The sequence below is a fragment of the Aliivibrio thorii genome (assembly GCF_057368585.1).
In genome coordinates this window covers 1,152,070-1,209,740 of the sequence record NZ_CM170655.1, presented here as the reverse complement: position 1 = coordinate 1,209,740, position 57,671 = coordinate 1,152,070, and the positions used below count along the sequence as shown (strand labels likewise).

66 protein-coding genes and 2 pseudogenes are annotated in these 57,671 nt (G+C 35.7%); 13 read left to right on the top strand and 55 right to left on the bottom strand.

The window, feature by feature from the left end:
• Positions 1-156: 156 nt before the first annotated feature.
• The 3 genes from AC2IP4_RS19600 (at position 157) to AC2IP4_RS19590 (ending at position 2,643) form a co-directional block, all read left to right on the top strand.
• The gene (locus AC2IP4_RS19600; RefSeq protein ID WP_486310922.1) at positions 157-1,383 is read left to right on the top strand and encodes an AAA family ATPase; all 1,227 of its coding nucleotides are present in this window, start codon (positions 157-159) and stop codon (positions 1,381-1,383) included.
• 68 nt (positions 1,384-1,451) lie between these two features.
• Positions 1,452-2,084, top strand: a complete 633-nt coding sequence (locus AC2IP4_RS19595; RefSeq protein ID WP_486310921.1) for an HNH endonuclease — start codon at positions 1,452-1,454, stop codon at positions 2,082-2,084.
• A 268-nt stretch (positions 2,085-2,352) separates the two neighbouring features.
• Entirely contained in the window at positions 2,353-2,643 is a 291-nt protein-coding gene (locus AC2IP4_RS19590) for a hypothetical protein (RefSeq protein WP_375320598.1), read from the top strand.
• A gap of 165 nt (positions 2,644-2,808) precedes the next feature.
• Here AC2IP4_RS19590 and AC2IP4_RS19585 read toward each other — a convergent pair whose 3' ends face one another.
• The 15 genes and pseudogenes from AC2IP4_RS19585 to AC2IP4_RS19515 form a co-directional block, all read right to left on the bottom strand.
• Positions 2,809-3,033, bottom strand: coding sequence for a hypothetical protein (locus AC2IP4_RS19585; protein WP_233651720.1), 225 nt, complete (start codon positions 3,031-3,033; stop codon positions 2,809-2,811).
• Between the two features lie 1,327 nt (positions 3,034-4,360).
• Complete coding sequence (locus tag AC2IP4_RS19580; protein ID WP_375319889.1) at positions 4,361-5,485, bottom strand: ISAs1 family transposase; 1,125 nt, start codon at positions 5,483-5,485, stop codon at positions 4,361-4,363.
• Positions 5,486-5,953: 468 nt separating this feature from the next.
• Positions 5,954-7,099 (bottom strand): IS91 family transposase, encoded by a 1,146-nt coding sequence (locus tag AC2IP4_RS19575; protein ID WP_486307435.1) that lies wholly within the window; start codon positions 7,097-7,099, stop codon positions 5,954-5,956.
• 225 nt (positions 7,100-7,324) lie between these two features.
• Positions 7,325-7,855 carry a GNAT family N-acetyltransferase gene (locus AC2IP4_RS19570; RefSeq protein ID WP_072055702.1) on the bottom strand — a complete coding sequence of 177 codons (531 nt, stop codon included), beginning with the start codon at positions 7,853-7,855 and terminating at the stop codon, positions 7,325-7,327.
• Complete coding sequence (locus AC2IP4_RS19565) at positions 7,852-8,121, bottom strand: type II toxin-antitoxin system TacA family antitoxin (RefSeq protein WP_486310920.1); 270 nt, start codon at positions 8,119-8,121, stop codon at positions 7,852-7,854. Before AC2IP4_RS19565 ends, AC2IP4_RS19570 begins: the two co-directional genes overlap by 4 nt.
• 238 nt (positions 8,122-8,359) lie before the next feature.
• Positions 8,360-8,647, bottom strand: a complete 288-nt coding sequence (locus AC2IP4_RS19560) for a type II toxin-antitoxin system RelE family toxin (protein ID WP_017020028.1) — start codon at positions 8,645-8,647, stop codon at positions 8,360-8,362.
• A complete protein-coding gene (locus AC2IP4_RS19555) occupies positions 8,637-8,888 on the bottom strand; it encodes a type II toxin-antitoxin system Phd/YefM family antitoxin (protein ID WP_045103946.1) in 252 nt (83 codons plus the stop codon). Before AC2IP4_RS19555 ends, AC2IP4_RS19560 begins: the two co-directional genes overlap by 11 nt.
• Before the next feature lie 199 nt (positions 8,889-9,087).
• On the bottom strand, positions 9,088-9,720 hold the full coding sequence (gene catB, locus AC2IP4_RS19550; RefSeq protein WP_486310919.1) for a type B chloramphenicol O-acetyltransferase: 633 nt from the start codon (positions 9,718-9,720) through the stop codon (positions 9,088-9,090).
• A gap of 140 nt (positions 9,721-9,860) precedes the next feature.
• On the bottom strand, positions 9,861-10,337 hold the full coding sequence (locus tag AC2IP4_RS19545) for an HAD family hydrolase (protein ID WP_486310918.1): 477 nt from the start codon (positions 10,335-10,337) through the stop codon (positions 9,861-9,863).
• Positions 10,338-11,251: 914 nt separating this feature from the next.
• Positions 11,252-12,397, bottom strand: a pseudogene (locus tag AC2IP4_RS19540) (IS91 family transposase).
• A gap of 230 nt (positions 12,398-12,627) precedes the next feature.
• Positions 12,628-13,032, bottom strand: a complete 405-nt coding sequence (locus tag AC2IP4_RS19535; RefSeq protein ID WP_072055701.1) for a GFA family protein — start codon at positions 13,030-13,032, stop codon at positions 12,628-12,630.
• A gap of 133 nt (positions 13,033-13,165) precedes the next feature.
• Positions 13,166-13,702 carry a nucleotidyltransferase family protein gene (locus AC2IP4_RS19530; protein ID WP_155695116.1) on the bottom strand — a complete coding sequence of 179 codons (537 nt, stop codon included), beginning with the start codon at positions 13,700-13,702 and terminating at the stop codon, positions 13,166-13,168.
• 131 nt (positions 13,703-13,833) lie between these two features.
• Positions 13,834-14,352, bottom strand: coding sequence for a GNAT family N-acetyltransferase (locus tag AC2IP4_RS19525; protein ID WP_486307475.1), 519 nt, complete (start codon positions 14,350-14,352; stop codon positions 13,834-13,836).
• 138 nt (positions 14,353-14,490) lie between these two features.
• Positions 14,491-15,237 (bottom strand): DUF2971 domain-containing protein, encoded by a 747-nt coding sequence (locus tag AC2IP4_RS19520; protein WP_486310917.1) that lies wholly within the window; start codon positions 15,235-15,237, stop codon positions 14,491-14,493.
• A gap of 257 nt (positions 15,238-15,494) precedes the next feature.
• The gene (locus AC2IP4_RS19515; RefSeq protein WP_486310916.1) at positions 15,495-16,187 is read right to left on the bottom strand and encodes a hypothetical protein; all 693 of its coding nucleotides are present in this window, start codon (positions 16,185-16,187) and stop codon (positions 15,495-15,497) included.
• 82 nt (positions 16,188-16,269) lie between these two features.
• On the opposite strand from AC2IP4_RS19515, the gene AC2IP4_RS19510 reads away from it, so the two are divergent.
• On the top strand, positions 16,270-16,578 hold the full coding sequence (locus AC2IP4_RS19510; RefSeq protein ID WP_023604646.1) for a transposase: 309 nt from the start codon (positions 16,270-16,272) through the stop codon (positions 16,576-16,578).
• Positions 16,579-16,589: 11 nt separating this feature from the next.
• Entirely contained in the window at positions 16,590-17,435 is an 846-nt protein-coding gene (locus AC2IP4_RS19505) for an IS3 family transposase (RefSeq protein WP_054776360.1), read from the top strand.
• Between the two features lie 149 nt (positions 17,436-17,584).
• On the opposite strand, the gene AC2IP4_RS19500 is transcribed toward AC2IP4_RS19505, so the two are convergent.
• The 6 genes from AC2IP4_RS19500 to AC2IP4_RS19475 all read right to left on the bottom strand — a co-directional run bounded on the left by AC2IP4_RS19500 (position 17,585) and on the right by AC2IP4_RS19475 (position 22,672).
• Positions 17,585-18,283: a hypothetical protein gene (locus AC2IP4_RS19500; protein ID WP_486310915.1), complete on the bottom strand. Its 699-nt coding sequence runs from the start codon at positions 18,281-18,283 to the stop codon at positions 17,585-17,587.
• 543 nt (positions 18,284-18,826) lie between these two features.
• Positions 18,827-19,333: a DUF4156 domain-containing protein gene (locus AC2IP4_RS19495; RefSeq protein WP_486310914.1), complete on the bottom strand. Its 507-nt coding sequence runs from the start codon at positions 19,331-19,333 to the stop codon at positions 18,827-18,829.
• A gap of 53 nt (positions 19,334-19,386) precedes the next feature.
• The gene (locus AC2IP4_RS19490) at positions 19,387-19,524 is read right to left on the bottom strand and encodes a YHYH domain-containing protein (RefSeq protein ID WP_141677298.1); all 138 of its coding nucleotides are present in this window, start codon (positions 19,522-19,524) and stop codon (positions 19,387-19,389) included.
• A 412-nt stretch (positions 19,525-19,936) separates the two neighbouring features.
• On the bottom strand, positions 19,937-20,380 hold the full coding sequence (locus tag AC2IP4_RS19485) for a GNAT family N-acetyltransferase (protein ID WP_486310913.1): 444 nt from the start codon (positions 20,378-20,380) through the stop codon (positions 19,937-19,939).
• Positions 20,381-20,544: 164 nt separating this feature from the next.
• Entirely contained in the window at positions 20,545-21,054 is a 510-nt protein-coding gene (locus AC2IP4_RS19480) for a superoxide dismutase family protein (RefSeq protein ID WP_375320820.1), read from the bottom strand.
• Between the two features lie 493 nt (positions 21,055-21,547).
• A complete protein-coding gene (locus AC2IP4_RS19475; RefSeq protein ID WP_486310912.1) occupies positions 21,548-22,672 on the bottom strand; it encodes an ISAs1 family transposase in 1,125 nt (374 codons plus the stop codon).
• Between the two features lie 250 nt (positions 22,673-22,922).
• Between AC2IP4_RS19475 and AC2IP4_RS19470 the strand changes: the two genes are divergently transcribed.
• On the top strand, positions 22,923-24,047 hold the full coding sequence (locus AC2IP4_RS19470) for an ISAs1 family transposase (protein WP_188864016.1): 1,125 nt from the start codon (positions 22,923-22,925) through the stop codon (positions 24,045-24,047).
• A gap of 67 nt (positions 24,048-24,114) precedes the next feature.
• Here the strand turns inward: AC2IP4_RS19470 and AC2IP4_RS19465 are convergent, their stop codons facing one another.
• From AC2IP4_RS19465 to AC2IP4_RS19420, 10 genes are all read right to left on the bottom strand, one after another.
• Entirely contained in the window at positions 24,115-25,638 is a 1,524-nt protein-coding gene (locus tag AC2IP4_RS19465; RefSeq protein WP_486310911.1) for a caspase family protein, read from the bottom strand.
• A 145-nt stretch (positions 25,639-25,783) separates the two neighbouring features.
• Entirely contained in the window at positions 25,784-26,629 is an 846-nt protein-coding gene (locus AC2IP4_RS19460; protein ID WP_486317135.1) for an IS3 family transposase, read from the bottom strand.
• 11 nt (positions 26,630-26,640) lie between these two features.
• Positions 26,641-26,949: a transposase gene (locus tag AC2IP4_RS19455; RefSeq protein ID WP_023604646.1), complete on the bottom strand. Its 309-nt coding sequence runs from the start codon at positions 26,947-26,949 to the stop codon at positions 26,641-26,643.
• Positions 26,950-27,142: 193 nt separating this feature from the next.
• Positions 27,143-27,598: a GNAT family N-acetyltransferase gene (locus tag AC2IP4_RS19450; RefSeq protein WP_486310910.1), complete on the bottom strand. Its 456-nt coding sequence runs from the start codon at positions 27,596-27,598 to the stop codon at positions 27,143-27,145.
• A gap of 167 nt (positions 27,599-27,765) precedes the next feature.
• Positions 27,766-28,422: a hypothetical protein gene (locus AC2IP4_RS19445; protein WP_486310909.1), complete on the bottom strand. Its 657-nt coding sequence runs from the start codon at positions 28,420-28,422 to the stop codon at positions 27,766-27,768.
• 718 nt (positions 28,423-29,140) lie between these two features.
• On the bottom strand, positions 29,141-29,902 hold the full coding sequence (locus tag AC2IP4_RS19440; protein ID WP_065601486.1) for a hypothetical protein: 762 nt from the start codon (positions 29,900-29,902) through the stop codon (positions 29,141-29,143).
• A 135-nt stretch (positions 29,903-30,037) separates the two neighbouring features.
• The gene (locus AC2IP4_RS19435) at positions 30,038-30,583 is read right to left on the bottom strand and encodes an AAA family ATPase (protein ID WP_005422866.1); all 546 of its coding nucleotides are present in this window, start codon (positions 30,581-30,583) and stop codon (positions 30,038-30,040) included.
• 156 nt (positions 30,584-30,739) lie between these two features.
• Positions 30,740-31,279 (bottom strand): hypothetical protein, encoded by a 540-nt coding sequence (locus tag AC2IP4_RS19430; protein WP_486310908.1) that lies wholly within the window; start codon positions 31,277-31,279, stop codon positions 30,740-30,742.
• An 809-nt stretch (positions 31,280-32,088) separates the two neighbouring features.
• Positions 32,089-32,286: a transposase gene (locus tag AC2IP4_RS19425; RefSeq protein WP_486310907.1), complete on the bottom strand. Its 198-nt coding sequence runs from the start codon at positions 32,284-32,286 to the stop codon at positions 32,089-32,091.
• A gap of 35 nt (positions 32,287-32,321) precedes the next feature.
• A complete protein-coding gene (locus AC2IP4_RS19420; protein ID WP_486310906.1) occupies positions 32,322-32,930 on the bottom strand; it encodes an ISAs1 family transposase in 609 nt (202 codons plus the stop codon).
• An 84-nt stretch (positions 32,931-33,014) separates the two neighbouring features.
• Between AC2IP4_RS19420 and AC2IP4_RS19415 the strand changes: the two genes are divergently transcribed.
• Entirely contained in the window at positions 33,015-33,971 is a 957-nt protein-coding gene (locus tag AC2IP4_RS19415; protein WP_486310608.1) for an IS30 family transposase, read from the top strand.
• On the opposite strand, the pseudogene AC2IP4_RS19410 reads toward AC2IP4_RS19415, so the two are convergent.
• Both AC2IP4_RS19410 and AC2IP4_RS19405 read right to left on the bottom strand, forming a co-directional pair.
• A pseudogene (locus AC2IP4_RS19410) lies at positions 33,970-34,266 on the bottom strand (ISAs1 family transposase); the annotation flags it as partial. The gene AC2IP4_RS19415 and the pseudogene AC2IP4_RS19410 overlap by 2 nt on opposite strands.
• A 798-nt stretch (positions 34,267-35,064) precedes the next feature.
• Positions 35,065-35,541, bottom strand: a complete 477-nt coding sequence (locus AC2IP4_RS19405; protein ID WP_486310905.1) for a hypothetical protein — start codon at positions 35,539-35,541, stop codon at positions 35,065-35,067.
• Between the two features lie 97 nt (positions 35,542-35,638).
• On the opposite strand from AC2IP4_RS19405, the gene AC2IP4_RS19400 reads away from it, so the two are divergent.
• Both AC2IP4_RS19400 and AC2IP4_RS19395 read left to right on the top strand, forming a co-directional pair.
• Positions 35,639-35,947, top strand: a complete 309-nt coding sequence (locus AC2IP4_RS19400; RefSeq protein ID WP_023604646.1) for a transposase — start codon at positions 35,639-35,641, stop codon at positions 35,945-35,947.
• A gap of 11 nt (positions 35,948-35,958) precedes the next feature.
• A complete protein-coding gene (locus AC2IP4_RS19395) occupies positions 35,959-36,804 on the top strand; it encodes an IS3 family transposase (RefSeq protein ID WP_054776360.1) in 846 nt (281 codons plus the stop codon).
• A 150-nt stretch (positions 36,805-36,954) separates the two neighbouring features.
• Here the strand turns inward: AC2IP4_RS19395 and AC2IP4_RS19390 are convergent, their stop codons facing one another.
• From AC2IP4_RS19390 to AC2IP4_RS19350, 9 genes are all read right to left on the bottom strand, one after another.
• A complete protein-coding gene (locus tag AC2IP4_RS19390) occupies positions 36,955-37,860 on the bottom strand; it encodes a DUF2971 domain-containing protein (protein ID WP_486310904.1) in 906 nt (301 codons plus the stop codon).
• A 160-nt stretch (positions 37,861-38,020) separates the two neighbouring features.
• Positions 38,021-38,200: a hypothetical protein gene (locus AC2IP4_RS19385; protein ID WP_486310903.1), complete on the bottom strand. Its 180-nt coding sequence runs from the start codon at positions 38,198-38,200 to the stop codon at positions 38,021-38,023.
• 55 nt (positions 38,201-38,255) lie between these two features.
• Positions 38,256-39,212 carry an IS30 family transposase gene (locus AC2IP4_RS19380; RefSeq protein ID WP_486310608.1) on the bottom strand — a complete coding sequence of 319 codons (957 nt, stop codon included), beginning with the start codon at positions 39,210-39,212 and terminating at the stop codon, positions 38,256-38,258.
• A gap of 360 nt (positions 39,213-39,572) precedes the next feature.
• Positions 39,573-40,235 carry a hypothetical protein gene (locus AC2IP4_RS19375; RefSeq protein WP_486310902.1) on the bottom strand — a complete coding sequence of 221 codons (663 nt, stop codon included), beginning with the start codon at positions 40,233-40,235 and terminating at the stop codon, positions 39,573-39,575.
• A 151-nt stretch (positions 40,236-40,386) separates the two neighbouring features.
• Complete coding sequence (locus tag AC2IP4_RS19370) at positions 40,387-40,701, bottom strand: type II toxin-antitoxin system RelE/ParE family toxin (RefSeq protein WP_486310901.1); 315 nt, start codon at positions 40,699-40,701, stop codon at positions 40,387-40,389.
• Complete coding sequence (locus AC2IP4_RS19365) at positions 40,692-40,946, bottom strand: type II toxin-antitoxin system Phd/YefM family antitoxin (RefSeq protein ID WP_012551865.1); 255 nt, start codon at positions 40,944-40,946, stop codon at positions 40,692-40,694. Before AC2IP4_RS19365 ends, AC2IP4_RS19370 begins: the two co-directional genes overlap by 10 nt.
• A 200-nt stretch (positions 40,947-41,146) precedes the next feature.
• Entirely contained in the window at positions 41,147-41,911 is a 765-nt protein-coding gene (gene panB / locus AC2IP4_RS19360; protein WP_486307437.1) for a 3-methyl-2-oxobutanoate hydroxymethyltransferase, read from the bottom strand.
• 243 nt (positions 41,912-42,154) lie between these two features.
• Positions 42,155-42,565: a VOC family protein gene (locus AC2IP4_RS19355; protein WP_486307436.1), complete on the bottom strand. Its 411-nt coding sequence runs from the start codon at positions 42,563-42,565 to the stop codon at positions 42,155-42,157.
• A gap of 189 nt (positions 42,566-42,754) precedes the next feature.
• Complete coding sequence (locus AC2IP4_RS19350; protein WP_486311209.1) at positions 42,755-43,390, bottom strand: Vat family streptogramin A O-acetyltransferase; 636 nt, start codon at positions 43,388-43,390, stop codon at positions 42,755-42,757.
• A gap of 297 nt (positions 43,391-43,687) precedes the next feature.
• Between AC2IP4_RS19350 and AC2IP4_RS19345 the strand changes: the two genes are divergently transcribed.
• Both AC2IP4_RS19345 and AC2IP4_RS19340 read left to right on the top strand, forming a co-directional pair.
• Complete coding sequence (locus AC2IP4_RS19345; protein ID WP_486310900.1) at positions 43,688-44,707, top strand: hypothetical protein; 1,020 nt, start codon at positions 43,688-43,690, stop codon at positions 44,705-44,707.
• On the top strand, positions 44,691-45,119 hold the full coding sequence (locus AC2IP4_RS19340) for a hypothetical protein (protein WP_486310899.1): 429 nt from the start codon (positions 44,691-44,693) through the stop codon (positions 45,117-45,119). The genes AC2IP4_RS19345 and AC2IP4_RS19340 overlap by 17 nt, the downstream gene beginning before the upstream one ends.
• 186 nt (positions 45,120-45,305) lie before the next feature.
• Here the strand turns inward: AC2IP4_RS19340 and AC2IP4_RS19335 are convergent, their stop codons facing one another.
• The 5 genes from AC2IP4_RS19335 to AC2IP4_RS19315 all read right to left on the bottom strand — a co-directional run bounded on the left by AC2IP4_RS19335 (position 45,306) and on the right by AC2IP4_RS19315 (position 48,996).
• Positions 45,306-45,794, bottom strand: coding sequence for a lecithin retinol acyltransferase family protein (locus AC2IP4_RS19335; RefSeq protein ID WP_486310898.1), 489 nt, complete (start codon positions 45,792-45,794; stop codon positions 45,306-45,308).
• 166 nt (positions 45,795-45,960) lie between these two features.
• Complete coding sequence (locus AC2IP4_RS19330; RefSeq protein ID WP_011263487.1) at positions 45,961-46,275, bottom strand: type II toxin-antitoxin system RelE/ParE family toxin; 315 nt, start codon at positions 46,273-46,275, stop codon at positions 45,961-45,963.
• Positions 46,266-46,520 carry a type II toxin-antitoxin system Phd/YefM family antitoxin gene (locus AC2IP4_RS19325; RefSeq protein WP_012551865.1) on the bottom strand — a complete coding sequence of 85 codons (255 nt, stop codon included), beginning with the start codon at positions 46,518-46,520 and terminating at the stop codon, positions 46,266-46,268. Before AC2IP4_RS19325 ends, AC2IP4_RS19330 begins: the two co-directional genes overlap by 10 nt.
• Before the next feature lie 727 nt (positions 46,521-47,247).
• The gene (locus tag AC2IP4_RS19320; RefSeq protein ID WP_486310897.1) at positions 47,248-48,393 is read right to left on the bottom strand and encodes an IS91 family transposase; all 1,146 of its coding nucleotides are present in this window, start codon (positions 48,391-48,393) and stop codon (positions 47,248-47,250) included.
• 198 nt (positions 48,394-48,591) lie between these two features.
• Entirely contained in the window at positions 48,592-48,996 is a 405-nt protein-coding gene (locus tag AC2IP4_RS19315) for a hypothetical protein (protein ID WP_486310896.1), read from the bottom strand.
• Positions 48,997-49,262: 266 nt separating this feature from the next.
• Between AC2IP4_RS19315 and AC2IP4_RS19310 the strand changes: the two genes are divergently transcribed.
• Positions 49,263-49,913: a helix-turn-helix domain-containing protein gene (locus AC2IP4_RS19310; RefSeq protein WP_130066533.1), complete on the top strand. Its 651-nt coding sequence runs from the start codon at positions 49,263-49,265 to the stop codon at positions 49,911-49,913.
• Positions 49,914-49,942: 29 nt separating this feature from the next.
• On the opposite strand, the gene AC2IP4_RS19305 is transcribed toward AC2IP4_RS19310, so the two are convergent.
• The 8 genes from AC2IP4_RS19305 to AC2IP4_RS19270 all read right to left on the bottom strand — a co-directional run bounded on the left by AC2IP4_RS19305 (position 49,943) and on the right by AC2IP4_RS19270 (position 56,917).
• Positions 49,943-50,629 (bottom strand): RES family NAD+ phosphorylase, encoded by a 687-nt coding sequence (locus AC2IP4_RS19305; RefSeq protein WP_130066534.1) that lies wholly within the window; start codon positions 50,627-50,629, stop codon positions 49,943-49,945.
• Positions 50,630-51,004: 375 nt separating this feature from the next.
• The gene (locus AC2IP4_RS19300) at positions 51,005-51,307 is read right to left on the bottom strand and encodes a helix-turn-helix domain-containing protein (protein ID WP_045104648.1); all 303 of its coding nucleotides are present in this window, start codon (positions 51,305-51,307) and stop codon (positions 51,005-51,007) included.
• Positions 51,308-51,311: 4 nt separating this feature from the next.
• Positions 51,312-51,656: a type II toxin-antitoxin system RelE/ParE family toxin gene (locus AC2IP4_RS19295; RefSeq protein ID WP_017020975.1), complete on the bottom strand. Its 345-nt coding sequence runs from the start codon at positions 51,654-51,656 to the stop codon at positions 51,312-51,314.
• Between the two features lie 210 nt (positions 51,657-51,866).
• Positions 51,867-52,493, bottom strand: a complete 627-nt coding sequence (locus AC2IP4_RS19290) for a hypothetical protein (protein WP_486310895.1) — start codon at positions 52,491-52,493, stop codon at positions 51,867-51,869.
• A gap of 155 nt (positions 52,494-52,648) precedes the next feature.
• Positions 52,649-53,527, bottom strand: a complete 879-nt coding sequence (locus tag AC2IP4_RS19285; RefSeq protein ID WP_486310894.1) for a hypothetical protein — start codon at positions 53,525-53,527, stop codon at positions 52,649-52,651.
• A 188-nt stretch (positions 53,528-53,715) separates the two neighbouring features.
• Complete coding sequence (locus tag AC2IP4_RS19280) at positions 53,716-54,429, bottom strand: retron Ec48 family effector membrane protein (RefSeq protein WP_486307471.1); 714 nt, start codon at positions 54,427-54,429, stop codon at positions 53,716-53,718.
• The gene (locus AC2IP4_RS19275) at positions 54,404-55,621 is read right to left on the bottom strand and encodes a reverse transcriptase family protein (RefSeq protein ID WP_486307470.1); all 1,218 of its coding nucleotides are present in this window, start codon (positions 55,619-55,621) and stop codon (positions 54,404-54,406) included. Before AC2IP4_RS19275 ends, AC2IP4_RS19280 begins: the two co-directional genes overlap by 26 nt.
• Before the next feature lie 450 nt (positions 55,622-56,071).
• Complete coding sequence (locus AC2IP4_RS19270) at positions 56,072-56,917, bottom strand: MBL fold metallo-hydrolase (RefSeq protein WP_486310893.1); 846 nt, start codon at positions 56,915-56,917, stop codon at positions 56,072-56,074.
• Positions 56,918-57,215: 298 nt separating this feature from the next.
• Between AC2IP4_RS19270 and AC2IP4_RS19265 the strand changes: the two genes are divergently transcribed.
• On the top strand, positions 57,216-57,611 hold the full coding sequence (locus AC2IP4_RS19265; protein ID WP_375320614.1) for an aegerolysin family protein: 396 nt from the start codon (positions 57,216-57,218) through the stop codon (positions 57,609-57,611).
• Positions 57,612-57,671 lie beyond the last annotated feature (60 nt).

Sequence of the window (57,671 nt, the reverse complement as noted above, 5' to 3'; positions counted from 1 at the left end):
CCTAGCTGAATTTTAACGCCTTAATCACTGAAACTAAAGGCAAACTGACAACGCCGAGTGTAGCAAATCGTGTTGATGCATTTGTTATGCCTGAAACTAGACTCAGATATCAAGATACTGCATAATTATACATATAAATAAATCTTGAGTATCGTTATGAAAATTAATTCAATAAAAATCAAAAATTTCAAATGTTTTGAGTGCATAAACCTTGATTTTGACTCACAATTTAATGTACTTATCGGAGATAACGCTACAGGTAAAACCTCTATACTTGACGCTGTATCTTTTACTATTGGCACTTACTTCATCGGAGTAAGAAAAGTCACTAATGATAGTAAAATTGAATTAAGACCTTTGAAAGTATCTGAAAAACGACGAGTACTCACAAATACTGAAATCAACTACAAGCTTCCATTTTGTATTAATACCGACATATCTTTAAACGGTAAAGAATTTCAGTGGTCTAGAAGTACAGATAAAGTTTCTGGCGGTTCTACTACTTATAAAGAAGCTCATGATTTTATCAACGAAGCTATAGCTCTATGTAGCCATATGTCTACTGAAGAAGATATTACGGACTTACCATTAATTGCTTATTATGGTACCGAACGTCTATTCAATGAAAGAGCCCAAAGAAACCAAGCCACAAAAAAAACAACTAAAACTGATGGCTATGATAGCGCCTTAGATCCGAGAGCATTAGAAGAGCGATTTATTTCTTGGTTTTCTCAGGAAGAAGATGAGGTTCTTAAATTTAATAAAGATAACTCCCTTTACAATGCGTTTGTAAATACAATTAGCACAATGGTACCTGATTGGAAGCAAATTAAATTTAGTTGGGCTCATGAAAATATATTAGGTCAAATGAATGATGGCACTTGGACATCATTTGATATGCTGAGTAGTGGTTATAAAAGTATTATTCGACTAGCTGGAGATATCGCCTATCGAGCAATAAAACTTAACCCGCATAAAGGAATCAACGCTGTAAAAGAGACTCAGGGCATTGTATTAATAGATGAAATTGATATGCATCTTCATCCTACATGGCAAAAACAAATCGTAAGCTTACTTAAAAAAGCATTTCCAAAAATCCAATTTATCGTCACTTCACACTCACCTTTTATTATTCAATCGATGACTAAACATGAATTAATTAAATTCAATGACTACAAAGTTGAGGCAACCTCCGATAACGTTAATTTAAAAGGATTAGAGGAAATTATTGAAGATGAGATGGATGTAGAAGAAGTTAGGCGAAGCCAGAAATATAATCTTTATTTAAAGCTCTCAGAAGAATATTTCAAATTAGTAAAACTAAATACCTCTAATAACGAAGAACACTTAAATACTCTAAAATCTAGGCTTGATGAAATATAATTAGAATTTAAAGATGATCCGACTTTAGTTGCATTATTACGTGTAGAACGCCAGATAGGAAAAATGTAATGAGACCTATAACTAAATCTCGTCATATTCCTAGCTCATATGTGCATAATCCATATGGCGATGCTAAAGATGAATTAATTGAAGCTATTGGTGGATACTGTAGTTATTGTGAACGCCCAGGATACTCTTCAGCATTAGATGTTGAGCATATTAGAGATAAAAAAACGCATCCAAGAAGACAATTTTTGTGGCGCAATTTTATTTTAGGTTGTAAAAACTGCAACCCAACTAAAAGTACAAAGAGTGTTTTAAACATGTATTTCCCAACAGTCCATAATACATTTGAAATATTTAATTATGATAGTTTAGGTAACGTTGACATTAACATTACATTATTAAACACTCAAGATAAGCAAGATAAAGCTCAGAGATTAATAAATCTCGTTGGTTTAGATAGAAGACCTGGTCATGCTGAATTTAGCACGAAAGACAAACGATGGAGCGATCGACAAGATGCTTATCGCCTTGCAGCAAAATATTTACCAAAGTACCAAGCTAATGAAGTTGATGCCGATGCTATTATTGATTTAGCGTTAACAAAAGGATTCTGGTCTATCTGGATGAGTATTTTTGCTAGCGAAATAGTAATTATCCAAAGATTAAAAGATGAATTTGTTGGAACAAACCTATAAAAACTAGGTGTGCTACTTTAACAAGAGTGCGCACTTAGGCATAACGCCGCAATAACACGTTTATTACTACGACGACTTAGCTGAATTTTACCGCCTTAAACACCGAAACCAAAGACAAACCTACAACGCCGAATGTAATAAATCGTGTTGATTGCTTTGTTATACGGCACAGATAAAATTAATTGTGTGGAACCAAGATATTACCTACAGTTACATTAACTAAATACGGTTATGATACTTACAACCGACACAAAACCAAGAGAGCAGAATGGACGCTATTGCTCATTTAATTATCATTTTAAGAAACCCATTTGCATATAAAATTGGACGCCTAATTGTTTCAACTTTAAGCATTGGTAAATTGTCCATTCAACCATTACCAACTAAGTTTACCGCTAATTTCGTACAAGCCTTCGATGAAAATAAGGTCGTAGAAAACCAAGAGAAGCAAAACTACTCAATATCATATGGAATTGCCATTTCAATTGGTTACGTCGTAATCGTAGCTATATTTGGAACCCTATTATTTTATAATATTGATGGGTTGATTGAAGCCTAGCTATCGATGTAAAACACCCGTATAACGCCTGCATAACACGTTTGCTACTATGCAGATCAAGCCTAAATTTACCACTTAATACGGTAAACCAAAAGAAACCTAGAATGCCGAATGTAGCAAATCGTGTTGATGCATTTGTTATGTCATTAACGATGATAGAGTTACTTACTCTTTTATATCACTTTTTTCACGCGCTTTTAGCTTTCCTGTCTCGATAGCTTCGCTTACCTTGGAAATACCATTAAAGATACCGCCACCAACTTTCTCTTTACCTGATGATGCGGTTTTTTCTACCGATTCTTTCACTGACTTTCCAACAGGCTTAGCATAAGCGCTTGTTAAAAAAAGATAGATAGCAATAATCGCTATCGGTAAAATAATAACTTCCATAAAACCTCAATAAGTGTCTATAGCCACTAACTAAATGTTATAGCTATAAAATAGTGACTGAATGAAGCTAAAATACCTAAATGATATTAAACTCAAAGACATTCATATCTAAACCAATTTTCCGCGCGGAATATACACCTAAATGCTCAACAAAGGAATAAATTTGAACGACCATTCGATGACATAACGCCGCAATAACACGTGCGAACGACCGACTTTCAAAACCAATTACACTCCAAACCACAAACGCCGAGTGTAATTAGCATCGTGTTGATTGCTTTGTTACACGATCTTTGTCAACGCTTCGCTTTAATTGGTAAAGAACTGATTTATCAATAATATTTAAAAACCAATTCTAAATTACAAAAGCTAATTTAGCGAACAAAAGAACCGTTCAACTACAAAAACTGCGAAACGAAGCAATCCTTTTTCTAGCACCATTTTAACGATTTAGTTTCAGCAAGTTTGGGGCTGATAAACCAAATATCCTAACCACAATTGGGATTGAAAATGCTACGAGCAAAGCACGAATGCAGGATAAAATGAGGCAACACCAAAAAACAATTGAAGCGTGAATTGGTTTCTGAAATCCATGAACTTTTGGAAATAATGGTCAATTGCCGAACCTGATGAAACGAATATTGAAAGGCAACAAAGAAAAAGGAAAACCACCCTACTTTTACATCTAAAAATCGAATGGTTCTATCGCTAAACTGAGCCAAAAAACTGCAATCTTTAGTTCGTGTAACGCCGCAATAACACGTGCGAAAGACTGACTTACAAAACCAATTACACTCCAAACCGCGAATGCCGAATGTAAATAGCATCGTGTTGATTGCTTTGTTATACGAGCCTTGCTTTCGCTCCGATAAACTTGGTAAAGAACTGATTTACCAAGATTTGCTGTTAAACGATTTTAATTAGACTGACTCAATTAAGCGAGCAAAATATCCAATCAACGGCAATAACTGTGAAACGAAACAATCCTTTTTTCTTACACTATTTGTACGACTTGGTTTCAGCCAATTTGGTGCTTATAAACCAAATATCCTAACCACAACTGGGATTGAAAATGCTGAGAATAAAACACTGATGTAGGCTAAAATGAGGCATAACCAAAGAACAATTGAAGCGTAAATTAGCTTCTGAAACGCCTGAATTTGGGGCAATAATAGTTCAATGCTGAACCTGATGAAACGAACACCAAAAGGCAACAAAGAAAAAGATAAACCACCCTACTTTCACGCCTAAAAAGCCAATGGTTCAATCGCTGAACTGAACCAAAAAACCAGGGTTCCCTCGTGAGTTACAAAATTGTTAAAAACCCTTAAGTACCAAACAAAACTCTCTCTCGAAACTCAGTATTTAACGCGCATTTCAATTGTCTTCGTTTCAATGTCCCTTTCATCTCTACAAGCTTAATAAAATTCATACACATTTGACGAATTCGAGATAGGTTTTCTGATGCATGCTTGTAGATGATCCGGCTGTTATCTTCATTCATTACAGTGTCCAACCACCAGTGCATACTTTCTACGCCCCAATGGCCTCGGCATAATTGGCCAAATTCTTCTGCTTTCATTTCCTTAGAAGAAATGAAGTATCTAACGCCTAAACTTCCCGAAGGCTCTCCGTTTTTCTGTTGATAAGTCGTTGCTATACATAAACTTTTTAAGCCTTTCCATTTAGAGGCAAAATCTCCATATTTATCCGTAAATGGAACAACAATATAACTTCTTAAGGTCTTACGACCCCGTAGACAAATTTCTTCTTCCTCAAAAGAATCACTCGCATAATCGCATAATTGCCCTAACGAAAAGTGTTCAGTAAAAACCTTATGGAGACTTGGTTGATTGTCTTTTACTGACATTAAATAGTCCCCTTTACGTTCAACTATTAGCTCTGCAATTGCTCTCTGGCAACCCATTGCATCAACACTAATTACTCGACCTTTAACTCTGATTAATTTAAGCAACTCAGGGATAGTCTTTATTTCATTCGATTTCGAGCTCGTTTTTAGTTGACTTAAAACCAGACCAGTATCAACAGAATAAGCATTAACCATATGTGTTAGGCATTTCTTCTTACTATAATCATACGTGCCTTTTAAAGACTTCCCATCAATAGCTATATGATTGGTTTCTAACGACTTTTCATTTTGAATGTCGTTACACCATCGAGTAAAACAAAGAGAAAATTCATCTGGGTCAACCAATCCAACAATGCGAGCCGTTGTATCTTGACTTGGAATGCCTGATAAATATGGACTGAACTTTTTAAGCCATTCTAAGTTCTCTTCTCCAAAGGCTTCTATCTCATCCCAGGTTTTCATTCCACACAACATGGCTGTCACCACTTGGAACAAAACTTCGAAGAAATCGTAAGTGATTTTTCGTTTCTGACGGCTATCACTTAATATGTTAAAATGGTCTTTGAATTCGTCGTAATTCATCTTTTGAATCTCATTTAGTTATCTAAACAGTATAAGATCACGTCAGATCGCCAAATTCAACTTATTTTTAAATTTTTATCCCGAAAAATTAAGAAAATCCGCGTAAATAACATGCGGGAACCCTGACCAAAAAACTGCATTCTCAGAGTTCGTATAACGCCTAGAATAATGCGTGCAAACGACGGATTAATAGCGCTAAATATACTTTAAACCGCGAATGCCGAAGGTTACAGCATCGCATTGATTCGATTGTTAGATATGCCGATTGTGATGTGGTTGCAGCAGCTGTTAAATTTTCCGAGCAAGCCTGCGCCGATGTCTTTGTAATTTCTATATACTAAAACAAGAAAAATCACACTTTTCACAATCTAAAAAAACATCCCATTTCAAACATATAAACCAACTAGCACACGATAACTGGAACCGCTTGCAGCAGCAAGCTTTCTACACGAAATAGAATAATCCTTATCACATTTTCGATGAAAAAATAAATTCACCGTTTATCACTCTGAATCGAGCCAATACCGTAACCTTGCCTCCACATTCATCACAACATGGTACTTGCCCTTTGCTTTCCGCGTATTCTCGCCATAATAAAGGACTAATGTCCTTTATCCGCTCTTGGCCAAGATACTGTCGAGCTGTATTCAGTCTCTCTCTACATCGATTATGATACAAACCAACAAAGTGATATTGCTGTTTTTTCGGTATCGCTATATGACTCAATATACGCTCAATAAATTGATTAGGCTTTAGCCTAAGCATTTCTGTTTTCTTTGTTTGATGAGACTTATACCTAACTCGCACTTCCTTGTTTGATACATGCATAATTTGACTGTTTTTTATGGCTCCGCCACGAACATACCTCGCTAAATATTTAACGACTCCAGCACCATGGGAGTACGGTTTGGTACAATGAACTACCCAATCAAAAACGCCCCATTTATTAAAAAGGTTAAGTACATTTTGCTTAGAAAGTGATTCAGGGTAATTTAACTCTCCTTTATTCATTGCTGCGCGTAGCGCTGCAATGAACTTACCGCGAAACAGCTTCATCATCACTCTTGCAGGAAACAGAATACTTTTCTTTGGCTCAACCCAACCATCATTACCTAATCCTCCATGGGTAACTAAACAATGAATATGAGGGTGAAACGTTAAATTTCGAGCCCAGGTATGTAGGGCTAAAACACACCCAACCTTAGCACCTAGAAATCGCTCATCCGCGCTTAATATCTGAATAGTTTTACGAACAGAATCGAACAGTGTTTGCTGGCATAACGCTCTGTTATATTTCCATATTTCATGCAACTCATGCGGAAGAGTAAATACCCAATGATGATGAGAAGTATCTAAAATAAACGAATCTACTTTTTTAAGCCATTGCTCTCTTTTGAGAGCACCACACTGTGGGCAACTTCGATGCCCACAGCTATTGTACCAATAGCCATTGAGGTGCCCATTATCACAATACAGCGCATGACCTCCCATCGACGAAGTTCGACAAGATGAAAGCCGACTGATCCCCTTAAGTTGATATAAAGGGAGTCGATGGTTCTTCGAATATGATTCAAACCTTTTTTGCAAAAAGGTTTGAACTGTATGTTTACTCATACAGTAAACATAGTAAATCTAACCAGAAAGGAGATGTTTAAGAGGGAGAATTACGAGGCAGCGCACTCTTCGAGCTTGCTCGGCAGATTTAACGCCTACATAACACGTTTGCTACGATACAGACTTAGCTGAATTTTACTGCCTTAATCACTGAAACTAAAGACAAACTGACAACGCCGAGTGTAGCAAATCGTGTTGATGCATTTGTTATATTCACTCTTACGTCTAAGTGAATAACTGACCGACTGTTTTCATCGGAATGAACATTCTTACACGACCATTGATTTCACAAAGAACCTCGAAACCATATTTTGCGTAGAATGACTCCGCTTGTTCAGTTAAACAATCAACAACAATGGCATAAGCTCTCATATGAGAGTTAATTTCCCAAAGGTATTCGAGAGCTTTGATTAAGCTAACTTTACCTAGCCCATTTCCATGAAATTCTTTATGAACTGCCAGTTGAGCTAAAAGGAAAACAGGAATTGGATAGCGTGGTAATTTTTTAGCCATCGCTTGTGGCAACGTATCTCGGCTAATTGAACTTGGCGCAATACTATAAAACGAACAAATTGGATATTTTTGATTTGGTAATGGTGCTGAAGCAGGTAAAACCATGGTTCGGCTAATACCTGCTTGCATATGTTTCGCAGCTTGAGTTTGGATAAAATCGTTTAACTCTTTTTCTCCACAGTCAAATGACGCTCTATCGTGCTGCGATTTATCCAATTCTTTAAAAGTCTTGGAATAACTCACTTAAAGTCACCATTTTTAGTAAATGCAGCAGCTTCAAGTAATGCTTTATTCGGAGCCTTAGCCTCGTCACAAGCAGCCATGAATTGGTCAAATACATTTGCTTCAACAGTGATGCTTTCATGATCAGAAATCACCTGAGTTGAATCTTCGTCCATTAGGCGAACAACATATTCTGTTAAGCTTTTTAAACCAAGTAAAGCTGATGCTTTCTCAGCCTTAGCTTTGATTTCTTCATCCAAACGGATATCAAGTCTTGCAGTAGCCATAAAACCTCCAATTGTACGGAGTAATTCCGTAATTAACCTGAGTATAAGATTTAAACGACCAAACTGCAAACTGTACGGAGCTAATACGGATTTAATTTTTAAGCTTTGTGAATATAACGCCTGCATAACACGTTTGCTACTATGCAAATCAAGCTCAAATTTACCACTGAAAACGGAAAACTCAAAGAAACCTAGAATGCCGAATGTAGCAAATCGTGTTGATGCATTTGTTATACGGCTACCCAAAGCGTGAGGCTAACTTCTTGTAAACTGCATCTTTATCTCGTTTTCCAATAGCTAAAACATAGACAACAATTTCGTCATCAATAACCTCATAAGCTAAACGATAGCCTGCTGTGCGTAATTTGATTTTATAGACAGAATCATAACCACGTAACTTTGATGCCGGCACATGAGGATTTTCAAGACGCTCAATTAGTTTCTTTTTAAACTGGCTTTTAATCGGTGGAGCTAATTTACTCCACTCTTTTTGTGCTGCTGGTAGGAATTTTAATTTATAAGTCATCGATATTTACTTCCACAGCATCTGATAAATCAAGTCTGCGGCTTTCAACAAGCTGAGAAAGCTCGTAATCATCTAACATGTCCATTAGAAATTCGTAAGTTTCAGCAGGCACTAAGTAAGCCGCTGGTTTATTGTGATTTAAAATAGCTATAGCAGAGCCATCAGCTTCGTTCAAAAGAGCTGTAGGATTCTTCTTTAACTCTGAAATACTTGCGGAACAATCAGCTAGAACTTGTCTCATAACGCCACCAAATTAGTATTAAATTAAGTGCTAATTTTAGACCTTTTTAATGTGAACTGCTACTTTTTTCTTTTTGCCGTATAACGCCTGCATAACACGTTTGCTACGATACAGACTTAGCTGAATTTTAACGCCTTAATCACTGAAACTAAAGGCAAACTGACAACGCCGAATGTAGCAAATCGTGTTGATGCATTTGTTATAAGCGACTCAAATTTTGCCAGTAACCATAAAGACCACTGATGTCTGACGAACACATTAAACTCATTGCGCCCTTGATTTGGTCATCGCTCCATTGCCACCATTTCATTTCTAACAACTGAGCAATTTCACTTTCAGTAAAACGATAACGAATATGTTTAGCCGGATTAGAGCCCACAATTGAATAAGGCGCGACATCTTTAGTTACGACAGCTCGACTTGCGATAATTGCACCATCACCGACTTTTACACCGCTCATAATCATTGCTTCGGTGCCAATCCAAACATCATTACCAATTACCGTGTTCCCTGAACGTTCAAAACCATCTTTAGCGTCCGAGAAATTTTCATTCTCTTGATAGAAAAACGGAAACGTACTGACCCAATTATTTTGATGTCCTTGATTGCCTGCCATCATAAAAACAGCACCCGAACCAATTGAGCAATAACTACCAATAATTAATTTATCAATATCCGTTCTATCAGCCAATAAATAACGAGCACAATCATCAAAGCTATGATTATGATAATAGCCAGAATAGTAACTATGCTCACCCACAATGATATTAGGATTAGTCACTTGTTCTTTGAGTGATTTACCCACAAAAGGGCTTTCAAAATAATTGTTCAACCTAAATCCTCTTTTAAGCTTATAACGCCTGCATAACACGTTTGCTACGATACAGACTTAGCTGAATTTTAACGCCTTAATCACTGAAACTAAAGGCAAACTGACAACGCCGAGTGTAGCAAATCGTGTTGATGCATTTGTTATATGCTTAACTCATGAAGCTGAGAAATCGTTCTAAAATTGGAGTGACTTTCTTTTTCCAAACCTTGGGGGTTAAACCAAACCGCATTTAAACCAGCCTCTAACGCTGAAATAACATCTTTTTCAAGTGAATCACCAATCATTGTAAGTTGACTAGGTTCAACACCTAACTTATTCGCTATTCTTTGATAAAATTCAGAACTGCCTTTTGATAAACCAAGATTTGATTTACAGAAATAGCCTGAAATGAATTGAGATAATCCGACTCGTTCAAATGCCAACTCAATATCCTGAACACTGGAATCATCAGCACCAGTTGCCACATAAAGCAAATGTCCTTTCTGGGATAACGAAGCTAACATTTCCGAAGCACCATCTACGGCTTGAACGGTTTCCCAATCACACATTTTTCCTGGAACATTTGGAAAGTCGACCATTAAAGTGTCACCCCAATCGAACAGATAAGCTTTTCTCATAATGCCTCCTTGCATATAACGCCTGCATAACACGTTTGCTACGATACAGACTTAACTGAATTTTAACGCCTTAATCACTGAAACTAAAGGCAAACTGACAACGCCGAATGTAGCAAATCGTGTTGATGCATTTGTTATGTGACTATTTCCGGTTCCGTCTGTAGTACCGCGTTTTTTCCAATTGCTGCACTTCCAATTTTGATTTTATCACTTGGAGCTCCAAAAGTTCATCGAGCTTTGGTTGAAGTTTGTAATGCCAGCGATGAAATCCATAAAACATTGTAATTAACCCTATGAATATTACAGACATTGATACATTTAAATTGAAAGGTTTGTTGGCTTTTAGTAATTCTATGATTTTCTCCAAAGCCTCCTTCTGTATTAACTCATAAGGTGTTGGTTTTTCGATATTTTCGTACTTAGCTAACTAAACGATGCTACTAATATATTCGCTGTTAAAGTTTGTATAGGACGAATTAAACATATAGCACCCCGTTATCGTCAACAACAAACCGAACAAAGCCAGAAACTTATAAAGATTGTCTGTTGGAAGGCTACTAATATTAGAACTGATCATGCTTAACTACTCCTCTGGTCACATAACGCCTAGAATAATGCGTGCAAACGACGGATTAATAGCGCTAAATATACTTTAAACCGCGAATGCCGAAGGTTACAGCATCGCATTGATTCGATTGTTAGATATGCCGATTGTGATGTGGTTGCAGCAGCTGTTAAATTTTCCGAGCAAGCCTGCGCCGATGTCTTTGTAATTTCTATATACTAAAACAAGAAAAATCACACTTTTCACAATCTAAAAAAACATCCCATTTCAAACATATAAACCAACTAGCACACGATAACTGGAACCGCTTGCAGCAGCAAGCTTTCTACACGAAATAGAATAATCCTTATCACATTTTCGATGAAAAAATAAATTCACCGTTTATCACTCTGAATCGAGCCAATACCGTAACCTTGCCTCCACATTCATCACAACATGGTACTTGCCCTTTGCTTTCCGCGTATTCTCGCCATAATAAAGGACTCATGTCCTTTATCCGCTCTTGGCCAAGATACTGTCGAGCTGTATTCAGTCTCTCTCTACATCGATTATGATACAAACCAACAAAGTGATATTGCTGTTTTTTCGGTATCGCTATATGACTCAATATACGCTCAATAAATTGATTAGGCTTTAGCCTAAGCATTTCTGTTTTCTTTGTTTGATGAGACTTATACCTAACTCGCACTTCCTTGTTTGATACATGCATAATTTGACTGTTTTTTATGGCTCCGCCACGAACATACCTCGCTAAATATTTAACGACTCCAGCACCATGGGAGTACGGTTTGGTACAATGAACTACCCAATCAAAAACGCCCCATTTATTAAAAAGGTTAAGTACATTTTACTTAGAAAGTGATTCAGGGTAATTTAACTCTCCTTTATTCATTGCTGTGCGTAGCGCTGCAATGAACTTACCGCGAAACAGCTTCATCATCACTCTTGCAGGAAACAGAATACTTTTCTTTGGCTCAACCCAACCATCATTACCTAATCCTCCATGGGTAACTAAACAATGAATATGAGGGTGAAACGTTAAATTTCGAGCCCAGGTATGTAGGACTAAAACACACCCAACCTTAGCACCTAGAAATCGCTCATCCGCGCTTAATATCTGAATAGTTTTACGAACAGAATCGAACAGTGTTTGCTGGCATAACGCTCTGTTATATTTCCATATTTCATGCAACTCATGCGGAAGAGTAAATACCCAATGATGATGAGAAGTATCTAAAATAAACGAATCTACTTTTTTAAGCCATTGCTCTCTTTTGAGAGCACCACACTGTGGGCAACTTCGATGCCCACAGCTATTGTACCAATAGCCATTGAGGTGCCCATTATCACAATACAGCGCATGACCTCCCATCGACGAAGTTCGACAAGATGAAAGCCGACTGATCCCCTTAAGTTGATATAAAGGGAGTCGATGGTTCTTCGAATATGATTCAAACCTTTTTTGCAAAAAGGTTTGAACTGTATGTTTACTCATACAGTAAACATAGTAAATCTAACCAGAAAGGAGATGTTTAAGAGGGAGAATTACGAGGCAGCGCACTCTTCGAGCTTGCTCGGCAGATTTAACGCCTGCATAACACGTTTACTACCAAGCAATTATACTAAAAATTGACGCTTTAAAACGAGAAACACTCGACAACCTGAGATGCCGAGTGTAGTAAATCGTGTTGATGCATTTGTTATGCGCGCTCTATCAGTTGCCCACTATTTTACTGGCCCTTTATCGAATTGCTTAAGACCATCATTAATATCAAACCAAGGCGCTTTTGAAGCAACAAAGATATGAAAGTTAGGTTTATGCGTTGGTGTGCTGTCCAGAATACCTAAACGGATATTATGTTTACCGCCGGTGATTTTTCTAGAAAATAAGCTTGAACCGCAACACTTACAAAATGCTAGTTCTGTTTCCTCACTTTTGGAGTAAATGGAAACAAACTCCTCACCTTTTGTAAATGCAAATTTTGACGATGAAACTCCACCAACTGATGAGTAATCTGAGCCAGTAAATTTACGACACTCAGAACAATGACAATTTCCCATATAATCAAAATCATCTGGGACTTCAATTCCAATTTTTCCACATAGACATGAGCCAGTTAACATTTCCATTTTTCCTCCTAAGCGCATAACGCCTGCATAACACGTTTGCTACTATGCAGATTAAGCCTAAATTTACCACTTAATACGATAAAACCAAAGAAATCTACAATGCCGAATGTAGCAAATCGTGTTGATGCATTTGTTATAACGCAGTTCTCAATTTAGACCAATGACTCAGCCAACCTTTCGACGTTACACGGTCACTGAAGACTTCTAAAGAACGCTTAGGATTATGTGTAACCTGCAAATTGAACAACGATTCAAAGCCAAAAGCAGAAATACATTCATATTTACCATTGCCTAATTTTCGTATGGCTACCGCTGTTTCTTTTTCTGGCCAATAACTCATTGCGTCGATAATACTTAAATACGGTTTATCACCATTTCTTTTGTGCATGATTGCTTGATTACGCACTTCCCAGTTCAATTCTGGCATCAATACAGAAAGCTGGGATTCGATTAATTTGTAGTTTTCAGGATTAGATTCAGTTTCATCGAAATAAATAACATCAACGTCATTCAAAGGCGTTGATACTGATTTCTGATGCAAATGATCCCACACCAAATTTCGGACGAAACCTGCGGCTAAATAACAATGAGGTAAATTGAGTCCTCGAACACAATCAAGAGCCTTGACCCTCAATTCATCTTTCTCAATTAATGTGATGATTCTATCCATATCCACCCTGCGTTATAACGCCTGCATAACACGTTTGCTACCATGCAGATTAGGCCTAAATTTACCACTTAATACGGCAAACCAAAAGAAACCTAGAATGCCGAATGTAGCAAATCGTGTTGATGCGATTGTTATGTAACTTTGTCATCGCGAGAATAAACATGATCCGCAAACAATTCCCCACCAATTTCATAAGCATCTGGAATAATGCGATCAAGCTGAAACCCACATTTAAGTAACACTTTCTCTGATCCAATATTCCCTTCAGTTACCACAGCTTTATAAGCATTTATTTCTTGAACCGACGCAGCCCAATCCAATAGCCCAGAAAGAGATTCTGAACCATAGCCATTACCATAAAATTCAGGTAATAAAAGATAACCGACTTCAGAAACATTATTTTCAACAGTGAAACCCGTGATACCAACAGAGTCTCCTGATTGTTTATCAAAAATAACAAAGCATAACCATGAACTGGAATTCACATTCCATGGAACTAATCGAGATTCAAATTTCTCTCTGACAACCTCAACATCTGGCTTATCAAAGCACAGTGAAATAACTTCAGGATTAGAATGTAGTTGTAAAAATAACGCCCAATCGTTTTCTGTAATTACTTCCATTTTCAAACGTTTAGTTTCGATTTTCATACCATTGGGCTCCTGTTACATAACGCCTGCATAACACGTTTGCTACGATACAGACTTAGCTGAATTTTACTGCCTTAATCACTGAAATTAAAGACAAACTGACAACGCCGAGTGTAGCAAATCGTGTTGATGCAATTGTTAGCCGTCGAACTCAACCCTTTTTAGCTGACCTCTAATAGATTGAACTTTATACATTTTACATTTTGGATAATTAATCCGAATAAAATTAACTAAATCATTTTGCTCGCCATCATCGATCCTAGCGGAGAAAGTTATTGATACCAATTCATCTTTATAGAATTTAAAATCACTATGCCTTTTGCCCTCATTAGAGCGCCTGGTTATTACTCGCCACTCTTTTTCATATTCCCATTTTTGTGTTTTGGTGTAATAAATTGCGTCAGTAGTTTTTTCCAATAATTTACTTCGTTCATTATATAACAAAAAATCTAGAGCAGAGCCTAGATGAGGGATTCTATCTGTATAAGTTACTTTCTTCGCCATCTGAAAAGGAGTATCTAACTCTTCAATATGACGAAACTCAAACATACAACCAGTATGGTTATCACCATAATGTGCCCACATAACCTCGTTATTATTATCTTCAGATAAACAAAAAATGCGTAAATCGCCATTATTATACTTTTCTGTTTCTCGACGAAGGTTATCTTCTAAGCTTGATAAATTAAGCTCTATTGCTGCTAATTCGTCATAAAGTGTTTCTTTATCGACCCCCTGCTTTTGCGATATTTGTATAATAGATGCCAAAAACTGAGAATCAACAGAGAGCTGTTTAGATAAGTGCTGCTCACCATAAGCAATACTCAGAATAGTTTTCAAGTAATCCGCTTTACATTCTTCAATTGAAGGTGAAAATGCAGGCATTCTTTGAAGCTCATTGATGTCGTTAAATGAACTTGGGCATGACCAGCGAAGCTTCTGAGACTCAAGAACTAGCTTTGCTGTATTCGCACTCATATATTTATATAAATAACTAGGTACTATCAATTTTCCTCCTAGACGGCTAACGCCTGCATAACACGTTTACTACTAAGCGATTATACTTAATATTGACGCCTTAAAACGATAAACACTCGGCAAACTGAGATTGCCGAGTGTAGTAAATCGTGTTGATGCATTTGTTATATTTCGTTCTCCACCAAATTCGTAGGTATATTAATAAACGAACCGTCACCAAATTTACCAAGACTATATCTAAGAGGAACACCTGTTTTATGTAGATTAATTTGAATAACATAACCAGATTGAGATTGAACTTTATCCTTTAAAATCATTGCATTAATTTCAAGTTCTTCAGCAGACTCAATCGAATCAAAACTCGGTAAATTAATTTTCTTCCCTATAAGCTCTTGTAGTTCTATATCTGATGATATCGAAATTTGATAAGGGATACTTACCCTAAATTTAATAACCTCATTTGAATTAACAACTAAAGGGTAATCAAGTGCAATCCCCTCTCTAAATGCCGTCAATTCACACTGTTGAGAGCATTTTAGTGTAAATACATTATTATCCAAACTAGCCGTTAAAAGATTTATTGAACTAATGTAGTCCGCCTGACCACCGCTATTATTGATAATCCATTCATATTCAACAACAAAAAACACTTCATTTTTACTTACTGACTGCAACTCAAAATATGAGGAAGGTACTGGTATCAACATACCTGAAATATTTGCGTTTGTTTTACTAACTTCATACGCATACGTTTTTTTAGCAATCTCATTTTGTTGCTGCGTTGAAAAATAACTATGCACGAGGGCAATGCAGCTAATTACAAGAGCAATAAGGTCTACATTTTTTCTTAACCACATAAAGATAACCTATGAGAAATTGGTGTGCCCCACAGAATTAGAACACATTCTATACTTAGGTTATACCTATCTGGAGGCTACCATGAGCAAGCATTATACTAAATCTTACCCTGAAGAGTATCGTAAAGAAGCTGTTCGACTCGCAGATCAAAAAGATAGAACGACGGCTTCCGTCGCGAAGGAATTAGGGTTACACCCTAATCAAATTTATAACTGGCGCAGACAGTTTAACCTTCTGACAAATAAACAGTTTACGGTTCATGATGGTATCGATTATTCAATAAAAGAAAACTCAGAAATGCGTAAGATGAGAAAAGAGCTAAATGACCTAAAAAAAGAGAATGAGTTCTTAAAAAAGGCAGCGGCGTACTTTGCCAAAAACCAAGAGTAAAGTACGCTCTTATTCGTGATTTTAGAAGTAACTATAGTGTTCGTTTTCTTTGCCGAGTTTTAAAAGCATCTTCAACTGGTTTTTATGCATGGCATAATAAATCATTAAGCAAAGCCTCCAAAAGGAGGCTAGACTTTGAAAAGAAGATATTATCAACCTTTGCTGAGTTTGAGGCTAAATACGGCTCTAGAAGAGTTAGGAATGAGCTTGTAAAGCTAGGATATCCTTGTTCAACTAATTATGTAGCAAAGATCATGAAGGATCGAGGTATTAGAGCCCATAACGGAAAAGGCTTCCGTTATGGACGACGAGTTGAATCAACTCGTAATGTGGTAGGCAACATTTTAGACCGGCGCTTTACCGCTGAAAGCCCCAACGAACGTTGGACAACAGATATTACGTACATTTGGGTTAATGATAAATTTATGTACCTGGCCGTTGTTATGGACTTATTTTCAAGGAAAATAATTGGGTGGTCATTAGACGACTCAATGACTGAGGTTCTTATTTCAGATGCATTAAAAATGGCCTTCCGTCGAAGAAAGATTAAACAAGGTTTAATCATTCATTCAGATCGAGGAGTTCAATACCGTTCTAACAATTATCAAGAACTTATAAATGATAATGGTTGCGTCCAAAGTATGAGTCGAACAGGAAACTGCTGGGATAATGCAGCAATGGAATCCTTTTTCAGTCGACTAAAAGTCGAACTGATTTACCCAAAGAATTATCAAACAGTTACCGATGTTCAAACTGGCATATTTGAATATATTGAGATCTTCTATAATCGTAAGCGCAGTCACTCAACATTAAACAACTTGAGTCCATTTGAATTTGAAAGTAAATTTGTAAAATAAAGTGTTCGCTTTTCGAGGGGCACACCAAAATATAACGCCTGCATAACACGTTTACTACTATGCAATTATACTTAATATTGACGCCTTAAAACGATAAACACCCGGCAAACTGAGATTGCCGAGTGTAGTAAATCGTGTTGATGCATTTGTTATACGCGCTGCTTAATTGAACTGCTCGCTAATTGTTTAGTTTCTGATAAGTTTTGATACCAGTTATTAAAAACCAACTCAAATTCAGTAAAAGATATCGTACCAAAATCAAAATGTCTGTATCGATTTAATACATCAATCACTTTCTGCTGATTAATTAATTGAGACGTAAATCTGACTGCTGTTACATGAGCTGTACTAAGTCTATATCTGCTATCTATCGTGGTGTGTAATGAAGATTCTTTATATCTACTTCTAAATTTATTTCGTAACTCACTCAAACCTTCCCCAATAGGAAAACCTTGAATTAAAACGCAAGATGTTGAGGTTGTTACCCCCTCAAATTTAATATTTATTGGCTCTGAGCCTTGCATGCATTGTTTAAAAATTTCAACATATGAAAAATCGTTGATGTCATCCAATTGGAATCCAGATATGCAGCTTATGATAGAGAGAATGGTTAGATGTAATTCTTCTTCAGGATAATAATATTGAGCAGGTTCGACTTTCTGTAATTCACATAAGAAATCAGTTATCTTTCGACTAACTTCATTATCATTATTTTGTAGATAAGTTAAAACAGTAACACCTCTTCGAGTATCGTTGGGATCACTAATGAGCGTATCAATAACACATTGACCACTTTCTATTTTTGGATAGGAAGAATCCCACATTTCATCATAAATTGTCTTTAGCACTGATACTTCCTCACCAAATTAGCGTATAACGCCTGCATAACACGTTTATTACTATGCAAACCAACCTGAATTAACCGCCTTAATCACAAAACTAAAGACAAACCCAGAACGCCGAATGTAATAAATCGTGTTGATGCGATTGTTGTGCGTGCTTACTTTCGGCTTGGCTAGCTTGGTAAAGAACTGCCCTGCCAAGATTTTTTAATGTCCTGATTCTAATTTACCGATACCAATTAAGCGAACAAAATGTTCTTAAATTGCGAGATAAAGTGAATGAAAAATAAATACATTTTCAACGCCATTTGAACAACTTGGTTTCAGCTGATTTAGTACTGATAAATAAACCAAATATTCTAACCACAATAGGAATTTAAAATGCAGTGGTCAAAAATAAATATGAAGCATAATGAGGAAAAGAGAGTCATTCGCTTTATAAAATGGAATGACTCCGATGGAGATCATAATTACTAAATACAGCGAAAGCTGAATGTTCAAAGAATGAACAAATAAATTAGTAAATCATTTGTTAACTTAAACAAAGCCCTATTTTTTTACAAAAATAGCGATCCCTTTCACACGAGTATAACGGTCTCCAGAAGTAGCAACACCGAAGTTGTTCGAATCAGCATTTGAACTAATGTTTCTATACATAGTAACAGTACCACTACGCTCTCTGATTTCAGTCAAAAGAACAGCATTAGCCCCAACTTTAGCGGCTTCTTTTTTCAATTGCTCCATAGCCTCATTAACTAGCGCACCATCACTCTTAAAATCATGTCCAGAACTAGCGGAAATCATTGCGATTTCTTCATAACTTGTAGGAGCTGTTCGATATAAACGAATATCATCAATATTTGTTTGTTGGCGAGTGTTACCAATAACAATTGATGAGCTATCAACTATAGTACATCCAGAAAGTAACAAAACTAGACTAAGTACCACACCCTGAATTTTATTAATCACATTTAATCCTATTGATTTTTTATTGTTAAGCTTAATTTTATAATTTACTACCAGACTTAAATTGCCGTATGAAACTGAAATAGCCAAGCGTAGTAAATCGTATTGATATGTTTGTTATGTGCTTACCACATGCCTAATTTCTATTTACGATTATGACAATGATACTCGCCTGTTTTATGGTTTGTGTGGCAACCATTTGAATCAGTACCGCCTGAATGAGCTATCGCTCCTGAAGGTAGGCCAAAACAAACTAGCATTATCAATACTAATTTTTTCATTTTATATTCCTAAATATACAACCATCATTATTAATGGCGGCGGAGTATGTAGTTTTCTATGAGAAAAAAACATGATGTAGATCATTGTTTTTTTGACTAGCATCTATATTTCATAATAATTAAAGATATTAATGAAATTAGTTTCGCATCAAATTTACACCTCATAAAATAAGATAATATTCGTCAAACAAAATAATCAAATTCGCAAGAATTAAAATAAAAATGCTAATTAAACTAGAACTACAAGCCCTTGATTTCAATGATGGCCTGTACAAATCTTTAAGATTAAGTACGCACAACGCCTGCATAACACGTTTGCTACCATGCAGATTAAGCCCAAATTTACCACTTAACACGGTAAAACCAAAGAAACCTAGAATGCCGAATGTAGCAAATCGTGTTGATGCATTTGTTATAAGCACACTCTCACACGGTTCATATGAACAAATTGAGCATCTTCTGATATGACTTGGAAACCAAATTTACGATATAAACCGCCTACTCGATTGCCTTGCAAATAACACAACTTCACTGGTTTATTTTCGCTATCAGCAAACTCTAAACATTGGCTTAAAACCTGACTTCCTATTCCTTTCCCGTGAAAACTTGGTAATAAAAAGAAACGGCAAAAATAGAAATGGTCGCCTTTGTTTTGAAGTAAATAGCTACCTACGGCTTCACCTGACATTTCAATGATGGTTGGTTTTTCCTCATCCCATTCATCTTGATGCATTTCACGTTGGATTTTATCGTCCCAACCAAACACGGCCTTAATGGGCTCAAATTCAGCCGCCTTTTTAAGTTCAAATAAGAACTCAAAATCACTATCTTTCGCTGAACGCGTAGAAAATTTCAAACCTTTACCTCTGGCTCAAATAACCTTAATAAATCGGTGCTTATAACGCCTGCATAACACGTTTACTACTATACAATCATACTTGAAATTGACGCCTTAAAACGAGAAACACCCGACAACCTGAGATGCCGAGTGTAGTAAATCGTGTTGATGCATTTGTTATATTATTTGATTACACCACAAACTAAACGAGCGCCTCCGCCCCCTAATGCTTTAGGATGATCAGAATGATTGTCGCCACCTGCATGGATCATTAAAGAGCGACCAGATAGGTTTGGAAGTGTAACTCGAGGAGCTAATACAGGCTGAACTGCATTCCCATCCATATTAATATACAACGGTGGTAAGTCACCTAAGTGATTATCGTTAGACCATGGGAAACCATGCTGGCCAGTCTTCATCGGATCATAATGTCCACCGGCGGCTCCACCTAAAATCGTTTTGCCATTTTTTTCAGATGTATCACATGAGTTATTTTCGTGAATATGAAAACCATGCAAACCACTTGGTAATCCTGATAAATTAGGTGTAAAAACAACACCATACTCATTTTGTTCTATTAATATAGAGCCTATCATTTTACCTGAATCTAAATCCTTCATATCAACTGAAATATTAGATGCGTTAACTGCCATTGATGCTAAAAATAAAGTAGAAAATAAAAGTTTATTCATCATGAAATTATCCTTAATATTAAATTTCCATTACTTTATAACACGATAAATCCATTTCAAATAACGATTAAAACTCCATTTATCAATCGCTTTTTTCGATAGTGAGATTACCATCAAAAAATAATATAACGCCTGCATAACACGTTTGCTACCATGCAGATTAAACTTAAATTTACCACTTAACACAGTGAACCTAAAGAAATCTAGAATGCCGAATGTAGCAAATCGTGTTGATGCGATTGTTAGCTTTTTTGTGATGATGCTAACTTTTCAATTAACCCTTTCTCCGGCTTCACAGTAAATGTCTGCCCTTGAGATATATGAACCCAAAGTTTAAGTGATCGCAAATTATGCTTCGAGGTTGATGTGACTGATTTAGGAAACCTCATAATCCAGTCCTCATCGTTTCCCTGAGCATTAAATGGTACTGCAAACGTTGCATCTTCGCCTTCAGTCAGGGTTCCCTCGTGAGTTACAAAATTGTTAAAAACCCTTAAGTACCAAACAAAACTCTCTCTCGAAACTCAGTATTTAACGCGCATTTCAATTGTCTTCGTTTCAATGTCCCTTTCATCTCTACAAGCTTAATAAAATTCATACACATTTGACGAATTCGAGATAGGTTTTCTGATGCATGCTTGTAGATGATCCGGCTGTTATCTTCATTCATTACAGTGTCCAACCACCAGTGCATACTTTCTACGCCCCAATGGCCTCGGCATAATTGGCCAAATTCTTCTGCTTTCATTTCCTTAGAAGAAATGAAGTATCTAACGCCTAAACTTCTCGAAGGCTCTCCGTTTTTCTGTTGATAAGTCGTTGCTATACATAAACTTTTTAAGCCTTTCCATTTAGAGGCAAAATCTCCATATTTATCCGTAAATGGAACAACAATATAACTTCTTAAGGTCTTACGACCCCGTAGACAAATTTCTTCTTCCTCAAAAGAATCACTCGCATAATCGCATAATTGCCCTAACGAAAAGTGTTCAGTAAAAACCTTATGGAGACTTGGTTGATTGTCTTTTACTGACATTAAATAGTCCCCTTTACGTTCAACTATTAGCTCTGCAATTGCTCTCTGGCAACCCATTGCATCAACACTAATTACTCGACCTTTAACTCTGATTAATTTAAGCAACTCAGGGATAGTCTTTATTTCATTCGATTTCGAGCTCGTTTTTAGTTGACTTAAAACCAGACCAGTATCAACAGAATAAGCATTAACCATATGTGTTAGGCATTTCTTCTTACTATAATCATACGTGCCTTTTAAAGACTTCCCATCAATAGCTATATGATTGGTTTCTAACGACTTTTCATTTTGAATGTCGTTACACCATCGAGTAAAACAAAGAGAAAATTCATCTGGGTCAACCAATCCAACAATGCGAGCCGTTGTATCTTGACTTGGAATGCCTGATAAATATGGACTGAACTTTTTAAGCCATTCTAAGTTCTCTTCTCCAAAGGCTTCTATCTCATCCCAGGTTTTCATTCCACACAACATGGCTGTCACCACTTGGAACAAAACTTCGAAGAAATCGTAAGTGATTTTTCGTTTCTGACGGCTATCACTTAATATGTTAAAATGGTCTTTGAATTCGTCGTAATTCATCTTTTGAATCTCATTTAGTTATCTAAACAGTATAAGATCACGTCAGATCGCCAAATTCAACTTATTTTTAAATTTTTATCCCGAAAAATTAAGAAAATCCGCGTAAATAACATGCGGGAACCCTGCAGGGTCCGCGCATGTTATTTACGCAGTGATTTCTAATATTTCGGGATATAATTTTTTAAAATAGCTTGAATTCGAAGTTTAGAAATGATCTTATACTGTTAACAAAACAGAAGAAGACAAAATAATGAATTACGACGAGTTTAAAGACCATTTTAACATATTAAGCGATACACGTCAGTCGAGAAAATCGACGTATAATTTCTTTGAAGTCATGTTCCAAGTGGTTACCGCAATGTTGTGTGGAATGAAGACCTGGGACGAGATAGATACCTTTGGTGAAGAGAATTTAACGTGGTTTAGAAAATTTAGCGATTACTCTCATGGAGTACCGAGTCACGATACCATTGCTCGAATAGTTAGTTTGGTTGACCCCGATGAATTTTCAATTTGTTTTACACGGTGGTGCAATGATATTCAGCATGAAAAATCATTAGATACGACTCATGTAGCGATTGATGGGAAATCATTAAGAGGAACATATGACTATAGTAAAAACAAATGCTTAACTCATATGGTAAATGCTTATTCTGTTGATACAGGCTTGGTTTTAGGCCAATTAAAAACAGATTCCAAAAGCAATGAAATAACGACAATTCCTGAAATACTAAAGCTAATTAAAGTTAAAAACAGAATTATTAGTCTTGATGCAATGGGCTGTCAGAGAACAATTGCAGCAGATATTGTTAATAGAAAAGGTGATTACTTATTAGCAGTGAAAGGTAACCAAGAACGTTTACGTAATATGTTTTTAAATAAATTTTCTTTTGCTCAACTTGTTCATTTAGAGTGTGATAAATTTGAAACGGAAGAAGTCGGTAAGCGCGGAAGAAAAATGGTTAGGTCTTATTATGTTGTGCCATTTACAGAAGCATTTGGAGACTTCTCTGTTGATTGGGACGGTCTAGAAAGTTTATGTATAGCAGTGACTTATAATAAACATAACAAAAGTAACTCAGGGTCTTTAGGTATTAGATATTTCATATCATCTAAGAAATTATCAGCAGAAGAGTTTGGTAAATTATGCCGAGGCCATTGGGGTGTAGAAAGTATGCATTGGTGGTTGGATAGCGTAATGAAAGAAGACGACAGTAAGATAATGTATCAGCATGCTGCAGAGAATTTATCTAGGATCCGCCAGATGTGTATGAACTTCATAAAATTGGTGGATTTAAAAGGAACGTTAAAGAAACGGCAGTTGAAATGTGCACTTAATACAGACTTTAGAGAGATGGTATTATTTGGCACTTAGCTGTAATTTAACATTTTAGCAACTCATGCGTGGACCCTGAGTGTAGTAAATCGTGTTGATGCAATTGTTATAAATCTTTGAAATTTTTCTTAGTTTCTTCAATTAACCAATCTGATACCTCTTTGATAAGAGTATCGGCAAACCCCTCAATTAGTTCATCACTATTTAAGTTTATAACCTTGTTTTTCCAATTTAAACACTTAGGACTAGAGATAACGCCCCAATTAGTGCTTCTTAGGAGTTCATAGCTAAAATGTATACAGAGTTTACACTTTGAATATAAGACAACAACATATAAAGCAGCATTCTCAACAGCTTCAAATTTTGGCTTAAACTCTATTCTTATAATGTTTTTTTCACTATCACTACTATATGGATATTCAAAGCCGACAATAACACTCCTAGTTTTCTTTACACTTTCAAGTTTATATTCTTTTTCTTGCCTTAAGGACGAATGATTAGCAATCAGTCTTTGAATACTACTCTCAAATAGGCCACTATTTGAAAATGGAGAGCTTGATGGTTTAGATGGCAACGCTACATACTCTTGAACTTCAAACTCTTCTTTTTCCATATCTACAGAGCAGAACAATTTTAAGTCTTTATTTTGTTGGATCCATTCACCAATAGCCTTTCTATTTGGCAGATGGTTTTCATTTACAACATCTGACTCAACATCAAAAACTGAAACAATATCTTCAGGCCAACGGTTTTTTGATAATGAATCAAAGAAATTATTTATATTGCTGTAAGCTTTTTCCTTATTACAATAAAACTGTTCAGACTTAGTCTTTACCAGTTCTACAAAAGATGATTCAGCTTTCTTTTTAAATTCACCTGCACTGCTAACAGAAGTAAGACCAAATTTATCATGAATAATGCCATGCGTTTTTTTTGTAACTAAACCAAAATTTTCTAAGTATGTTGCTTGTGATATAAATATTGGTTTTGGAGCCCCTCTATTTTCTAAGTCATCTGCAACATAAGAAATTAAATCACTATATTTAAACTCCCCCTCTCTTTCGAGCAAGGCAGAAAAAATACTTTCTGAGAAATAACTGAACTCTTCTCCTGCTTCTGATTCCTTATCTTCCCTTGAAGAAAATAGGAAATAAAGATCATTAATTTTGTTTTTTTTAGCTGATGACTCTAATTCTGATGCTTGACTATTCGCACTTTTAATATAATGAGTACCACTAAAACAAGCATCTACAAATTTAACACATAAATTTGGAGATAAATTTCTTATTAGATTATCTAAGTATGTATTACTCAATGATGTTGTTGACTTTTTTGCTCGATCAAAATCATAACATAGGTAATGAAAGTCTTCATCGAATCTTTCCCCATGCCCAGAAAAATAAAACACAAATTCTTCAACATCACTGTTTTTATGTTTTTCTATAAAACTTGTAATCTGTGTTTTTATGTCATAACAAGTTAAGCTATCATTAATATATAACGCATCATCTATCGATTTAATATCACTCAATACAGTATTGAATAGATCGGCATCATTCTTACATGCAGGTAAGTTAGGGTATGTATCATATTTATACTCTGATACACCAATTACTACGGCTAATTTCATTTAGTTAAGTTATTTAAGAGACATATAACAATCATACTAGTAAATGCGTAGATTTACACTAACCAGTGATTTATTGATTTGAACATTTATGATGCACATCAAGCTCACGGTTAGATTTTGGTGTGCCCCTCGAAAAGCGAACACTTTATTTTACAAATTTACTTTCAAATTCAAATGGACTCAAGTTGTTTAATGTTGAGTGACTGCGCTTACGATTATAGAAGATCTCAATATATTCAAATATGCCAGTTTGAACATCGGTAACTGTTTGATAATTCTTTGGGTAAATCAGTTCGACTTTTAGTCGACTGAAAAAGGATTCCATTGCTGCATTATCCCAGCAGTTTCCTGTTCGACTCATACTTTGGACGCAACCATTATCATTTATAAGTTCTTGATAATTGTTAGAACGGTATTGAACTCCTCGATCTGAATGAATGATTAAACCTTGTTTAATCTTTCTTCGACGGAAGGCCATTTTTAATGCATCTGAAATAAGAACCTCAGTCATTGAGTCGTCTAATGACCACCCAATTATTTTCCTTGAAAATAAGTCCATAACAACGGCCAGGTACATAAATTTATCATTAACCCAAATGTACGTAATATCTGTTGTCCAACGTTCGTTGGGGCTTTCAGCGGTAAAGCGCCGGTCTAAAATGTTGCCTACCACATTACGAGTTGATTCAACTCGTCGTCCATAACGGAAGCCTTTTCCGTTATGGGCTCTAATACCTCGATCCTTCATGATCTTTGCTACATAATTAGTTGAACAAGGATATCCTAGCTTTACAAGCTCATTCCTAACTCTTCTAGAGCCGTATTTAGCCTCAAACTCAGCAAAGGTTGATAATATCTTCTTTTCAAAGTCTAGCCTCCTTTTGGAGGCTTTGCTTAATGATTTATTATGCCATGCATAAAAACCAGTTGAAGATGCTTTTAAAACTCGGCAAAGAAAACAAACACTATAGTTACTTCTAAAATCACGAATAAGAGCGTACTTTACTCTTGGTTTTTGGCAAAGTACGCCGCTGCCTTTTTTAAGAACTCATTCTCTTTTTTTAGGTCATTTAGCTCTTTTCTCATCTTACGCATTTCTGAGTTTTCTTTTATTGAATAATCGATACCATCATGAACCGTAAACTGTTTATTTGTCAGAAGGTTAAACTGTCTGCGCCAGTTATAAATTTGATTAGGGTGTAACCCTAATTCCTTCGCGACGGAAGCCGTCGTTCTATCTTTTTGATCTGCGAGTCGAACAGCTTCTTTACGATACTCTTCAGGGTAAGATTTAGTATAATGCTTGCTCATGGTAGCCTCCAGATAGGTATAACCTAAGTATAGAATGTGTTCTAATTCTGTGGGGCACACCAATTTATAACGCCTGCATAACACGTTTGCTACTATGCAGATTAAGCTCAAATTTACCACTTAACACGGTAAACCAAAAGAAAACCTAGAATGCCGAATGTAGCAAATCGTGTTGATGCATTTGTTATGTTTATTAACTAACGTTGCGTGCAATCATTAATATTTCATCCGCAGAATATAGATTAGTAATCGTTGCTTCCACTTCTGCGCCTAATGTTGATCTATACAATTCTTGAGCAAAATTATCAGCTCTCGTTGTAACAAAAATATGTTTTAGTACTGAGTCATTCTCTGCCAACTTAGCTTTTACTAATGGTAAAGAATTCATGATTAAGCCACGTCCTATACCTTTTCTTTGGTGATTAGGAGAAACAGCTAATTGTTCAATTTCCATCACGACTTCAGGACGAAAACCACTTTTTTGAGTCCAAATAATATACCCAATAATCCCATTGCTATCTTCAGCGACAAAACACAAGACTCGTGGGAAAGCATTGAAATTACACACCAACCATTCATAAGATTGTTTTTGTCTTACGAAAGCTAATTTATGTACTTCTGCTGTATCATTTAAATCAGACTGTTCCATTAACCTTACTTTCATAAGTACCTCAATTTATTGGATAAACATAACGCCTGCATAACACGTTTGCTACCATGCAAACTAAGCCTAAATTTACCACTTAATATAGTAAACTAAAAGAAACCTAGAATGCCGAGTGTAGCAAATCGTGTTGATGCATTTGTTAGCTGTATCTAGTAATACCATTTAACCTTGTGTGCTCCTTTATTTTTGAATAAATCCTGGAGTATTTCGGCCTTTTTTATACTTGCCTTGTCAGTCAGGGCTGCAATCGCAAGTGTTATAAAAGCGAATGAGATTAAAGATGCTAAAAACCATAATGCGCCATTAAACATATAATATTTAGTTTCAAAAATTGAATCTATATTGAAATTTTTAATGACGTACAGCCCGAAAAATGCTCCAGTCATAGCAAATACCCAATATAATATATGAGCAACTATTGGCCTGAACAAACGTTCCACCTTTCTCCGCTTAGGGTTTTGATACTTATTTTTAAATATTAGAATACTATTATCCAATATAAGGTATTTCTTAGATGAACCATATAAATCAATAGCTAAGGTTGGGTTTGGAAGATTTAAAAGAGCTTCTATTGTCTTAAAATTAACGAGTAATTTAAAATGGCTTCTAAACATTTGTTCTGCGATTAAGCGACTAGCCCCATTTGAACTATCAGAAATTGATTTACATAATAACTCTAAGCTTTGTATTTTAAAGGTACGATTCGATGCTAATACATAATGAGCCAGTTTAAATAGTGGTAATAATGTCAACGTCGTCATAACTACTGTCGCGACAGCTGGGTATTCATTTAATAGTTCTTTCACGAGGTAAATACTCCTTTGATACAGCTAACGCTGGCATAACACGTTTATTACTATGCAAACCAACCTGAATTTTACCACCTTAATCACTAAACCCAAGACAAACCCAGAACGCCGAGTGTAATAAATCGTGTTGATGCGATTGTTGTGCGGACTTACTTTCGGCTTGGCCAACTTGGTAAAGAACTGCCCTGCCAAGATTTTCTAAGCCTAGATTCTAATTTACCGATGCCAATTAAGCGAACAAAATGTTCTTAAATTGCGAGATGAAGTAAATGGAAAACAGATACATTTCTTACACCATTTGAACGGCTTGGTTTCAGCAGATTTGGAACTGATAAACCAAATATCCTAACAACAATTGGGATTGAAAATACTGCGAGGAAAACACTGATGCAAACTAAAATGAGGCATAACCAAAGAACAATTGAAGCGTAAAATAGCTTCTGAAACGCTTGAACTTAGGGAAATAATGGCTAATTTGCCGAACCTGATGAAATGAAAACAAAAAGGAAACAAAGAAGAAATTTACGCTTACTAAGCCGAAGCTACGAAAGCCGCGATCCTATTGATGAACCGTGCAAAAAATTTCGGACTCAGTACGCACAACGCCTGCATAACACGTTTGCTACTATGTAGATTAAGCTAAATTTACCACTTAACACAGTAAACTCAAAGAAACCTAGAATGCCGGATGTAGCAAATCGTGTTGATGCATTTGTTATAACTCTGTGATGCAGTTTGATACTGTAAAAATATACTCAGACTTTTCGTTTATCCCAATAATAATACGCTCCCCATCAAGATATGAAATATGAGCATTATTAGGGAGAGAGCAATAACTATAAGCTTCCATTTCAAAATTATAGGCAAACCACTTAGTAAATACTGCTACTTGATCTGTATACCAAGAGTTATCTCCTAAAAATGATGTCGCTATAAAGAAAACGGTTAAGCTAGCAAAAATACGACCAAGTAAATTAAGAGCTGAGACTTCTTTCATTAAGCTCCATATTTCAAAGTTAACAATCTTTTTAGCTGATAACTCTTTAATAGAAAACATTGCACTAAACATCGATATTAGCATCATTGGCATAGCTAACATGGTCAATGAAATCGCTGCGGTGAAAGGAACCGTTAATATGGATACCATTGTTATGGTATAAGTAAATGGTGAACTAGGAACCTCTAAAATCGAATTCACAGATATTGAAGCCATAGCTACATTCAATGTTGTGGCAGCAAGAAAAGCCAATGCCATTAATGGTTTCGCATACAATATTGAATTTAAATTATCTCCCCACTCACGAATCCAAACAATAAACCCGTAAATCAAAAAACTAGACACAATCCAGTATGAAGGGAATGGGAATGTTTCAGTAAGTAATATAGATAAAGGGAAAAGTATCAGTGCAATAAGGTACGCTGACTGTTCATTAGATAACTTCCCTGTTTCCTTTTTTAGAACACTAATTAGATCCATTTAATTTACCTAAAAGTTATAACGCCTGCATAACACGTTTGCTACTATGCAGATTAAGTCTAAATTTACCACTAAATACGGTAATCCCAAAGAAACCTAGAACGCCGAATGTAGCAAATCGTGTTGATGCGATTGTTAGCTGTGATTCAAATTGTTCAATATAAAATTAACCCTTTCGTTTACTGTACCAAAAGGAACTTCAATTAACTCATAACCCGACTTTTCATACGCTAGGACCATTTCTTTATAAGTATCAACCGCAATAGCAAAATCTTGTTTACGCTCGCTATCATTGGTAAATATTTCTTTCCAAGGGGGAAAAATGAAAACTTTCGAATGATATTTAAAATTAGATATCGCCGAAGTTAATTCATCAGATAATTTGATTTGTTCAAGATTTGAATAACCGATTATATCAATAATACTTCGGTCAAAGAAAACTAATCCATTTCGACTTTGATGCTGTTGATAAGATGCAATTTCAAATTCAAACATCGAATCACGAAAAGCTTCTTTATTAGCCCAAGGTAACGCATCACCTTTTTGCTCAACTTGAGTTTGGATGACTTTGCGACCAGCCTCTTCAGAACAAAAGAAATCCCGAGCTTTCAGCTCATTAATAACTGTCGTTTTTCCAGAGCCTGGACCACCAGTAAATACTATAAAATTATCTTTATACAAAACTTCTCCTCGAAACAGCTAACGCCTGCATAACACGTTTGCTACTATGCAAACCAAGTTGAATTTTACTACCTTAATCACTGAAATTAAAGGCAAACTGACAACGCCGAGTGTAGCAAATCGTGTTGATGCATTTGTTAAGCGTATTATTTATAGCTACTCATCATAATAAAAAAGATCATATTTACCAGAAGTAAAGCTTACATCCATGTTTAACTTTGCGCCTAAGTCGTTGATTAAACTAATTACAGACTTTTGATATTTCAGCATATTTGTATCTGAGAAGTCTTGTTGGTATTTAGGAGCAAAACTAAAACCGATATATCTGATAGGCGCTTTAAAATGAACAAGATAATTTCGCAATTCAAATAATTGTGACAACGAGTCTCGCCAAGGTAAAGAACCATAATTAATACCGTTCATTTTACAAAGATACTTAATTTTACCAATCGTGGTTTTATAATCTTTTTCATCTATTTGTTTTGTGTGTGGGCACGTCTGCCAAGCTAAATTAACAAAACCCTCAGCAGAAATTGCCCAACCTAAAACAGCTTCGATACAAAGTGATATTGTATTTTCATCATGCATACCCGGCGCATTAATATAAAAATCAGCACCCGTTTCAGGAACTGAATCTCTAACAGAAACAAATTGAGCTAATGCCTTTTGCCACTTTTCATTAGCATTTTTAAGCATTAACTGCTCTACATTTAATCTATAACCGTAACTCAAACCTTACTCCAAATACGCTTAACGCCGCAATAACACGTGCGAAAGACCGACTAACAAAACCAATTACACTTCAAACCGCGAATGCCGAATGTAAATAGCATCGTGTTGATTGCTTTGTTATACGAGCCTTGCTTTCGCTCCAATTAACTTGGTAAAGAACTGATTTACCAAGATTTGCTGTAAATTGAGTTTAATTAGACTGGCTCAATTAAGCGAGCAAAATATCCAATCAGCAGCAATAATTGTGAAACGAAACAATCCCTTTTTCTTACACCATTTGTACGATTTGGTTTCAGCAAGTTTTAAGCTGATAAACCAAATATCCTTACCACAATTGGGATTAAAAAAGCTGCGATGAAAACACTGACGCAGGATAAAATGAGGCAAAACCATGAACAATTGAAGCGTGAATTGGTTTCTGAAACCCATGAACTTTTGACAATAATGTTTAATTGCCGAACCTGATGAAATGAAAACTAAAAGGCAACAAAGAAAAAGGAAATCCACCTTACTTTCTCGCCTAAAAAACTAACGGCTCAATCGCTAAACTGAGCCAAAAAAATGCATTCTTAGAGTTCGTGTAACGCCTGCATAACACGTTTACTACTAAACAATTATACTTAATATTGACGCCTTAAAACGAGAAACAATCGGCAAACTGAGATTGCCGAGTGTAGTAAATCGTGTTGATGCGATTGTTAAGTGCACTCTGGCAGCAACAATGAAATATCGATTTTATTATGATAGGCTAACCAGGGTAAGAGCGTGAATGCCTAACTTTTAACCACTTCGTTCTGAGTACCTAAAATTTTATCAAGATATGCAGTATCCGCGTATGCTCTGCGTTGTTTACGTCGAATGCTCTTATTTTCACTTTTTTCACTTCTTAACATATTTAATGCAGCATGCCTCAGTACACCTAGATTTTCTGCGCTATTATCTTTATAAATCTGACACTTATCTTCATTCATTGTAACGTCTAAAACCCAATGGAGTTGATTCTCTATCATCCAAGATTACGAACTGCTTGTGCAAATTTCTCACTCGTTAGACTTGCTGAACTAATATAATATCTAAACTCGAGTGAGGTCGTCTCTGTGCCTCGAGATTGAAATCCAATGGCAACTCCGACGGTTTTTAAACCGGCCCACTCTGGAAATTGTTTTGATAGTTTTTTAGCGTCTAATACATAATATTCCCTAACGTCTAATCGGCCATGCTGCTCTTCTATAGTCATTGGTGAGCTTGTATTTAAGACCACGTCACTAAGCTGCTCTTTGATCGCGTCATGAAGTTTTCGTTGGTTTCTTTTAACTGAAAGAAGGTAGTCACCACCATTATCAACAATGTTAGTTGCAATTTCTTTTTGACAACCCATCGCATCGATTGTAATTAAACACCCTTTAATATCAAGTTGTTGGAGTAATTTCGGGATTGCAGTAATTTCATTTGATTTCTCATTAGTTTTAATTTGACCTAACACTAATGAGTTTTTTGTAGCAAAAGCGCTAACCATATGAACACAAGACTTTCTGTCATTACGGTTATATGAACTGCGTAATGTTTTCCCATCAATCGCTATTATTTCTGAATTAAAGGCATGCCTAGATCCCAAGAATAACCGACACACTTTGGTATAGATTAGAGAGTCAGTTGCCTATAAGCTTCAAGCTCTCACACAATCAACTAAGGTAATCCCATGGGACACCAATATAAGCAACTGACACTAAGTGAAAGATACCAGATTGAAGCTTGGAATACACACTGTATTTCTGCTCGGGAAATAGGACAAAAATTAAAACGGAGCAATGGTTCCATTTCAAGGGAATTACGACGCTGTCCTGCTGGAAGTTATTCTGCCAAGCAAGCGCATAGACATGCTTTTCAAAAAAGAACACTTTCAATTAAGCATACAAAATGTAACCAAAAGAATAAGAAAATTATTCAAACATACCTGCAACTTGGTTGGAGTCCAGAGCAGATATCTGGACGGATTCGTAAAGAAAAAATAGAAAATACAATATGTTGCAGTACGATTTACAATGTAGTTAAAAGAGAGCATTGGCAAAGAATGCTTGCTCGAAAAGGTAAAAAATACAAACTACGTAAAGGTGTAGAAGCAGGAGCAAGATTAATCCCTAACCGTGTTGATATCTCTCAACGGCCTACAATTGTTGACGATAAATCAGAAGTTGGCCACTGGGAAGGTGATACAGTTTATGGCCAAGATGGGTATTTAGTCACGATGGTAGAGCGAGTATCTAAGCTATTAGTTACCTGTAAAGTACGCAGTAAGTCCAAAAAAGCCGTTACTCGTGGAATAAATCGCATGATGAAGCCCTTTAAAGGGCTTTGCAAAACAATCACATTTGATAATGGCGGAGAGTTTGCGGGTCATGCTAAGATAGCTAAGCATCTGAACTGTGACATTTATTTTGCTAAACCTTACCATTCCTGGCAGCGAGGTTTGAATGAGAATACCAATGGTTTACTAAGACGTTTTTTCCCAAAGGGAATGGCCATTGGAGAACTTGCAGCAAAAGAGATTAAACAGGCAGAGTTTTTGATTAATTCGAGGCCTAGAAAGGCATTAAATTTTCTGAGTCCGAGTGAGTTTTTAAACGGTAAGCGTGTGTCGGTTATTGTTACGATCTAGCATGTGATATATCAAGCATCCAATTAATAAAACACTGGTTAAATTCTTCTGGCTCAAGCCTTGCGATTATACGAGCAATGGTGTCGTGAGCAGGTATACCATCTGGCAGTAGATTTTTTGATTGAAGCCAGTTTAAATGTAGATTTCCGAAGTCTTCAATATCTTCCCAGCCTTCAGCACCAGTGATAACGGAGCATAGAGTAAGAAATATAACATCAAAAAGGGAGTAAGTAACTTTAGCTTGTTGGCGAGGGTCATTAATAGAGGAAAAACGTTTAGAAAATGCTGATATCACAGGGAATAACTCCTTAAAAGGAGTATAAGATCATAGTCAGGCTAGCTCGTCAAATAAAATTCAGTTGCTTAAAAAACGTTCGCGATCTCGCCCTGGTGCTTATAACGCTGGCATAACACGTTTATTACCATGCAAACCAACCTGAATTTAACTGCCTTAATCACGAAACTAAAGGCAAACCCAGAACGCCGAATGTAATAAATCGTGTTGATGCGATTGTTGTGCGTGCTTACTTTCGGCTTGGCTAGCTTGGTAAAGAACTGCCCTGCCAAGATCTTCTAAGCCCTGATTCTAATTTACCAATAGTAATTAAGCGAACAAAATGTTCTTAAATTGCGAGATAAAGTGAATGGAAAACAGATACATTTTTTACACCATTTGAACGGCTTGATTTCAACAAATTTGGAACTGATAAACCAAATATCCTTTCAACAACTGGGATTGAAAATGCGGCGAGGAAAACACTGATACAGACTAAAATGAGACATAACCAAAGAACAATTGAAGCGTAAAATAGCTTCTGAAACGCCTGAAATTAGGAAAATAAGGGCTAATTTGCCGAACTTGATGAAATGAAAACCAAAAGGCAACAAAGAAGAAAGGAACGCTTACTAAGCCGAAACTACGAAAGGCGCGATCCTATTGATGAACCGTGCAAAAAATTTCGGACTCAGTACGCACAACGCCTGCATAACACGTTTGCTACGATACAAACTTAGCTGAATTTTACCGCCTTAATCACTGAAACTAAAGGCAAACCGACAACGCCGAATGTAGCAAATCGTGTTGATGCATTTGTTATATTTTTATTTTCTCGGCAACTGTAACACTTTCCATTTGATTACCACACCACACGAATAATTTGTAAAAATTTTCCATATGCTCAGGAAGAAGATGAATTTCATTAGACTCGTCGTCATTCAAAGCAGCTCCATCTTCATGATGTAATTTATTACGAATATTTCTATAAATATTCAATCCATTAGAGTAATTTGAAGGGATATTAATTTTATTTTCAAGAAACCAATCGGATAGAGAGCGCTTTCTGGTTAATGTAATACCCAGTTCTTTAATATGAGCCTCTAAACAACCCTCATATCGACAAAAAAATGACCAGCCTAATTCAATTAACATAGAATTGATTTGAGATTGATTAAGAAAAGTAACCCCATTTAATGTAAGAGGGAATTTTTGTTCAGTGCTTGGGAGCGATCGAACTGCAAAAATGTAAGCTGCATGAGAGTGTCTAAGTTTAGATTCCAATGTTTGTTGCATATATTTCCTTATACTTTCGAAATTTAATAAAAAATTGGTGTGCCCCACAGAATTAGAACACATTCTATACTTAGGTTATACCTATCTGGAGGCTACCATGAGCAAGCATTATACTAAATCTTACCCTGAAGAGTATCGTAAAGAAGCTGTTCGACTCGCAGATCAAAAAGATAGAACGACGGCTTCCGTCGCGAAGGAATTAGGGTTACACCCTAATCAAATTTATAACTGGCGCAGACAGTTTAACCTTCTGACAAATAAACAGTTTACGGTTCATGATGGTATCGATTATTCAATAAAAGAAAACTCAGAAATGCGTAAGATGAGAAAAGAGCTAAATGACCTAAAAAAAGAGAATGAGTTCTTAAAAAAGGCAGCGGCGTACTTTGCCAAAAACCAAGAGTAAAGTACGCTCTTATTCGTGATTTTAGAAGTAACTATAGTGTTCGTTTTCTTTGCCGAGTTTTAAAAGCATCTTCAACTGGTTTTTATGCATGGCATAATAAATCATTAAGCAAAGCCTCCAAAAGGAGGCTAGACTTTGAAAAGAAGATATTATCAACCTTTGCTGAGTTTGAGGCTAAATACGGCTCTAGAAGAGTTAGGAATGAGCTTGTAAAGCTAGGATATCCTTGTTCAACTAATTATGTAGCAAAGATCATGAAGGATCGAGGTATTAGAGCCCATAACGGAAAAGGCTTCCGTTATGGACGACGAGTTGAATCAACTCGTAATGTGGTAGGCAACATTTTAGACCGGCGCTTTACCGCTGAAAGCCCCAACGAACGTTGGACAACAGATATTACGTACATTTGGGTTAATGATAAATTTATGTACCTGGCCGTTGTTATGGACTTATTTTCAAGGAAAATAATTGGGTGGTCATTAGACGACTCAATGACTGAGGTTCTTATTTCAGATGCATTAAAAATGGCCTTCCGTCGAAGAAAGATTAAACAAGGTTTAATCATTCATTCAGATCGAGGAGTTCAATACCGTTCTAACAATTATCAAGAACTTATAAATGATAATGGTTGCGTCCAAAGTATGAGTCGAACAGGAAACTGCTGGGATAATGCAGCAATGGAATCCTTTTTCAGTCGACTAAAAGTCGAACTGATTTACCCAAAGAATTATCAAACAGTTACCGATGTTCAAACTGGCATATTTGAATATATTGAGATCTTCTATAATCGTAAGCGCAGTCACTCAACATTAAACAACTTGAGTCCATTTGAATTTGAAAGTAAATTTGTAAAATAAAGTGTTCGCTTTTCGAGGGGCACACCAAAATATAACGCCTGCATAACACGTTTGCTACTATGCAAACCAAGCTGAATTTTATTGCCTTAATCACTAAAACTAAAGGCAAACTGACAACGCCGAGTGTAGCAAATCGTGTTGATGCATTTGTTATATTTTTATTTCTTCTGTGACCACATAATAACCACTTGGGTGAATGCAGACTTTTAATACTTCCACATTTGGAAAATATATTTTTGCTATAGCTATTATAACTTTTTGCTGTCCCATCGGCATTTTCTCGCCAATATAGATAGCTTTAAGTGCATCGGTTGAATAGCGATGTAAACCTTCATTATGTGAAAGAAAACGCAATTCACTTTCGTAAGTCCATTGCTCATGTTTGGTTAAAATAGGTCGACAATATTTAATATTACCTGGATCTAAATAGTCTACAAATTCAAACTCAGAAGGTGAACTAACGTAATCTACAGTACTCCATGCAACTTTAGAGTCATTTTCTTTAAGAGAACTATAAAATTTATTAGCAGAAAACTGTAGACAAAAACCTGAGAAACCATTGCCGTAGTGTGACCACATTAACATATTTGCATAATTTGGATAAGGGTACTCGGGTATATCTACTGATGTCGAAAATACACACAATGAGTCAAAAAAAGCATCGCGTTGAATTTTTAACTCATTTATTGTGTCAGTCATCTTAGTAATAAACGAATCACCATCAGACAAATATCTTTGCATAACGACTTCGGTTGCTTGTTCGGGTGTTTTTTGTCCTTTCAAGAATTCAGCGCCAAACTTGATAAATTGTGTTATTTTTTCATCCTCATTTTTAGGTTCACTAGCAATAACAAAGCCTTCAAACGGATCATTGAGGTTTTTAACTTTTGAGAACCAAACTGAGCTATCAGCTAAGGCTGAAATTGAATTCTCATTAAATGATGTAAATTTATAAATACGGTTTGTAGGAAAAACCACCTTACCTCCAAAAAAAATATAACGCCTGCATAACACGTTTGCTATTATGTAAATTAAGCTCAATTTACCACTTAACACGGTAAACCCAAAGAAACCTAGAATGCCGAATGTAGCAAATCGTGTTGATGCAATTGTTAGCTGCGTTTCTACAGTTTAAATATACTCGATTTCTTTAATAATTAAACAAATTGAAAAGTTTAGACTAAAAATGAAAAGTCAAAATTTGAATTAATCGATGTTATTGATTACTTGATAGGATTTGGATTGTAAATGAATTTAGGTAGAAGCCCAAAGAGCTTTCGCCCTCTAAACTTAACCCTGCACCTACACCAGTAGCTACGACACCTGCACAAACCGCACTCACCCCATTTAATAATGAAGCCATTAAAAATCTTACGTTTTGCATCACTTTTTCCATAAAGCCACCTCTCATTTTCATTGTTGTTACGTTCAATAAACTAACTAAGTAGTTGCTAGATCGTAACAATAACCGACACACGCTTACCGTTTAAAAACTCACTCGGACTCAGAAAATTTAATGCCTTTCTAGGCCTCGAATTAATCAAAAACTCTGCCTGTTTAATCTCTTTTGCTGCAAGTTCTCCAATGGCCATTCCCTTTGGGAAAAAACGTCTTAGTAAACCATTGGTATTCTCATTCAAACCTCGCTGCCAGGAATGGTAAGGTTTAGCAAAATAAATGTCACAGTTCAGATGCTTAGCTATCTTAGCATGACCCGCAAACTCTCCGCCATTATCAAATGTGATTGTTTTGCAAAGCCCTTTAAAGGGCTTCATCATGCGATTTATTCCACGAGTAACGGCTTTTTTGGACTTACTGCGTACTTTACAGGTAACTAATAGCTTAGATACTCGCTCTACCATCGTGACTAAATACCCATCTTGGCCATAAACTGTATCACCTTCCCAGTGGCCAACTTCTGATTTATCGTCAACAATTGTAGGCCGTTGAGAGATATCAACACGGTTAGGGATTAATCTTGCTCCTGCTTCTACACCTTTACGTAGTTTGTATTTTTTACCTTTTCGAGCAAGCATTCTTTGCCAATGCTCTCTTTTAACTACATTGTAAATCGTACTGCAACATATTGTATTTTCTATTTTTTCTTTACGAATCCGTCCAGATATCTGCTCTGGACTCCAACCAAGTTGCAGGTATGTTTGAATAATTTTCTTATTCTTTTGGTTACATTTTGTATGCTTAATTGAAAGTGTTCTTTTTTGAAAAGCATGTCTATGCGCTTGCTTGGCAGAATAACTTCCAGCAGGACAGCGTCGTAATTCCCTTGAAATGGAACCATTGCTCCGTTTTAATTTTTGTCCTATTTCCCGAGCAGAAATACAGTGTGTATTCCAAGCTTCAATCTGGTATCTTTCACTTAGTGTCAGTTGCTTATATTGGTGTCCCATGGGATTACCTTAGTTGATTGTGTGAGAGCTTGAAGCTTATAGGCAACTGACTCTCTAATCTATACCAAAGTGTGTCGGTTATTCTTGGGATCTAGGGTTACATAAAATAATCATCAATGTGAGAACGGTTATTACGCCCAATGTGTCGAGCTGAAGAATCGAACTCCAGACTTCTGCCTAAATCCACTTACGCTATACGATATCCTAAATTAAAAGTTATCGCAATAGCAGCTAACGCCTGCATAACACGTTTACTACTATGCAATTATACTTAATATTGAAGCCTTAAAACGAGAAACACCCGGCAAACTGAGATTGCCGAGTGTAGTAAATCGTTTTGATGCATTTGTTATGTAGAATTTAATGCCATTTAACATCAACATGGTGCTCTAATTTTTTTACTTGTACCCAAAAATCTAAAAATAATTGCTGATCAAATATAAACGATTTTTCATACTTAAGGCGCTGGCCAGAAAAATTCAAATAAGTAGAATTTTCAATATCTGTAAGTATTTTAACTATATCGTGTTCAAGCATGTAGTAATACGGTTTAATTCTTTCTAGCTGGGATTCAATTGGTAATGTCGTATCAAGAATTAATTGATCAATATTAGTTTCAGCTTTTATATCATATTGCATGTAATAGGACCTAAAGCCTTTCAAAGGTACATTCAGCAAATCGACATCTAGCAATTTTGTTAATTCTTCACGAGATAATTTATTTACATCAGGCATCGGTCGGCAAGATGTATTTGGATACAAAACAGAATTATGAATAGCTACGTTTACCTTTGATATTATTCGCTCTAATTGAGGGTTTACGATATTCATTATTTTCTTCTTTTCAGCTCGATCCTTAAGAGTTACGGTCAAAAAAAAGAAAATATAACTCGAAAAGATAGATAAAACAAAGCCACTCAATGCTTCACCTACCGTACTTGAACCGACAAAAAAGCCAGCACCGAAACAAACAAGAACCAAAGCAATAAATGCCACACCAACAGGGTAATCAATATTCTTCATGCTAACCTTATAAATTCTACATAACGCCTGCATAACACGTTTGCTACGATACAGACTTAGCTGAATTTTACTGCCTTAATCACTGAAACTAAAGGCAAACCGACAACGCCGAGTGTAGCAAATCGTGTTGATGCGATTGTTAAATGAACTCTTACTGCAAACCACGGTCATTGAGAACAAATTGGCGTAACTCGCGCTCTTCCCTCATGACGTAAAGAATATATACAATATCATCGTTGGTTACTTTGTAAAAAATACGGCATGGCGGCAATACAATTTCACGATAATCTAAATAAGGAAGCTCAGGAACACTACGGCCTGATAATGGAAAATCCTCTAAACGCTCAACACGATGGAAAACTGATTGAACTAACGCCTTAGCCGCTAAGATATTATTAATAGCGATATATTCTGCAATTTCGTCCAAATCTAATAATGCTGATTCAGTCCAATTAATTACAGCCATTTATTCATCTTCTCTTTTGCGACTTCATGAGAAACTACACGATTATCTGAAATTGCTTTTTCACCGCGAGCAATACCTTCAAGAATAGCAATTCGTTTTTGCATAAACTCGTAATCATCAACATCTAACAAATAGGCAGACGGTTGACCGTGCTCTGTAATTAACACTGGTTCTTTTGAAGCATGAAGCTCAGAAAGAATCTTGGTTGCTTGACGTTTTAATGTAGTGACTAATTCAACTTTCATATTCAGTTTCCATTATCGAAAGAACAAAGTATCACTATTGTATCACTTAATTATCCATTGAGACAGTTCATTTAACGCCTGCATAACACGTTTACTACTATGCAATTATACTTAATATTAACGCCTTAAAACGAGAAACACCCGGCAAACTGAGATTGCCGAGTGTAGTAAATCGTGTTGATGCGATTGTTATGGCGATATCACTTAACTAAATTATTGGGGAATACTTTAGATTTAACTTCTGAAGAAAACTCCGTTGCTACATTCAAAATAGTTTGACTCAAGTATGTATATTGTTTAGAAAATGGAGGCCAATAATCACCAAAACCTAATACATCATTTATAACCAAAACCTGACCATCACAATCAGTGCCTGCGCCAATACCTATAGTTGGTATATGTAAATCATCAGTTATAGATTTAGCAAGTGTAGATGGAATGTGCTCAAGAACTATCATAAAAGCACCAGCGTCTTGAATTGCTTTAGCATCAGTAGTAACTACTTTGGCTTCATCAGCAGTCTGACCTACTTTTTTGAAATTCTTTGCGGTTTGAGGAGTCAAGCCAGTATGCCCAATAACTGGTATTTCATTTGCTACTAAATGAGAGATGATATCTAACTTTGCACCTTCCAACTTAATACTATCCGCACCTGCTAATATTAATCTTTTAGCATTAATCAGAGCAATTTCTGGTGTTTTATCTGTCAGGTATGGAAGGTCACCAATGATATGTGTGTGAGGAGCACCACGACGAACCGCACCTACATGGTATTCCATATGTTCAATGGTCACTTCTCTAGTGCTAGAGAAACCCATCTCTACCATACCAACAGTATCTCCAACGAGAATTATAGGAATACCAGCAGCTTCAATACTTTTAGCTACGGGAAACGTATATGCCGTTAACATCGGGATCAATTCTTTCCCTTTCATTTCAATGAAAGAATTTGGACTTATTTTCATAAATTTACTCTTATATATCAATTGATAACCTATCGAGTATTATATATCACTTTTTTATTTTTCTAACATTAATCTACTTATAAAAAATAAGACATTCTTAATCTACGCCATAACGCCTGCATAACACGTTTGCTACGATACAGACTTAGCTGAATTTTACTGCCTTAATCACTGAAACTAAAGGCAAACCGACAACGCCGAATGTAGCAAATCGTGTTGATGCATTTGTTATATGCTACAGACTTAGTTAGCTTGATTTAACTGCAATAAGTCCCATTTTGTACCGTATAAGTCTTTAAATACAACAACTGTGCCGTATTCTTCGATACGCGGCTCTTCAGTAAATTCTACACCTTGAGCTTTCATAGACTCATAGTCACGCCAGAAGTCATTGGTTTGAAGAAATAAGAAAACACGACCGCCAGCTTGATTGCCAACTGATTTTAATTGGTCATCATTACTTGCTTGAGCCAATAGTAAATTTGTACCCGTTGAATTAGGTGGAGATATTTGAATCCAACGCTTACCACCGCCTAAATCAGTATCTTCGACAAGTTTAAATTGTAGTTTTTTGGTATAAAATTCAATTGCATCATCGTAGTTTTCAACAACTAAGGCGATATTACCAATTCTTTGTTCGATGGGCTTATTCATTTGTGGCTCACTACAGTTCAAAAGTAGAATTCTACCCTATTTAGCTCATAAACTCATTTTTGCATATAACGCCTGCATAACACGTTTGCTACCATGCAGATTAAGCTCAAATTTACCACTTAATACGGTAAACCGAAAGAAATCTAGAATGCCGAATGTAGCAAATCGTGTTGATGCGATTGTTAAACGTTACACAGCGCGTTGAAGTGCCAATAAATCACAACCCATAATTGCATTAAGGTTTGCTGTGATTTTTTCAGGTGACCAATTCCACCATTCCAATCGTAATAATTCATCGATAACTGATTGTTCAAAGCGTTGTTTAATGTGGACTGCTGGATTACCGCCACAAACACTGTAAGGAGCAACATCTTTTGTTACTACAGATTTAGACGCAATGATTGCACCGTGACCAATTTTAACACCCGGCATTATTGTCGCGTCATAACCAATCCAAACGTCATTACCAATTTCAGTATCACCCTTAAATGGTAAATCACCTTCTTTTGGCATCCCTTTTTCCCAGCCATTACCAAAGATATAAAATGGATAAGAAGAAAAACCTGAAGTTTTATGGTTTGCGCCATTCATGATGAATTTGACATCCTTTGCGATAGCACAAAATTTTCCAATTATCAGTTTATCCCCAACGAAAGGAAAATGATAAAGGACGTTACTTTCAAAATTTTCAGGTCCGTCAGGATCATCGTAATAAGTGTAATCACCAACGATAATATTTTCATTGGTAATGAAGTTTTTCAAATAACCAACTTGAGGGTAACCCGTCATTGGTTCTTTATTATTAGGATTTGGTCCAAACAAAATGTATCTCCTTATCTAGTGACGTTTAACGCCTGCATAACACGTTTGCTACTATACAAACCAAGCTGAATTTTAACGCCTTAATCACTGAAACTAAAGGCAAACTGACAACGCCGAATGTAGCAAATCGTGTTGATGCGATTGTTATAGCTGCTTAACCCCAACATGTAAAGTTAAGACAAGGATCTAGCCCAAATAGTTAATATTGTGAAATTCAGTCAAATTACCTAAATATTCAGTAAAAATGGTTACTATTTTTCAGGTACCATTTAGCTAATAATAAATTAGGATTAATAAAGAATGGCTGAGCACAAACCTGAATACCCATTTCCTCATAAACGTTCAATGTTTTGGGAAAGCCCCTCAACCAATATAACTTATGATGAAGCGGTTGCTCAATATGAAGCTCAACCTGCTGCCGATAAAAAAATGCAACGTAACCCTGTCGTGTCCGAAAGAGGGTTAATTCATCAAAAGCAAATGACTGAACGAAAAGCTCAAAACGAAGCCGCAATGAAAAGCTTTCAAGAATCACAAAAAGCTAAAGCTTACGATTTTCCTTTAGTCACCAAAGAATCTAAAGCTGTGCAAGCATTAGATAATTCTTGGGACTTGGAATGTTCACTAGAAGATGAATTAAACAATAATCATCAAAATGTCGTTATTTTTGATTTAGTGGACACGCATAAATTATTAAATAATTTTTGGGTTGATGCAGGAAAGAATACGGCAGCCTTAGCTGCAAGTATCAATTCCGCAAATGGTTGGTTTCAACATACCACTCCAATTTTTGATGCGAAAAATCTAGTTAAGCAATTTGGTGATATAAACATCAAAGCTGACATAGTAGAAAGCAAAGGAAAGCAATTTATTGCTTTTTCAGGTAAAAAGAACGGTAAAGAAATTATGCACGCACTAGTGAATGGTACGCGTATTAATATGAACGGCAAAAAGTACCCAATTAACAGTCCAAAAGTACAACAAGTCGGCTTAAGCCCAAAAGCAAGAGCAAATGGATTCAAAGGTGCTGGAGTTTTAACTTTTGTAGTCTCAGCAAGTATTGCGACAACCAATTTAGTGTTTAAAGATGATTATCATTTAGTTGATTGGTTTGGTAATGTAGGTTCAGATATGTTCAAAGCCTTATTACAATTTGGGGCAGGTGAAGCGGCTCTATTTATTATTCTCTTATTTGGTGGCGCAATCTGGGTTGGATTAGTTGCTGTCGCCCTAACCTATCTAACAATAGAAATTCTTTGGGGAGAATATAAAGTTTCAGATAGCATTGTTCAGGAGTTAAAAAATGTCGTTGAAAGTTAAACTAAGATTATTAGGTATTCCATTTATTCTTTTCATGTGTTTTATATGGTGGATTCCTACACTCTTTGTTTGGAGTGATTATCAAGCATTACTCCATCACCAAAATGAAGTGAGGTTGTCTTTGATTACTTTATGGGTACCAATTGGGGGGCTTGGAGCTTTAATTATAATATTGATCCAGTTTCCCGTTGCCATGTTTTATGGAAAAAAAATCAATGATGTTTTTTCTCAAAAAACAATACAACTTTCGAATAAAATCTGTATTGGCTCTGCAATATTAGGTATCTTTTTCGCGATAGGTTTCAGTTTCTATAGTTTGAATTTATTAAATAAATATGGATATGAATATAATTCAAAATTAACCAAAATCACTCCAACTGGAATCCATTTGATTTATTTGAAAAAAATCTAAAAAGAAGCGGAGCTATACCACATAGTTTCGCTTCAACTTTTATTAAAAAAGAAAGCTATAACGCCTGCATAACACGTTTACTACCAAGCAATTATACTTAGAATTGACGCCTTAAAACGAGAAACACCCGACAACCTGAGATGCCGAGTGTAGTAAATCGTGTTGATGCATTTGTTATAAGCGATTTTATGATTCGTTCAAAGCAACAAGACCTGCTGCTAATAAACTTGCTATAGCAACATTTTGATACGGGTTTTCTTCAGCGGGAGTAAGCATACTTGCTAAAGCAGTAGCTCCACCGATCGCTTTTAAATAGTTATTATCACTTTTTAATGCAATACCAGCACCTAATGCAATCAGCATATATTGTTGTATTTGCGTACTTTCAATATCTAAACCATGACACAATCGTGCAAAATGCTCACAATTTGATTTAATCAGGTTATAAGGCATTCCAATATAGCGTTCCGCCTGTATAGCTGCTTTTTCCGGCTCTTCACTTGTAATTTCATTACAAACGATAATTGTTTTTCCTTCACTAAAATCATCATAGTTTTCTTTGATTACTTTTAAATGAGTTTTAGAATTATGAATAACGTTACCAATTCCATCGGCAATGCCATAATGAAAAAATGATCCGAAATCTAATTTTAATACTGTCCCTGCTGTATACATTACTATTTCCTTATTTTGATTAATTTACTGAGCTTATAACGCCTGCATAACACGTTTGCTACGATACAGACTTAGCTGAATTTTACTGCCTTAATCACTGAAACTAAAGGCAAACCGACAACGCCGAGTGTAGCAAATCGTGTTGATGCGATTGTTAAATGAACTCTTACTGCAAACCACGGTCATTGAGAACAAATTGGCGTAACTCGCGCTCTTCCCTCATGACGTAAAGAATATATACAATATCATCGTTGGTTACTTTGTAAAAAATACGGCATGGCGGCAATACAATTTCACGATAATCTAAATGAGGAAGCTCAGGAACACTACGGCCTGATAATGGAAAATCCTCTAAACGCTCAACACGATGGAAAACTGATTGAACTAACGCCTTAGCCGCTAAGATATTATTAATAGCGATATATTCTGCAATTTCGTCCAAATCTAATAATGCTGATTCAGTCCAATTAATTACAGCCATTTATTCATCTTCTCTTTTGCGACTTCATGAGAAACTACACGATTATCTGAAATTGCTTTTTCACCGCGAGCAATACCTTCAAGAATAGCAATTCGTTTTTGCATAAACTCGTAATCATCAACATCTAACAAATAGGCAGACGGTTGACCGTGCTCTGTAATTAACACTGGTTCTTTTGAAGCATGAAGCTCAGAAAGAATCTTGGTTGCTTGACGTTTTAATGTAGTGACTAATTCAACTTTCATATTCAGTTTCCATTATCGAAAGAACAAAGTATCACTATTGTATCACTATTGTATCACTATTGTATCACTATTGTATCACTATTGTATCACTATTGTATCACTATTGTATCACTATTGTATCACTATTGTATCACTATTGTATCACTATTGTATCACTATTGTATCACTATTGTATCACTATTGTATCACTATTGTATCACTATTGTATCACTATTGTATCACTATTGTATCACTATTGTATCACTATTGTATCACTATTGTATCACTATTGTATCACTATTGTATCACTATTGTATCACTATTGTATCACTATTGTATCACTATTGTATCACTATTGTATCACTATTGTATCACTATTGTATCACTATTGTATCACTATTGTATCACTTAATTATCCATTGAGACAGTTCATTTAACGCCTAGAATAATGCGTGCAAACGACGGATTAATAGCGCTAAATATACTTTAAACCGCGAATGCCGAAGGTTACAGCATCGCATTGATTCGATTGTTAGATATGCCGATTGTGATGTGGTTGCAGCAGCTGTTAAATTTTCCGAGCAAGCCTGCGCCGATGTCTTTGTAATTTCTATATACTAAAACAAGAAAAATCACACTTTTCACAATCTAAAAAAACATCCCATTTCAAACATATAAACCAACTAGCACACGATAACTGGAACCGCTTGCAGCAGCAAGCTTTCTACACGAAATAGAATAATCCTTATCACATTTTCGATGAAAAAATAAATTCACCGTTTATCACTCTGAATCGAGCCAATACCGTAACCTTGCCTCCACATTCATCACAACATGGTACTTGCCCTTTGCTTTCCGCGTATTCTCGCCATAATAAAGGACTAATGTCCTTTATCCGCTCTTGGCCAAGATACTGTCGAGCTGTATTCAGTCTCTCTCTACATCGATTATGATACAAACCAACAAAGTGATATTGCTGTTTTTTCGGTATCGCTATATGACTCAATATACGCTCAATAAATTGATTAGACTTTAGCCTAAGCATTTCTGTTTTCTTTGTTTGATGAGACTTATACCTAACTCGCACTTCCTTGTTTGATACATGCATAATTTGACTGTTTTTTATGGCTCCGCCACGAACATACCTCGCTAAATATTTAACGACTCCAGCACCATGGGAGTACGGTTTGGTACAATGAACTACCCAATCAAAAACGCCCCATTTATTAAAAAGGTTAAGTACATTTTGCTTAGAAAGTGATTCAGGGTAATTTAACTCTCCTTTATTCATTGCTGCGCGTAGCGCTGCAATGAACTTACCGCGAAACAGCTTCATCATCACTCTTGCAGGAAACAGAATACTTTTCTTTGGCTCAACCCAACCATCATTACCTAATCCTCCATGGGTAACTAAACAATGAATATGAGGGTGAAACGTTAAATTTCGAGCCCAGGTATGTAGGGCTAAAACACACCCAACCTTAGCACCTAGAAATCGCTCATCCGCGCTTAATATCTGAATAGTTTTACGAACAGAATCGAACAGTGTTTGCTGGCATAACGCTCTGTTATATTTCCATATTTCATGCAACTCATGCGGAAGAGTAAATACCCAATGATGATGAGAAGTATCTAAAATAAACGAATCTACTTTTTTAAGCCATTGCTCTCTTTTGAGAGCACCACACTGTGGGCAACTTCGATGCCCACAGCTATTGTACCAATAGCCATTGAGGTGCCCATTATCACAATACAGCGCATGACCTCCCATCGACGAAGTTCGACAAGATGAAAGCCGACTGATCCCCTTAAGTTGATATAAAGGGAGTCGATGGTTCTTCGAATATGATTCAAACCTTTTTTGCAAAAAGGTTTGAACTGTATGTTTACTCATACAGTAAACATAGTAAATCTAACCAGAAAGGAGATGTTTAAGAGGGAGAATTACGAGGCAGCGCACTCTTCGAGCTTGCTCGGCAGATTTAACGCCGCAATAACACGTGCGAACGATTTACTTACCAAGCCAATTACACTCTAAACCGCGAATGCCGAGTGTAATAGCATCGTGTTGATTGCTTTGTTAAACGTACATCTAACGGCTAGTGCGATACTTAACCAATGACGGACTTTCACAATCGATTGTTTCAATGTAGATATTACGTTCCTTCCACATGACTTCAATATCATAAAGACAAAACGAATATTTAGTTGGATCTACAACCCAAACCCCATTAACTTGAACTGATACTGAGGTAAATAGTTCATTATCATTACCCCACCAAGCTAAAACCAAATACTTACAACTTGCACCATTATGAAAAATAACGAACGCTGCAGTTTGATCCCATTCAAGAGTTATTTCAGATTTAACCTCTGTTAGTCGTTGATGAAAAGCGACCATATTAATTGGTTCTTCATTTGCTGAAATGGTATAAATCTTAACTCCATCCGCATCTAGCCAACCTTGCTCACCTTCCAGTTTTCGTAATTTATACATTGTACCTCCTTGTACGATTAACGCCTGCATAACACGTTTGCTACCATGCAGATTAAGCCTAAATTTACCACTTAATACGGTAAACTCAAAGAAACCTAGAACGCCGAATGTAGTAAATCGTGTTGATGCATTTGTTATCTGCCATTTTCACATGCATTATTTCACAATGAATGCGTTTATTATTAAAAAAGATATAATCGCCTACAAAATAACCTTGACGATTTACAAGTTCAAGTCTAATATAAAACGTAAATAAGGAGCCCAAAATGACAACATCAACTTTAGTCCATGAAGCAACTGATAAATACAAAATCAACTTCAGCCAGAAAGATAAGCTCACTCAAGCTCTATCTGCTCGTTTGATTAATTTAATGAATGAAGTTTTGTCTGGCGTATCAACAAATGAAGAAGTTGTACAACTACTTGCTATGACTGATACAGAATGCCTTACAGAAGTAACGTTAAAACTATCTCAAACAAGAGCTAGAGTTACTCAAAGGGAATTAGAAAAATTACAACGAAAATTAGAAGTTAAAGAGCGTTTTTACGCAGATCTACGAAATGAAGGAGGACTCTATAAAGCAAATGAAGTTAGCAAAATTTTAGGGGTATCAAGACAAACAGTAAATAACCAAAGAGAAAAGTCTAAACTATTGGCTATTCCTCAAGGCGGTGACTATGTTTATCCTTCGTTTCAATTTACCGATAGTGGCAAGGTCCCATATTTTGAAGAGTTGTTAAACGAAATGAAAGCGCTGTCTTATGTATCTCAAACTTCATTTTTTATAGATGAAATTGAGATTGAAACCAACCAATATAGAAAACCTATTGATATGTTAAAACAAGGTTTATCACAAAATCACTATAAGCAATTACGAACTCAGGCGGTTTTGATGGGTAAACACATTGCAAAATAAAGCACCGCCTATCACGGTGCTTTTGTTAATTAGTCGAAGTAAATATCAACATTGAAAATCTCAGATAAAATATCCACAATCTCCATATTGTTGTATTTCCAATAACTTGGTAGATGCGTTTTTTCAACATAATCAGCTAATGGATTCATACTGACCGTTTGAAATAAATCATCTTGTGTTCGTGACGGTGATTCCCACAATGCTAAACATTTATCAATGTCACTATGACGAGAGGTATAAGCCAAACCATCAATACCGTAACTTGAGTTTTCTGAAAAAAATTGAGTAATTGCTTGACACAGCTCATAGTTCAAACCTGTCATTTCATCCAACGGAATACCAATCTTTGCAATAAAAGCACTAACATCCAATACTGTAATTACTAATTTTGTAGAACTTACAGTAAGCTCTTTAGCTAAAATATCACTATGACCAAAACGAATTTTCTTCATCGGAACACTACGATTACGACAAAACGTTTCTCCAATAGCATCTAATTCCGCCAAGCTAAAATAACCTACTTTTAACTTATAAAGTGGGTCATTATAACGACCTAAATCTCCACTTGGTGCGTGCATAAAGTACGCCTTTAGTTTTCCTTTAGGCTGAACACGATATAAGAAAGTGTTTAGAGCATATGTTCTTGTTGGTAGTTTATTGCTTTTTGCTAATTTACGTAATTCGGCGATTAGCATCGCCCCATTCAATGTTGCCATAAATAAGTAACCCTTTTTGTGTATTTATATATTTTCTCATAAGCTTTCCTTTTAGTTTGCTTATGTATTAAAACCCATTCTCTATTTGAAAATGGACGTAATTTCCACATTTGTGGAAATTGCATATTATCACAAAAAAATTACTTTCCAAACAATACGTTACAATCACAGGTCACTTAATTACTTAAATTATAAAGGATGCTACTTATTTATACTTAATGTTAATTGTGACATTAACCAAAGGCAGATAACGCCTGCATAACACGTTTACTACTATGCAATTATACTTAAAATTGACGCCTTAAAATGAGAAACACCCGACAACCTGAGATGCCGAGTGTAGTAAATCGTGTTGATGCATTTGTTATAAGTACATCACACCGCAAAACCAAAGTGACTACCATCTGACATTTCAACATCAAGACGTAGCTTGCCACCCGTTGCTTCAATATATTTTTTTAATGATGACAATTTAATATCTTGCCCTACTTTTTCCATACCAGAAATAGTCGGTTGTTTTACACCCATAGCTAGAGCCAATTCATTCTGAGTTAAAGAAGCTCTTTCACGTAACTCTGCTAAATGAATGTTTAATAACATTTCTGTTGCCAACTCTTGAGCTTGAGCAACAACTTCTGGCTTTTCATTCGCCATTATTTCTTGAAGTGTACGTGCCATATTATTACCCTCTATTATTCAAATGAGCTTGAAATTCTTGATCTGCTATTGGGATCATCTGTTTGTAAAAACGTTTTTCATTACCGCCTTTGTTACCAGCACATAATAAAATACCTTTACGCTCAGGATCGAAAGCAAAAAATGCTCTCAATGGATCACCGTTACTTTGAACACGAAGCTCTTTCATATTTGTAAACTTCGAGCCATAAACAGTATCAGCGTAAGGTCTAGAAAGATGCGGACCTTTATTTTGAAGTAACAACATACCTGCGATCACATTTGCACGTTCTGAATCGTTTAGTGAATCAAACCATTCATCAAATGTATCCGTAGTAATAACTTCCCACATAATAATCCCCTACAACCTTAATATAGGCTACATATTATATAGGATCAAACCTATAATCAAGTATTGATGCAAATTTGTACTTATAACGCCTGCATAACACGTTTGCTACGATACAGGCTTAGCTGAATTTTACTGCCTTAATCACTGAAACTAAAGGTAAACTGACAATGCCGAGTGTAGCAAATCGTGTTGATGCATTTGTTATGTATATTAATTACCCATACTGATTCTTTTAATCTGCTCTCTCATTCTTTGTGAAGAGCCTGCACAATAATCACTTAATTCATTAAAATCTGTGTCATATGCAGGAAGATTCTTAGCAAGTTGAACCGTTTCTGGAAGGATATTCCAAGAGTCATCTACACGTTTGAAAGTAATAACATTTTTTCTATCATCGGTTTCGATAAGTTTAAATTCAGCTACAATTTCCATTTTTCCGGCTTTCAACTGTTTTAGGTAAAATCGGCGATCAAGAAAAAAGGAACTTAAACTCGGTTCCGGACTTTCCATCGAGATATGCCATGTAAGAGGAAGAGTATCACAAACTCTTTTACTTAAAATCTCGCCATTAACACCACCATATTGATCAACGCTTAAACTCATAGTTACACGTGGCTGATTAAAATCTAACCCTAACTCTCCACCATCCAGCAAATATTCAGTGTTATTTGACCAATTCCCTGAAAGTAGTTCTGAGTCATATAGATATACCTTTTTAAAATCATTATATGAGTTAGGAATATTCGTAATATTGTCTAAAAAACCACTAAAGTTAGTAAGAAAACCTAAAACAAACACACCAATATACTTCAATGTTGAGACTATTTTTTTATTCATTAATTATCCAAAAAACTTAAGAATATACATAACGCCTGCATAACACGTTTGCTACGATACAGACATAGCTGAATTTTACTACCTTAATCACTGAAACTAAAGGCAAACTGACAACGCCGAGTGTAGCAAATCGTGTTGATGCATTTGTTAAATGGCTAATTATAAATATCCCTCAGCTTCCTATGCTCATTATTACTTAAAGGTATATATTGAAGACTAAGATCTATTTGATGATTGATATTATAAAGCTTTGGTAAACCACCATTTTCATTAGCAACATTCACATCGATGACCTCCTCTGAGCGCTTAACTAATTCATTAATCAGATAATCTAAATGACGAATTAATTGGTCTGAGAGACTAAACATTGCTTCTGTTAGTTGTATATAATCGGTGAAATCAATATAAGAAACTTCATTTTTAAGCTTTTCATTTTTAAATTCAAATGAAAATTTGGGGTCTTTTGCTCTACACATAGCTATTTTTATATGTTTATCATAAATTTTATTTCTTTGTTTTAGTACGGATACAAATCCAAAAAAGTTATATTCAGCTGCGGAAAGATTACCGACGTTAAAGCAATCATAGTTTTCAACTTCAATATCATCATTTGAAAAGTCAGATGACAAAGCCTTATTGACAAAAACAATTTTAGCGAAATCAATTCGAGAAAAACTACTATCTACCATTATTTTTGAATGCGAAAAAATACGGTCTGAAGTATTAATCCTCATAGATGGTTCAATTTCTCGTCGAATTCTTTGAGTAAACTGAAGCCATTCTTGTAAAATTGTTAATAGCTCATAATACGAAAAGTACTGTTCCCTTTTCTGATTTTTAATAGCTATTTTATTCATATTGTCAAATGCAAGAAGAGCTGTAATACAAGCAATAAATACCCCGCCCCAAATCACCATCCAACCTCGTGAAAAATGCGGATGTAAATCAAACGTAACAGAATATCCACCGACCAAAAAAATTAACCATACAAAAAAACACAATCCAGCATTTTTAACTAAGAAATTATCGCTCATAAAATAAAAAACCTAATATTATTATCTTTATATATTACCACTAAAAAAATAATTACCTTAGCCATTTAACGCCTGCATAACACGTTTACTACTAGCAATTATACTTAATATATACGCCTTAAAACGAGAAACACCCGGCAAACTGAGATTGCCGAGTGTAGTAAATCGTGTTGATGCATTTGTTATAACTAAATATATGCCCGTTCTGAAAAAAGAATAACCCCTGATGACGGGCAAAAAGATTTATTAACCGATTCGATTAACAATAACACTTGAGTTTCAATTTCAAAATAATCATTTCTTGGATGGAAACCAATATTAATTCCAAATTCATGTAAGACTTTTGTCATTCTTTGCTGATGTATTTTGTATCTGAATGATCCATTTATTGCTATTTTAGACTCTGTATTTGAAGCCAAAATATTCTCATTAATATTTACAACTCTAGAACGATAGTCATCTGATACTTTAATACTTCCCTTTCTTGAATGCTGAAATATCGAGTTATACCAACCGTAAATATCAATAGCAGACAAATTTAATCTATCATGTTTCGATACTTCTATCGTCAAATATTCTTGGAATATCTGCAAATGAGCAATATGATTACTTAATGCATTAGAACTTACATTATTCATATATGTATGAACAGCAACAATAATGCCACCAACAGTTGCAAAAGTTCCGACAAGTGAAACTAATGAAAAAAACGATTCTATTGAATACTTATAAAGTTCTTTTGTAAACTTTAGACATTCGTTTGTAAAACAAATATCTAATTCATAAGACTTAGTTTCATATACAGTCGAAATGACCGACACTATGATAAAAACTAACCCTATGGCAACAATAACTCCAAGACTAATGTATAAACGTTTAAAAAAGTTTTCTGGATTTACCATTTTCAATATCATCATAATGTGGTTTGATTTGATTTAAACGGAAACGTAACTCAATCGCAGATTGATGAAATGTCCGATTCAATATATTTAATCGTTCTTGTGCCATATAAAAACGCTTCTTATACCAATAAGTTTCTTTTTTATTTTCATAATCAGATTCTAATCTCTTAACAGATAAATTTATTCTTTTTAAATCTGTCTTAGAAGGTAAAGGATATATTTTATTTAACTTCTTTATTAGTACCTTATGTTTATTGTGGCCTACTCTTTTTAATTTATTAACTCGACCTAAACAGCGATTAAAATCTTTTCGATATGCAAATGTCGTACGATACCCAACTTGAGAAGCCAACTGTTCAATGTTATGAACTGAAGCTCTAAGTTTTTTAATTTCATTTGCTGGATACCTTGGCTCAGAAAAGTTGACTCTCATTCCATGTACCAATAATGGTGTAATTGAAACGTATAATATTTTTGTTTTTGAATGGTTAATTGGAAGATCTTTATCCTCTAACATTCTCGTGATATGTGAAAGAGCCATATCAAATTGAAAATTTGATACCTTAGAAGAGACTGTAATATCATCAACCAATCGGGTATAGGTTAACTTGTATCGCTGTAAGCGTTCAACTAATTGAGGTTCTGTATCCCATAGACATAAACTGGCTATATAACTTGATGTTAATGCTCCTTGTACCACCCTCTCTTCAAAACAGCAAATATCACTAAGCACATCAGCAACCTCTTCACTATATTTAAAGAAATTAGTAAATATTTTATGTACATGATAAATATGTATATTGTCGAAAAAGTCTTTAATATCTAACTTCAAGATACTTTTAGATTCACAATGCTGAGCAGCACAACTAACATAATCTTTTCGCTTAATTACTTTCTTATGTTCATCTTTAGTATTTGGAATCGAGCCAAAAATATAATCAGGCCAATGAATGATTTGTGTAAAAATACGTCGATTAATTCTGCGCTGGACTTTACGTAGAAGGTAATGAGGTTTATAAATTACTCGATAACTACCATCACTTTTTTCAATTAGATCACGAACATACCTTTCTGTTGGTTCAAGTTTTGATATGAGATCTAACTCTGCCTTAGTAATATCTAGGGCTTCGCATAGTTTAGAAACTGTTGCTATTGAACGATCTGAAGTTTTTTTAGGATGGAGATTCAACATAATAACCACAATATAAGCTTAAGCCACTCTTTATCCAGAGAATGAGAAATAGTGATGTATTCACTGACTATATTTACTAACTGCCACTATTCCTCTGGCAAAGCTTATCGTCCTTCGCTACTCTCGGTCCGAAGGGGCGAGCGGAGCGCATAGGGTGCGGCTTGGCACAAGCTGAATCGAAATTCAGCGCTCTCTTTTTGTGAAAAAAGAGCATTAAGTAAATACATAAAATTGTCAGTTGCAACAGGTAAGCGAAACGCTTACGCATTGCATATTGTAACACTAACTTATTACTACGCAACTAAAAATTTAGTTATAACGCCGGCATAACACGTTTGCTACGATACGGACTTAGCTGAATTTTAACGCCTTAATCACTGAAACTAAAGGCAAACTGACAACGCCGAATGTAGCAAATCGTGTTGATGCGATTGTTAAGCGCTTCCAACGTTAGATCGTAATACTACGACCGGTTGGGAAATATTCTAAGCGATCGCCAAGCACGCCTTTTAGAATATGATAGGCTTTCATTCCTGTGCAGTGACCTGTATACAACTTATCTATTGGATAATTTAAGATAGATTCACCAATTTCTTCGATCTGCTTTTTAGTCCCACCAATACTATTAAATAATGGTAATCCGACCAAGTGAAAACCACCAACAACTGCTTTGATTTTTGTATTTGGGAAGTGACTAATTGCAGTATCTATCATATTCAGAACACCGCTATGAGCACAGCCAGTAAATACGATAAGCCCGTCATTTTCTTTTACGACGAGTAATAATTCATGATCGAAGCTATCAGGTTTGCAACAACCATCAGATTCAGTAAAAAGATATTGATTACCTTTTGGCTTAGCATATTTATTACTTAAATCTGTGATGATGAAAATATTAGGAGATATTTCAGTCATTTGATTAACAAAGATTAGTCGACTAGCACCTTTGACCAATAACTGTTTATTTATGCCAACATTGCTTTTAAAGCCAAATGTTTTGAATAAATAATTGGTTTCTTCGCATTCACGAAAATACACTGGAGCTTTCAAGTTACGATCTAAAAAGTGAGTAACCCCGTTACAATGATCATGATGACGATGTGAAATAACAGCTGCGTCTACATTGTTAATATCAACATTCAATAAAGTAGCATTATCACAGAAAGCTTCACTGCTTCCAGCGTCAAATAATATACTTTTTCCCATTGTGCTTGCGTGAATAGATAACCCTCTTTCTATCGCTAGGTCAGTTCGATTATTCAATCTTGTATTATCAATTAAAGATGTCAGTATCATAAGGGGATTACCTATAAATATAAATTTGAGCCTTAGCGCTTAACGCCTGCATAACACGTTTGCTACTATGCAGATTAAGTTCAAATTTACCACTAAATACGGTAAACCCAAAGAAACCTAGAATGCCGAATGTAGCAAATCGTGTTGATGCATTTGTTATATGCATTTAATAAATTTTAACTTTTCCTTGAACCACATTTTTCGTGTCCTATAGTGTTTAAGTGATTCAGAAAAAGTTGTAGTTATTATTGTTGTCGGATCACTTATTATTTCAAACAACGTCAATAGGTATAATATAATGCACAGAGATATAATTGGTTCAATTTCAAATGACACAAATAGCACTTTATTCTTGAAAGAAGCAAAGTTAAAACACGGAAAGTGGCGTGAAAATGGTCAACCAGATAAGCAAGTTCTTATTGATGATACAGCAACCTTTAATGCTGGAAAACAAACAGGTGCATCTTACGGCGTAACTGGTCAAATTGAATATAGTGCCGAAAATACAGCTAAATACACACTAACCTTTAACAATCCCTACTCAGGTGATAATTCTGCATCCTTAAAATGTGAATTTAAAGGTGAAACTTACACTCTCAATGAATTTGTTCGCTATAACAAAACAGACCAACCGATGAACCTGACAGTTAAACTGGTTTCTATCGAACAGTTTGTTTCAGTAACAACTAGCTAGAAAATAAGCCTTAATGATTTGGCTAGTCATTAAGGCTTATATTCTCATTTTTTGCATATA

Excerpts from the sequence above, each read along its gene's own strand:
- AC2IP4_RS19600 (WP_486310922.1), top strand. The coding sequence starts at position 157 with ATGAAAATTAATTCAATAAAAATCAAAAATTTCAAATGTTTTGAGTGC.
- AC2IP4_RS19595 (WP_486310921.1), top strand. The coding sequence starts at position 1,452 with ATGAGACCTATAACTAAATCTCGTCATATTCCTAGCTCATATGTGCAT.
- AC2IP4_RS19590 (WP_375320598.1), top strand. The coding sequence starts at position 2,353 with ATGGACGCTATTGCTCATTTAATTATCATTTTAAGAAACCCATTTGCA.
- AC2IP4_RS19585 (WP_233651720.1), bottom strand. The coding sequence starts at position 3,033 with ATGGAAGTTATTATTTTACCGATAGCGATTATTGCTATCTATCTTTTT.
- AC2IP4_RS19580 (WP_375319889.1), bottom strand. The coding sequence starts at position 5,485 with ATGAATTACGACGAATTCAAAGACCATTTTAACATATTAAGTGATAGC.
- AC2IP4_RS19575 (WP_486307435.1), bottom strand. The coding sequence starts at position 7,099 with ATGAGTAAACATACAGTTCAAACCTTTTTGCAAAAAAGGTTTGAATCA.
- AC2IP4_RS19565 (WP_486310920.1), bottom strand. The coding sequence starts at position 8,121 with ATGGCTACTGCAAGACTTGATATCCGTTTGGATGAAGAAATCAAAGCT.
- AC2IP4_RS19560 (WP_017020028.1), bottom strand. The coding sequence starts at position 8,647 with ATGACTTATAAATTAAAATTCCTACCAGCAGCACAAAAAGAGTGGAGT.
- AC2IP4_RS19555 (WP_045103946.1), bottom strand. The coding sequence starts at position 8,888 with ATGAGACAAGTTCTAGCTGATTGTTCCGCAAGTATTTCAGAGTTAAAG.
- AC2IP4_RS19545 (WP_486310918.1), bottom strand. The coding sequence starts at position 10,337 with ATGAGAAAAGCTTATCTGTTCGATTGGGGTGACACTTTAATGGTCGAC.
- AC2IP4_RS19535 (WP_072055701.1), bottom strand. The coding sequence starts at position 13,032 with ATGGAAATGTTAACTGGCTCATGTCTATGTGGAAAAATTGGAATTGAA.
- AC2IP4_RS19530 (WP_155695116.1), bottom strand. The coding sequence starts at position 13,702 with ATGGATAGAATCATCACATTAATTGAGAAAGATGAATTGAGGGTCAAG.
- AC2IP4_RS19525 (WP_486307475.1), bottom strand. The coding sequence starts at position 14,352 with ATGAAAATCGAAACTAAACGTTTGAAAATGGAAGTAATTACAGAAAAC.
- AC2IP4_RS19520 (WP_486310917.1), bottom strand. The coding sequence starts at position 15,237 with ATGCCTGCATTTTCACCTTCAATTGAAGAATGTAAAGCGGATTACTTG.
- AC2IP4_RS19515 (WP_486310916.1), bottom strand. The coding sequence starts at position 16,187 with ATGTGGTTAAGAAAAAATGTAGACCTTATTGCTCTTGTAATTAGCTGC.
- AC2IP4_RS19510 (WP_023604646.1), top strand. The coding sequence starts at position 16,270 with ATGAGCAAGCATTATACTAAATCTTACCCTGAAGAGTATCGTAAAGAA.
- AC2IP4_RS19490 (WP_141677298.1), bottom strand. The coding sequence starts at position 19,524 with ATGAAAAAATTAGTATTGATAATGCTAGTTTGTTTTGGCCTACCTTCA.
- AC2IP4_RS19480 (WP_375320820.1), bottom strand. The coding sequence starts at position 21,054 with ATGAATAAACTTTTATTTTCTACTTTATTTTTAGCATCAATGGCAGTT.
- AC2IP4_RS19475 (WP_486310912.1), bottom strand. The coding sequence starts at position 22,672 with ATGAATTACGACGAATTCAAAGACCATTTTAACATATTAAGTGATAGC.
- AC2IP4_RS19470 (WP_188864016.1), top strand. The coding sequence starts at position 22,923 with ATGAATTACGACGAGTTTAAAGACCATTTTAACATATTAAGCGATACA.
- AC2IP4_RS19465 (WP_486310911.1), bottom strand. The coding sequence starts at position 25,638 with ATGAAATTAGCCGTAGTAATTGGTGTATCAGAGTATAAATATGATACA.
- AC2IP4_RS19455 (WP_023604646.1), bottom strand. The coding sequence starts at position 26,949 with ATGAGCAAGCATTATACTAAATCTTACCCTGAAGAGTATCGTAAAGAA.
- AC2IP4_RS19450 (WP_486310910.1), bottom strand. The coding sequence starts at position 27,598 with ATGGAACAGTCTGATTTAAATGATACAGCAGAAGTACATAAATTAGCT.
- AC2IP4_RS19440 (WP_065601486.1), bottom strand. The coding sequence starts at position 29,902 with ATGGATCTAATTAGTGTTCTAAAAAAGGAAACAGGGAAGTTATCTAAT.
- AC2IP4_RS19430 (WP_486310908.1), bottom strand. The coding sequence starts at position 31,279 with ATGCTTAAAAATGCTAATGAAAAGTGGCAAAAGGCATTAGCTCAATTT.
- AC2IP4_RS19425 (WP_486310907.1), bottom strand. The coding sequence starts at position 32,286 with ATGAATGAAGATAAGTGTCAGATTTATAAAGATAATAGCGCAGAAAAT.
- AC2IP4_RS19415 (WP_486310608.1), top strand. The coding sequence starts at position 33,015 with ATGGGACACCAATATAAGCAACTGACACTAAGTGAAAGATACCAGATT.
- AC2IP4_RS19405 (WP_486310905.1), bottom strand. The coding sequence starts at position 35,541 with ATGCAACAAACATTGGAATCTAAACTTAGACACTCTCATGCAGCTTAC.
- AC2IP4_RS19400 (WP_023604646.1), top strand. The coding sequence starts at position 35,639 with ATGAGCAAGCATTATACTAAATCTTACCCTGAAGAGTATCGTAAAGAA.
- AC2IP4_RS19385 (WP_486310903.1), bottom strand. The coding sequence starts at position 38,200 with ATGGAAAAAGTGATGCAAAACGTAAGATTTTTAATGGCTTCATTATTA.
- AC2IP4_RS19380 (WP_486310608.1), bottom strand. The coding sequence starts at position 39,212 with ATGGGACACCAATATAAGCAACTGACACTAAGTGAAAGATACCAGATT.
- AC2IP4_RS19375 (WP_486310902.1), bottom strand. The coding sequence starts at position 40,235 with ATGAAGAATATTGATTACCCTGTTGGTGTGGCATTTATTGCTTTGGTT.
- AC2IP4_RS19370 (WP_486310901.1), bottom strand. The coding sequence starts at position 40,701 with ATGGCTGTAATTAATTGGACTGAATCAGCATTATTAGATTTGGACGAA.
- AC2IP4_RS19365 (WP_012551865.1), bottom strand. The coding sequence starts at position 40,946 with ATGAAAGTTGAATTAGTCACTACATTAAAACGTCAAGCAACCAAGATT.
- panB (WP_486307437.1), bottom strand. The coding sequence starts at position 41,911 with ATGAAAATAAGTCCAAATTCTTTCATTGAAATGAAAGGGAAAGAATTG.
- AC2IP4_RS19355 (WP_486307436.1), bottom strand. The coding sequence starts at position 42,565 with ATGAATAAGCCCATCGAACAAAGAATTGGTAATATCGCCTTAGTTGTT.
- AC2IP4_RS19345 (WP_486310900.1), top strand. The coding sequence starts at position 43,688 with ATGGCTGAGCACAAACCTGAATACCCATTTCCTCATAAACGTTCAATG.
- AC2IP4_RS19340 (WP_486310899.1), top strand. The coding sequence starts at position 44,691 with ATGTCGTTGAAAGTTAAACTAAGATTATTAGGTATTCCATTTATTCTT.
- AC2IP4_RS19335 (WP_486310898.1), bottom strand. The coding sequence starts at position 45,794 with ATGTATACAGCAGGGACAGTATTAAAATTAGATTTCGGATCATTTTTT.
- AC2IP4_RS19330 (WP_011263487.1), bottom strand. The coding sequence starts at position 46,275 with ATGGCTGTAATTAATTGGACTGAATCAGCATTATTAGATTTGGACGAA.
- AC2IP4_RS19325 (WP_012551865.1), bottom strand. The coding sequence starts at position 46,520 with ATGAAAGTTGAATTAGTCACTACATTAAAACGTCAAGCAACCAAGATT.
- AC2IP4_RS19320 (WP_486310897.1), bottom strand. The coding sequence starts at position 48,393 with ATGAGTAAACATACAGTTCAAACCTTTTTGCAAAAAAGGTTTGAATCA.
- AC2IP4_RS19315 (WP_486310896.1), bottom strand. The coding sequence starts at position 48,996 with ATGTATAAATTACGAAAACTGGAAGGTGAGCAAGGTTGGCTAGATGCG.
- AC2IP4_RS19310 (WP_130066533.1), top strand. The coding sequence starts at position 49,263 with ATGACAACATCAACTTTAGTCCATGAAGCAACTGATAAATACAAAATC.
- AC2IP4_RS19305 (WP_130066534.1), bottom strand. The coding sequence starts at position 50,629 with ATGGCAACATTGAATGGGGCGATGCTAATCGCCGAATTACGTAAATTA.
- AC2IP4_RS19300 (WP_045104648.1), bottom strand. The coding sequence starts at position 51,307 with ATGGCACGTACACTTCAAGAAATAATGGCGAATGAAAAGCCAGAAGTT.
- AC2IP4_RS19295 (WP_017020975.1), bottom strand. The coding sequence starts at position 51,656 with ATGTGGGAAGTTATTACTACGGATACATTTGATGAATGGTTTGATTCA.
- AC2IP4_RS19290 (WP_486310895.1), bottom strand. The coding sequence starts at position 52,493 with ATGAATAAAAAAATAGTCTCAACATTGAAGTATATTGGTGTGTTTGTT.
- AC2IP4_RS19285 (WP_486310894.1), bottom strand. The coding sequence starts at position 53,527 with ATGAGCGATAATTTCTTAGTTAAAAATGCTGGATTGTGTTTTTTTGTA.
- AC2IP4_RS19280 (WP_486307471.1), bottom strand. The coding sequence starts at position 54,429 with ATGGTAAATCCAGAAAACTTTTTTAAACGTTTATACATTAGTCTTGGA.
- AC2IP4_RS19275 (WP_486307470.1), bottom strand. The coding sequence starts at position 55,621 with ATGTTGAATCTCCATCCTAAAAAAACTTCAGATCGTTCAATAGCAACA.
- AC2IP4_RS19270 (WP_486310893.1), bottom strand. The coding sequence starts at position 56,917 with ATGATACTGACATCTTTAATTGATAATACAAGATTGAATAATCGAACT.
- AC2IP4_RS19265 (WP_375320614.1), top strand. The coding sequence starts at position 57,216 with ATGCACAGAGATATAATTGGTTCAATTTCAAATGACACAAATAGCACT.